Origin of the sequence: Leifsonia sp. NCR5 (assembly GCF_002105485.1) — a bacterium.
Classification (GTDB): Bacteria; Actinomycetota; Actinomycetes; order Actinomycetales; family Microbacteriaceae; genus Leifsonia.
Genome location: NZ_NCSR01000003.1, coordinates 55,506 through 111,068, shown reverse-complemented (window position 1 = coordinate 111,068; position 55,563 = coordinate 55,506). Strand labels below are relative to the sequence as shown.

The following is a 55,563-nucleotide window of genomic DNA, read 5'->3' as shown; positions in this document are numbered from 1 at the left end:
TCCATCCTCTACATCACCCACGACCTCGCATCGGCCCGCTTCATCGCCGACACCACGATCGTCATGCTGCGCGGATCCTTCGTCGAGGGAGGCGCGAGCGGCGTCGTGATGGACAACCCCATCCACCCGTACACCCAGCTTCTGGTCTCCGCGGCCCCCGACCCAGAACGCACCACCCGGTACGAGAAGGACGAGCGCGCGCAGACGCGCGCGACCATCGCTGAGCTCATCGCCAACCGCACGCCCACGGCGTGGGTGAAGGCCGTGAAGACCAGCCCCGACCTCGACCGCACCCGAATCAGCGCCGACCACTGGGTTGCCACCAGCGACCTTCCGGCCACCCAGACCACCTCAGGAGCAACCACGTGACCGACAGCGCCCTCGTGCCCCGCCGCCTCGCATACGACAACGACCCCGCCCGACCGCGCTTCCACTTCGGCGCGCCGACCGGCTGGCTGAACGACCCGAACGGGCTCTCTCAGTGGGAGGGCGCCTACCACCTCTTCTATCAGTTCAATCCCGATGCGCCTCGCCACGCGAACATCCTGTGGGGGCACGCCACCAGCACAGACTTGGTGAACTGGCAGGACCGGCCGATCGCGTTGACCCCCGACGCCGACGGCCCCGACCGCGACGGATGCTGGTCGGGCGTCCTGGTCGACGACGACGGCGTGCCGACCATTGTCTACTCCGGTCACGCCGGCGACGTCCAGCTGCCCTGTCTCGCCATCGGCGACAGCACCCTCGACACGTGGACGAAGGACCCGGCCAATCCGGTGCTCTCCGGCCCCCCTGTCGGGACCGACGTCACCGCCTTCCGGGATCACTGCGTGTGGAGGGAGGGAGACACGTGGTTCCAGCTGATCGGCAGCGGATTCCGCGGCATCGGTGGTGCGGCGCTGCTCTACGAATCGCTGGATCTGCGAAGTTGGACCTATCGCGGCCCGATCCTGGTCGGCAGCGCCTCCGACGCCGAGCCCCTGTGGACCGGCACCATGTGGGAATGCGTCGACCTGTTCGAGCTCGACGGCACCCACATCCTCGTCGTGTCCGTCTGGGACGAAGGCGACACCCACTATCCCATCTACTTCACCGGCAACTACGCCGACGGCGTGTTCACTCCTCAGGAGGCGCGCCCCCTCGACCTCGGGCTGCGCCACTTCTATGCACCTCAGAGCTTCCGCGACGAGAGCGGCCGCCGCATCATCATGGGCTGGATGCAGGAGGGCCGCGACGACCGGCAGACCGGCGAGGCCGGATGGTCCGGAGTCCTCAGCGTCGCCCGCGTGCTCAGCCTGACCCCCTCCGGGAGGCTGCACCACGCTCCGGTCCCCGAGCTCACCGTGATCCGAGCTGCGCACACGAGCGTCGCCGCACAGTCTCTGACCGCCGGTCAGGACATGGTGCTGGATGCCGCCGGAGCCGCCGACCTGGAGCTGGAACTCGCCGTCGAGCCCGGGACCATCGTGCAGGTCGACCTGCTCCGTAGCCCCGATGGCGCCGAGGTCACCAGCCTCACCATCGACGTCGACCGCCGGACGATCGCCCTGGACCGCAGCCGGAGTTCACTCACCCCGACGGACAGCACGCCTCTCGGCGGAGAGATCGAGATCGAAGACGGCGAGCTTCACCTGCGCATCCTGATCGACCGGTCCGCCCTGGAGATCTTCGCCAACGGCACTCCCCTCGCCGCTCGGGTGTACCCCACTCGCCACGATGCCACCGGGATCCGGCTCGCCGGCGTCCGGGGTGACACGCTCGTCCGGCGGTTCGACTTCTGGGAGATGGCGCCAGCCGCCTCCCACAGCGCCGCCTCCCTCTCCCTCACCACCGAACGCTGAATCGAGAAGCCATGCGCTATCGCACACTCGGCACCTCCGGAACCGTCGTCTCCGAACTCGCACTCGGCACGATGACTTTCGGCGCCGAAACCGACGAAACCGAGTCTTGCGCCATCCTGGATCGCTACGTCGACGGGGGTGGCACGTTCGTCGACACCGCCGATGTGTACGCCGGAGGCCGCAGCGAGGAGATCATCGGCCGCTGGATGAAGGCGGAGGCGGCACGGGCAGACCGGGTCGTCCTCACCTCCAAGGCACGATTCCCCACCAGCGATGACCCGAACGACGTCGGAGTGTCGCGACGACACCTCGCGCGCGCACTCGATGCCTCGCTCCGACGCCTCGGCGTCGATCACATCGACCTCTACCAGCTCCACGCCTGGGAACAGGTCACCCCCATTGAGGAGAGCCTGCGCTTCCTCGACGACGCCATCCGTGCCGGGAAGATCGGGTACTACGGGTTCTCCAACTACACCGGCTGGCAGATCGCCACAGCCGCGGGAGTGGCGGCCCGCCACGGCTGGGCACCACCTGTCACCCTCCAACCTCAGTACAACCTCCTCTCGCGCGGCATCGAGCTGGAGATCGTGGACGCGGCCTCGGAAACCGGCCTCGGAATCCTTCCCTGGTCGCCGCTGGCCGGAGGCTGGCTCACCGGCAAGTACCAGCGCGGCGTCCTCCCCACGACCGGCAACCGGTACGCCAAGCCGCAGGACCAGGCGGCCCGCGAGGAACGTGACCGCGACGACCGGGTGTGGGAGATCCTCGACGTCCTCGCGCGCGTCGCTGACTCACATTCAGCCACCCAGGGGCAGATCGCACTCGCCTGGCTTCTCAGCAGGCCCATCGTTACCTCCGTCATCCTCGGTGCCCGCACTCTCGACCAGCTGACGCAGAACCTCCCGGCATCCGAAATCGAGCTGAGCGACACCGAACGGGAAGAACTCGACCGCGTCAGCGCGCCGCGGTTCGACGAGTACCCGTACAGTGGCTGGGCTCGGCAGGACCGGCACCGGCCGCTCGAGGGAGGGCGGTGACCGCCGCGCCCGCGTCCGCCGCTGCGGACGTCCTCGTCATCGGCGAAAGCGTCATGGACATCATCCTGACCCGGGACGAGGAGCTTCATCGTCCCGGCGGCAGCCCGATGAATGTCGCCGTCGGTCTCGCCAAGCTCGGAAACCGTGTCGAACTCCTCACCAACCTCGGAGCTGACCCCGCCGGTCATGCCATCACGCGGCACCTCGAACTGGCCGGTGTCCGTGTTCTGGACGATTCGTACACCGCCGATCCCACCTCCCGCGCCCGCGCCACCCTCGCAGCCGATGGCTCCGCCACCTACGACTTCGACATCGTCTGGCGGCTGCCGGAGACCAGCCTGCGACCGCAGCGCGTCATCCACACCGGCTCGATCGGCGCCATCTTGGAGCCCGGTGCACACCGCGTCCATCGGATCATCGAGAGCCAGCCCCAGGCTCTCATCAGCTTCGACCCGAACATCCGCCCCGGCATCATGGGAACCCCCGACAAGGTCCGCCGGATGGTCGAGGCGACGAGCGCCGTCGCCCACGTCGTCAAGATGAGCGAAGAGGACGCCGAGTGGCTCTACCCCGGCGCTGGCGCTGACGTCGTCTGCCGCGCACTCATCGCCGCCGGCGCACGGCTCGCGATCGTCACCCTGGGCGCGGACGGCAGCATCGTTCACACCCCCGACTTCGCGCTGCGGCTCCCTGCGTTCTCCGCGGTCGTGGCCGACACCGTCGGCGCGGGCGACTCCTTCACCTCCGCGTTGCTGGCCGGGATCATCCGCCGCGACCTCGTCGACACGCTTCGCGAGGCAAGACTCGGCCGAGGAGAGGCGACCGATCTGGCGACGGAGGCAATGGCAGCCGCAGCCATCACGGTGAGCCGGACGGGCGCGAATCCGCCTACCATCGGGGAATTGGAGGCTTATCTCACCGAAGCTGGGAACCACACAGCCGACATCGAGCGCTGAGCACCAGCTCCGCGCTCGGCAACGAAGGCCCACAGCGCTCAAGAAGTGAAAGACAGAGCGAGTGACGGGAATCGAACCCGCGCTATCAGCTTGGGAAGCTGAAGTTCTACCATTGAACTACACTCGCATGGCCTGGAATCCCAGATAAACACTGGGAAGTGAGGCTACGGCCCAGACTACCCGGTCAGTGGTTTTTGGCCAAACTCACCGTTTACTCCCCGCTTTGGGATTTATGCGCGCGGCTGGTCGCCCTCACCGATACGGGGGACGCGGCCTATTGCGGAGTTCTGCGATGCTGATGGGGGCGAAAGCCTTCGCGATTCATACGAGCTGAGGCCGCCGGGCAGCAAGCCGGTCGCCATTGGTCCGGCGGCGCTGGCCTCACCCGGTGGTTGCGCGCAGGATGTCGGCGGGCGCAAGCCAGCCCACGAGGGCGTCGCCGGAGACAACGGGCGCCCCGTCGGTCGCGCCGGCTTCGACGACGCGGTCCAGGACGTCGGCGACGTGGTCGTCGGCGGATACCGTCGACGCGACCTCCATCAGTTCCTCGACGCGGCGATCGGTCGCTGCGTCGTCGGTGCGGACGGCTTCGGTCGCATCGGCCGAGGTGAGGATTCCGACGAAATGGCCGTCGCGATTCACCACCGGGGCGGCTCGGAGGCGCGAGTCCGCGAGCCACGCGATCGCTTCGCGCGCATCCGCGTCGGCCGTGACCGTGGGCGGGGCCGCCGACATCACCGAAGCGACCGTGACGCCCTGGAGTGCCGGAACGGCAGGTGCGGACAGGTCGACTCCTCGACGGCTGAGCTTCCGCGTGTAGATGGTGTCGCGACTGAGCAGCCGCGAGATGCCGGTGGCGACGATGACGGCGAGCAGCAGGGGCAGGATGATCGTGTACTCGCCGGTCAGCTCGAAGAGGATGATCCCGGCCGTAATGGGCGCGCGGGTCGCCCCGGCGAACACGGCGGCCATTCCGACCAGGGCGAATGTCCCGGCCTGCCCGGAGAGACCGGGGATCACCAAACCGATCGCCTCTCCCGCAGCAGCACCGAACGCTGCGCCGATGACGAGGCTGGGCGCGAAGACTCCGCCGGAGCCGCCGATCCCGATGGTGAGGCTGGTCGCGGCCATCTTGGCGACGACGAGCAGCAGCAGGAACGCGATGGTGTACTTCCCCGCGACACTCGCTTCGAGCACCGGGTATCCGACACCGTACAGCTGCGGCATCGCGAACAGCAGCAGGCCGAGGAGGAGGCCGCCGACGGCAGGGCGCAGCCACTCGGGTCCACGCCAGGCCCAATCGCAGACATCTTCGATCAGATAGAGGATCTTGCTGAACAGCACCCCGACCGCGCCGGCGAGCAGCCCGAGGCCGGCGAAGAGAAGGTATTCGCTCGGCTGGCTGACTCGGAAGGCGGGCAGGACGAGGAAGGGGTGGTCGCCGAGGATCGCCCGTCCGACGACGGACGCGGTGATGGAGGAGAGCATCACGGCGGCGAAGGAGCGGGTGGCGAAGTCGCGGAGGATCAGCTCGAGGGCGAAGAAGACGCCGGCGATGGGCGCGTTGAACGCGGCGGCGATACCGCCGGCCGCACCGCAGGCGACGAGGGTGCGCAACTGGGACTCCGACATGCGGGCGATCCGCCCGAGGGTGGAGCCGAGAGCGGAGCCGATCTGCACGATCGGCCCTTCGCGTCCGACCGAACCGCCGGAACCGATGGTGATCGCGGAGGCGAGCGCTTTGACGACCGCGACGCGTCCAGGGATATGGCCGCCGCGTCGTGCCACGGCGTACATCACCTCGGGCACGCCGTGTCCACGGGCCTCCCGGGCGAAGCGGTGCACGAGCGGGCCGTAGATCAGGCCGCCGATGGCGGGGGCGAGGATGACGAACGCGCCGCCGAGCCAGGGCACCCACGGGTTCGCGGGATGCCCGGTGGTGGCGGAGTAGTCGGTCGTGCCGGTGAAGATCAAGGTGGCAGTCTGCACGAGCCAACGGAAGACGACGGCGGCGAGCCCGGCGCCGGCTCCGACCACGACCGCTGCCGCGATCAAGGGTGCGGGCGTCGCGAGGACGCGCCGCCACCAGTGCGTCATGCTGTCACGTGAGCCGTCGACGATTCCACGGATGCTCGTGGTGCTGGCGGACACTGAATTCCAATCGTGTAGAGATGCAACTGTTGCACAAGTGCATCAAAAGCGTAACACTGGAGGCACCATGCAGAATCACGGATTCCCCCACGAGGCCACCGAGGCGACGTTGCGCGCGTCCCGGGCGTTGCTGGGAATCGTCGCCCGGTCCGTGTCCGATGCGCTGGAGCAGGTGACACTGCCGCAGTTCCGCGTGCTCGTCGTGCTCTCCGGCTCCGGCGCGATGAGGATGGGGGCGCTCGCGGCACGGGTCGGGGCCGTGCCGTCGACATTCAGCCGCACGATCGACCGGATGGTGGACGGCGGCTGGGTGCTCCGGCAGGAGAGCCCGCAGAGCAGGCGGGAGATCTTGGTCGATCTCACGGACGATGGCCGCCGGCTCGTGGATCAGGTCACCGAGCGGCGTCGCCGTCAGGTGGCCTCCGTGCTGACGTCGCTCACCGGCGAGGAGCAGCAACAGATCATCGACGCCATGGAGGTCTTCTCCACTGCTGCGGGGGAGCCGACTCCGGAGGACTTGCTGACGCTGGGCCTCTGACCCTGGCCGTGTGGGGACGCGGCCTTCACCCACCAGAAAAGAGATGCGATGGCGGATCCGGATACGGATACGGCCGTAACGCAGGCGAGCGTTCAGAACTCCCTACGTCCGGCCGCTCGATGGAGCGCGGCCCGGGGCTCTACCCGGATCCGGTGTGGTTCGAGGTCGACGATTCCGGTGACCTTCAGGAGGTCGGCGATGAATACGCCTGAGACGAGTAGCGGTCCACGCGCTGTGCTGACCGGTGCCGACATTCTGGGCGCCGCTGCCGCTGCCTTCCTGGTCTTCGGCCCGATCTCGGCGGCGTCGCCGGCACGGGCGTGGCTGGTGGTGGCGTTCTCACTGGTGTATGTGCTGCGGGTGCTCGTCACCACGTATGTGACCGTGCAACGTCCGGTGACCTACGCGGAGGCCGGGCTGGTGGGTGGCTGGATGTTCGTCATCCACGCCACGATGGGGTTCGTCGCCGCGCACGTGAGCGCCGTTCTGGACGGCTGGACAGTGTTGGGCGTCGTCCTCTACGTGTTCGGGTCCTGGATGAACAGCTACTCCGAACTGCAGCGGCGGGCGTGGAAAGCGCGTCCGGAGAACGCCGGGCACCTGTACACACGGGGGCTATTCCGCTGGTGCCGCCACCCCAACTATCTGGGCGACACTCTACTGTTCACTGGTTTCGCGGCTGTCACCGGCTCGTGGGTCGCCTTGATGATCCCGGCGATCATGGCCGCCGGTTTCGTTTTCGCGGCGATCCCAGCTTTGGACCGACGGCTGCAGGAACACTACGGCGAGGAGTTTAGCGCCTGGGCGGCGAAGACGAGGCGGTATATCCCGCTCGTGTGGTGAGGGTAAGGCGGCGAGGAGGTCGTCATGAAGGTGTTGATCGTTGGAGCCGGGATCGCCGGCCCGACATTGGCGTACTGGTTGCGGCGCAGCGGGCACGATCCGGTGCTGCTGGAGTCTGCGCCCGAGTTGCGCCGTGGCGGATACTTGGTCGATTTCTGGGGTGCTGGGTTCGAGGTCGCCGACCGGATGGGCATCGCGGACCGTGTCCAGGCGGCGGGGTACCGGATGCGGGAGGTGCGCGAGGTCGACGAGCGCGGGCGCCGGATCCTGTCGCTGGACCCGGTGAAGCTGATCGGCAGGCACGGGGCCCGTTATGTGAGCGTCGGCCGTTCGGATCTGTCCAGGATCATCGTCGACGCGCTGCCGGACGACGTCCAACAGGTGTTCGGCGACACGGTCGAGGAGCTCCGCGACGAGGGTGACCATGTCGCGGTGCGACTTGCCCACGGCGGCGATCAGCATTTCGACCTGGTGGTCGGCGCCGACGGGCTGCACTCTGCTGTTCGGCGCCTGGCGTTCGGACCCGAGTCGGAGTTCGAGCGCGGTCTGGGCATCGCCGTGGCGGTGTTCGACGTCGCCGGCTACCGGCCGCGGGACGAATTGGTCGCAGTCATGCGCACTCAGGTCGGCGCGCAGACACTGCGGCTGAGTCTGGACGACGACGTGTCGATGTTCGTCTTCACGTTCCGTCACGAGGGTCCGATCCCACTCGATGATGTCGACGCCCAGAAGGCGCTGCTCCGTGACCGGCTGGGCGGGCTCGGCTGGGAGGTGCCCTCGATCCTCGCGACCCTGCCGCGGGCGCGCACGTTCTACTTCGACTCCGCCAGCCAGATCCGGATGCCGTCGTGGAGTCGCGGAAGGATCGTCCTGGTCGGTGATGCCGCCGCCGCGCCATCGCTGTTGGCCGGGCAGGGCACGGCGTTGGCGATGATCGAGGCGTACGTGCTGGCGGCCGAACTGCATGCGGCCGGGGGCGACCACGCCACGGCCTTCGCGGCATACCAGGAGCGGCTGGGCGTGTTCATCGGTTCCAAGCAGCACGGTGCGACCCGGATGGGCGGCGCGTTCGCGCCGCGCACTCGGGCGCTGCTACGGCTGCGGAACACGGTGATGCGGCTGATGACGCTGCCCGGAGTGTCTGACCTCGCGGTCGGCCGCCGCCTGTACGACCGGATCGAGCTGCCCGACTTCCGGCCGTGAACGAGCGCCCGGTCCCGTCTTACTTCGTGGCGGGCGGAACGAGCGAGTCGAGCACGTACTCGAGCTGCTCGGCGGTGAATGCCCCGGGGTGGCGGATGGCGACGCGACCGGTCGGGTCCAGGATCACCGTGTACGGGAGCCCGGAGATCCGGTACTGACCAGCGACCGAACCGTTGGCGTCGACCGCGAGCGGATACCCTGTACCGGCTTGCCGCGTCGTGGCGCGGGCGGCCGTCGTATCGTCGGAGACGTCGATGCCGATCAGGTCGGCTCTGCCGGTGAACTCGTTCGAGATCTTCTGAAGGTCGGCAAGCTCGCCGATGCAGGCGGTGCAGGTGCTGGCCCAGAAGTTGAGCACCGTGTAGCGGCCGGCAGGCGCGGCGGCCCCGACGTGCCCCGACCCATTCAGGGCCGGCAGGGAGAACGGCTTCGGCTTCGCGCCGACGCCGGTGCCGTCGGCGGAGAGGTCGACCGCGGCGGACCCCGCCACGGTTCGACGCTGAGCGGCGGGCAGTAGGTCGACGGCCTCCTGCGCCATCGTGTGCGCGAACGGTGCGGTGCTGGCGGAGTCGGTGCCGAACTGGCCGAGGGCACGCTCGACTCCGGACGGGTCGATGAAGAAGATCTCCGTGCCGTGCACGACCGACTTGTCTGCCGCATCGAGCTGGATCGGCACACCGTAGGCCTGGGCCGCGGCGGCGAGAGTCGCTGGGGAGCCGGTTCCGAAGTACCAGTTCGCGTCGTCGCCGAGCCCGTGGGACGCGCTCCAGGAGGCGACGTCGGAGACCGCCGGATGGTACGGGTTGGCGTTGATCGAGACGAACGCGACCCGGGAGGCCGCAGCGCCGAGGTCGTGGTCGGCCAGCGCGACGTCCTGGGCGAGGAGGGTGCAGAGGTCCTGGCATTCGTCGTCGTTGAAGGTGAGCACGACGCTCCGACCACGGAATGTGTCCGGGATCATCGCGTTTCCGTGCTGATCCGTGAGCGAGTAGGCGGGGGCTTTGGTCGCGGCGTTCCCCAGCGGGTCGAGCTGCAGCAGGCTTGCCGCCGCGGTCGAGATGCCGGGGGCGGCGGGCGCCGACGAGGGGGCGACCTCGCTTCCGGACGGCGGCTGTGCCGCGGCTACCAGAACGGCGCAGAAGCCGACCAGCACGACGGTCGCGGCGGCCACGATCGGCCAGGTGCGTGGGTTGCGACGGGTCATGGCTCCTCCGGAGGGTGGCGATTCGATTGGACGGTCACCGCAGCGATGGCCGATGCTGTGAGGACGACGAGGGCGGCCCCTGCGCCGACAGCGAGCGGGTGGGCGGACAGCGCCGAGGTGAGCCAACTGCTCGCTTGCGAGACGAAAACCCCCAGGGAGGGCTCCTTGCCCGGTTCGAGGATCAGCCGCATTCCGTACGCGAGGAGGTAGATCCCGACGAACAGCAGGAGCGCGGACGCGGCCTTCGGAAGATGCCTCGCATATCTCCCGGCGGCGCGGACCGCTTCGGCGCCGATTAGGGCAGCGAGGATACTGCAGGCAGCGACGAACAGACCCATCCCCAGGGCGTACGAGAGCGCCGAGATCGCTACGTCGAGTGGAGCGGAACCGGCCGTGGCGGACGGCGCGACGGCAGCGGCGAAGAGGGGGAAGGCGCAGCCGAGCGAGGTGGCCGCGAACGCCGCACCATAACCCGCCATCGCCAGCACCCCGCGTCCGGACCTGAACGGGAGGGCGATCGTATGCATCCGAAGCTCACGGCCCGCCACTCCGAAGACACCGGCCACGAGAAGCACCATGCCGAGTGCCGCGGTGAACCAGGGCACCCACGCCACCGCGAGACGCACCCCCGTGGCGACCACGATCCCGACGACCGCGAACACTGCGACGAAACCACCCGTCATCGCCACCGACGCCCGGAACGCCCGGAGCAGCCGCATCCCCACCGGAGCCGGCTCGGACCCCAGGAACGCGGCGAGGTAGGCCGGCAACAGGGGGAATCCGCACGGGTTGACCGCCGCGGCCAGCCCGAGTGCGAACGCGTAGACGATCGCTGGCCCTATCATCGGGGGCCACCTCGGTCGTGAGCTGCCAGACGTTGGAGGTACTCGTTGTAGGCCAGCCGCTCCCCCTCGGCGCGCGCCGCCGATCGCTCCTCCCGTCGCGTGGCCCGCTCGTCCGAACGCTGCCACTGCAGGAACAGGACACCGAGCACAAACAAGGTGGGCAATTCGGTGAAGCCCCAGGCGATCCCACCGCCGACCGCCTGATCCGCCAGCGGTGCGATTTCCCAGCCCGGGATCGGCACACGGTAGAACCCGACCACGAGACTCACCGCCATCATCAGCATCACGCCGAAGAAGGCGTGGAAGGGCGCTGTCGCCGCCAGCTCCAGGATCCGCACCGTCGGGGCCGCATACTTCCGCAGCCCGCGGGAGGCCCGGCGTGGCGTGGGGTCGACGCCGAGCACACACCAGAAGTAGAGGAACCCGATGGCGATGAAGTGCAGCAGCATCAGGTTGTGGCCCCACATGGTGCCCATCAGCCAGTCGAAGATCGGTGTGAAGTACAGGCCGTACAGGCTGGCGAGGAAGAGCACCAGCGCCGTGGCGGGGTGCGCGACGAACCGCGCCGGGGGGCTATGGAGCACGGCGAGCAGAACCGATCTCGCCGACCGTTTACCTGCCGGCCGGGCTGGTAGCGCGCGGAGAGCGAGGGTGATCGGGGCGCCGAGCACGAGGAAGATCGGGGCGAGCATCGACAGCACCATGTGCTGGATCATGTGCGCGCTGAACAGTTCCATCCCGTACCCGTCGATACCGGTGGCCGTCATGGCGAGCACCGTCAGGATTCCGAGCGACCAGAACGCGATCCGGCTCACCGGCCAACGGTCTCCTCGGCGCCGCAGAACGACGGTGCCGGTGACATAGAGTCCCGCCAAGGCGAGCATCAGCACGGGGATGACCGGGATGGGTTGCGGATGGAGTGCGACCATCCGAGCGAACGTGGGCGGCGCCATTGGCATCCACATAAGACCGCTCATGGCGTGCACGGATGGCGGGTCGACGGGAGGCGTTGACCCGGAGAGCAGCTGGGGTACGGTGACTGATGCATTCATGCAACAGTTGCAACTGTACACGACTCGCTCGCGGCGACGAAAGGATCCGATCAAGCCACCGCTCGCACACGTGACCTCGGTCCTCACCGGTCTCGAATGTGAACCGGTGCCACAGCGTCTCCGTCCAGGATCGCGCCATCCGCCAGCAGTCTTGCAGCGTCCGGGAGAAGGCTGGCGGGGGTATTATGTCGCCTGGTGTGCCGGGAAGTCTGGTCGGCGGAAGACCTGACTGGTCGTCCTCGTGAAGGACGGAGCACCCATGCCCCCGGTTGCAACCTCGACAACAGCCACTCGCGCGATTTCCCGACGTCTCCGGTCCGGCCCGACGTGGCGTGAGCGCCGGATTGGGTCGCTGCGGCTGAATATTGCGGAGGCCGAAGAAGAAGCGGACGAGTGATGTCGAGCGGCATGGTGCTGTCCGGAGTCACCCGGACCTATGCGGGCGGAGCCGGCATCAGCGGTGTCGATCTGAAGGTGGCGCCGGGACAGGTGCACGCCTTGGTCGGATTGAATGGAGCTGGCAAGTCCACTCTGATGAAGGTGCTGCTCGGCATGATTCGGCCGGCGTCAGGGACCATCCGGATCGGCGACTACCCGGTACGCTCGGCGCCCGCCGGGGTGTGGTCGCGGGTAGGGCATCTCGTTGAGGGCGCGTTGATCTATGGTGAGTTCACCGTTGCCGGCAATCTGCGAATGTCGGCCGCCCTGCACGGTGTCCCCAGGAGCAGGCGGGATGCGCTTGTCGGCACGAGCATCGAAGAGTTCGGGCTGTCGCGATACGCGCGCCGCCGTGCACGTACCCTTTCATTCGGTAACAGGCAGCGGCTCGGACTGGCTGCCGCCCTCCAGCACGACCCGGACTTCGTGGTCCTTGACGAGCCGACTACCGGTCTCGACCCGTCGGGGACCATCCTGCTCCGGGAAGAGCTCCGACGACGTGCCGGAGCAGGCGCGGCCATCCTCATCTCCAGCCACCACCTCGATGAGGTCTCTCGCGTCGCCGATCGCATCACCGTCATCAACGATGGACGCATCATCGGCCGCTTGACGCCCGGCGGTTCCGAGCTCGAGCAGGCCTTCTTCGCTCTTGTCCTCGCTGACGACGAACAGCGCCGGTCGCGTGGAGAGGAAGCACCATGAGCGGGGTGTTCGCGACGGCCATCGCGGTCGAGGTGGGCAAGGCGGTCCGTGCTCGCGTGCCCATCGTGGCGGCCGCGCTCCTAGTCCTCGGCGTCGTTGCCATCAGCGCCTCGGTCATCGTCGCGGTCGCGGACGGGCCGCCCGAGGTCGTCGCGAAGCTGGGCCCCGTCGTCCGGGGTGGCGGATGGGCCGGCTACGTCGATGCCGCGCTGCAGGTTACCGGAGCGGCGGGAGCCGGCGCTTGTGGCATCCTGATCAGCTGGAGCTTCGGGCGCGAGTTCGCCGAAGGGACCATCCCGGGACTGTTCGCCCTCCCGGTCTCCAGGATGTCGCTCGCCGCAGCCAAGCTGACTGCCTTCTTCGTGTGGACGGTCTGCGTGGCGGCCGGCCTCGTTGCAGCCCTGCTGGCCGCGGGTTTCCTGATCGGGTTAGGTGCTCCGCGGGCGACAGATCTGGAGACGGTGGTCGGGCGTCTGCCGGTGCTGCTGCTGACGACCGCAGGCATGACCGTGCCCGCCGCGTGGGTGTCCACGCTCAGTCGCGGGCTGATGGGCGGTATCGCCACAACGGTCGTCCTCATGGCGAGCGCCCAGGTAATCGTCTTCTCTGGCGGAGGCAGCTGGTATCCACCGTCGGCTCCAGCGCTTTGGGCCCTCGCGCCCTCCCCCTCGACTGTCGGCACCCTGCTCTGGTCGCTCGTGCTCCCCGGTGCGGGTATCGCTGCGACCATCGTCAGTTGGCATCGCCTTCAGCTCGATCGGTGAGGCCGTGCCGGATGCGAGCCGACCGGGCGGCGGTCTGTGGCCAAACCTCTGCCTCCCGACGCATCCGGCGTGTGTCAGGCCAGGGTCAGGAAGAGCTTCTCCAGCTCTTCGACCGTGATCGGGTCCGTGGTGTCGTCCGGGTCGTTCAGGCACTTCTGCATGGCGGTGGAGATGATCTGGAAGCCGGCCTTGTCGAGTGCGCTGGAGACTGCGGCGAGCTGGATGACGACGTCGCGGCATTTGCCGCCGTTCTCGACGGCGGCGATCACCGCGTTGAGCTGGCCCTGGGCGCGGCGCAGCCGGTTGAGGACGGGCTTGATGTCGGCGGGGGTGGGGTTCTCGGCCACGGTTCCTTCTTTCTGCAGTAGGGAGGGGAGTGCTCAGCTTTTGCCGAACAGGCGCGCGAAGAAGCCACTGGTGGGTGCCGCCGCCGCCTTTTCCGCGTCGGTGTGGGTGCCGTTGCACCACTCGTTCGCCGGGACGCGCTTGCGGACCTCGGCGACGTGCTGGCCGCAGCCGTTCCAGGTGGTCTTGCCGCAGGTGGTGCAGGTGACGGGGTAACACACGGGGTGGATCCTCTTTCTCGGGTTTGAGGGGCGATTTCGTATACCCCCCTCCGTATCGTACGATACCGGGGAGGGTATACCAAACCGCCCGAGGAGGCAGACAGGAATGAGAACCGTCATCATCGGCGGCGTCGCCGGAGGCATGTCGGCAGCGACCCGGCTGCGTCGGCTCGATGAGCAGCGCGAGATCGTGGTCTTCGAGCGTGGCCCGTACGTCTCGTACGCGAACTGCGGCCTCCCGTACTACGTCGGCGGCGTGATCAGTGACCGGTCGGCGCTGCTGCTGCAGACGCCGCAGTCCCTCGCATCCCGGTTCCGGCTGGATGTGCGGACCGGCCACGAAGTCCTCTCCATTGACGCCGCAGCCCGCACGGTGACGGTCCTCGATCACGCGTCGGGGGAGACCTCGACCGAGGCGTACGACGAGCTGATTCTGGCCGTCGGAGCGACCGCGCGCGAGGCGGCCGGGCATCCCGGAATCCCCACCCACACGCTGCGCACCGTGGAGGACGTGGATGCGATCGGCGCGCTGCTGGAAACAGCGGCGGACGGCGCAGGCAACCCGTCCGCGCTGGTCGTCGGCGGCGGGTTCATCGGCCTGGAGGCCGTCGAGAATCTGGTGCGGCGCGGGATCCACGTCACGCTCATCCAGCGCGGCCCGCACATCCTGACCCCGCTGGACGCCGAGATGGTGGTGCAGCTGGAGGCCGAGTTGCGCAGCCACGGCGTCGACGTGCGCACCTCGGTCACGATCGACACGGTGCAGGACGGTGTCGTCGTGCTTGACGACGGCAGTGTGCTGCGGCCCGAATTCATCGTCGACGCGTCCGGCGTGGTGCCGAGCGTGGACCTGGCGCGCACGGCCGGGCTGACGATCGGCCCGACCGGCGGGATCGCGGTGGACGAGAGCAACCGTACAAGCGACCGGCACATCTACGCGGTGGGCGACGGCGTCGAAAAGGTCGACGCGCTGTCGGGCGGGGAGGCGCTGGTCACGATGGCCGGACTCGCCAACCGGCACGGCCGCTCGGTCGCCGACGTGATCGCCGGGCGTCCGGAGCGGAACACGCCCGCACTGGGCACGGCCATCGTGAAGGTGTTCGACACGGTCGCCGCGAAGGTCGGCTGGAGCGAGCGGCAGCTGGTGTCCGCCGGGCGCGCGCACCGCGTCATCCACACGCATCCCGCGTCGCACGCGACCTACTATCCCGGCGCGCAGTCGATGTCGATGAAGCTGCTGGTCGATCCGGAGAGCGACGCGATCCTCGGCGCCCAGATCGTCGGCGGCGATGGTGTCGACAAGCGCATCGACATCCTGGCGGTGGCGATGGCGGGCGGCATCACTGCCTCCGGACTCGCCCGGCTCGAACTCGCGTACGCACCGCAATTCGGCTCCGCCAAAGACCCGGTGAACCAGCTCGGCTACGTCGCTGACAACCTGCGCACTGGCGCCACGGCCGCGATCCAGTGGCACGAACTCGAGGATGCCGTGGCGGCGGGAGCGACGCTCATCGACGTCCGCACGGCCGGCGAGCATGCGGCCGGCGCGATCCCGGATGCGCTCAACATCCCAGTCGACGAGCTGCGGTCCCGGCTCGCCGAGCTTCCGGATGCGCCGCTCGTCGTGCACTGCCAAGTGGGCCAGCGCGGTCACACCGCCGCCCGCATCCTCGCCCAGCACGGGTTCGACGTCGTCAACCTCGACGGCGGCTACCGCACCTGGGCCGCCGGGGCGGCGACGCGCGTGAGGCAGGCCGCCGGGGTGTGACCTCGCCGCATCCTCCGACGACACGGGATGCGCGCCACACGCCCGCACCGCCGCTGAACGGATCGAGCAGGTTTCGAGAAGCGGCCGCATCCGGCCCCGTCGTAGATTGGCGGCAGTTCACCGGAACCCTGGCAGAGGAGACACCATGGCAACCACCACCTTCAGCAAAGAAGAGAAGGCCGCGATGAAGGCGGCCGTCGCAGAGAAGAAGGCCGCGCAGGAGGGTGCAGACGCCGCAGCGGCGTGCGATGCCGCCATCGCCGCCATGACCGGAACGGACAAGAAGCTCGCCGAGGCGTTCCATGCGCTGGTGGCCGAGAACACGTCGCTCGCCGCCAAGACCTGGTACGGGATGCCCGCGTACGCGGACGCGGACGGCAAGACGGTCGTCGCGTTCAAGCCGGGCTCGAAGTTCAAGATCCGTTACGCGACGATCGAGTTCCAGCAGGCGGCCAAGCTGGACGACGGCAACCTGTGGCCGGTCGGCTTCGCCGTCACCAGCATGGACGACGCGGACAAGGAGCACATCGCCGCCATCCTGAGGACCGCCGTCGGGCGCTGACCCTAGCGCCCAGCCGCCGTCACCCAGCCGCCGTCACCCGCCCGCCGTCACCCCGCCGTGGCCTCGTCGCCGCCGAAGACCTCCTTCGCGACCGTCATGGCCGACATCGCCTTCGGCCAGCCGCAGTAGAACGCGAGGTGCGTGATCGCCTCGACCAGTTCATCCCGGGTCACCCCGTTGTCGCGGGCGAACGGCAGGTGGAAGCGCAGCTGGTCGACGTTGCCGCCCGCCACGAGTGCGGCGACGGTGATCAGGCTGCGGTCGCGCTTGCTGAGATCCTGTCGCTCCCACACCTCGTCGAACAGCACGCGGTCCGTGTAGTGGGCGATGCCGGGGGCGAAGTCCCCGAAGGCGCGCTGGCCGCCAGTCCAGCCGGTCGTCTCGTCGTTCACGGTCGCCGTCCTTCGTACTCGTCGTCGGTGATGTGCTCTTTCCAGGTGGTGGTGTCGGCGGGGTCGTCCGCGGACTCCAGCAGCGCGATGTGCTCCATGAAGCATCCGGGGGCGGCGGCGTGCCAGTGGTCCTGGCCGGGCGGGGTGTAGAGCGTCTGGCCGGGATGCACCTCGATGATGGTGCCGTCGCGGTCGCCGAACCGGGCGACGCCCGCCGTGACCCGCAGGTACTGGCCTCTCGCGTGCGAGTGCCAGGCCGTGCGGGCGCCCGGCGCGAAGCGCACGAGGGCTGCGGTAATCCGCTGGTCCGCCTCGTGCGGCGCGGCGATCGGGTCGACCCAGACGTCGCCGGCGAACTGCTCCGGCGGGTTCTTGACGGTGGGAGTGGTCGGTTCGATGTTCATGCGTTCTCCGTTTCCAGCAGCACTTTGGTGGCGCGGCGCTCATCCATCGCCCGGTACCCCTCTGCCGCCTCCTCAAGCGGCAGGGTGAGGTCGAAGACCGCTCCGGCGTCGATGTCGTCATTCATGATCAACCCGATCAGCTCGGGAAGGAAGCGGCGGACCGGGGCGGGACCGCCGTGCAGGTGCACGCCGGAGAAGAACAGCTCATCGCCGGGCAGCTCCACGTCATGCGAGACGCCGACGTAGCCGACGTGTCCTCCCGGCCGGGTGACCCGGATGGCCTGCATCATCGACTCCTGCGTGCCGACCGCCTCGATGACCGAGTGCGCGCCGAGGCCGCCAGTGAGCTCCTTGATCTTCGCGACGCCGTCGTCCCCGCGCTCCTCGACGATGTCCGTCGCGCCGAAGCGGCGAGCGAGCGCCTGCCGGTCGGCGTGACGGCTCATCGCGATGATGCGGTCGGCACCGAGCTGCTTCGCCGCGAGCACGCCGAGGAGGCCCACCGCTCCGTCCCCGACGACCGCGACCGTCTTCCCAGGACCGGCCTCGGCAGCGACGGCCGCGAACCATCCGGTGCCGAGCACGTCGGAGGCGGCGAGCAGTCCGCGGACCTGCCGCGGGGTGGGAGCCGTCGCGGTGGCGACGAGCGTGCCGTCCGCCAGCGGCACCCGGAGGAGTTCCGCCTGGGTGCCGAGCGTGCCCATCGGCACCCGATGGATGCAGTGGGACTGGTATCCCGCCCGGCAGAGTTCGCAGGTGTTGTCGGAGGCGAAGAACGATCCGACCACGAAGTCGCCGACCTTCAGGTTCTTCACGTCGTCGCCGAGCTGCTCGACCACTCCGACGTATTCGTGCCCCATCGGTGTCGGGCCGGTGAGCTCGTCCGTGCCGCGGTACGGCCACAGGTCTGAACCGCAGATGCAGGCGGCGGAGACGCGGATGATCGCATCCGTCGGCTCCTGGATGGTGGGGCCCGCGCGCTCTTCGACGCGCACATCCCGGGGTGCGTACATGACTACTCCACGCATGTTGGGGTTCCTTCCGTTGCGGGGTGGGTGATGCCGGCGCTCGCTCGCGCCGGACGGAGGAGGAAGACGAGCACAGCGGCCACCGCCAAGACGATCGACACCGAGGTGACCAGGCCGAGAGGCAGGATGCTCAGGGCGCCGGCGACGCCGACCAGCGGAGCCGCCACGCCCCCGAACGCGAAGCGTGCAGCGCCCAGGACAGAGGATGCGGTCCCCGCGATCTGCGGGTAGTCCGCTAGCGCGATGGTCGTCGACGGCGGGCTGGTGATCGCGGTGCCCGCCGCCAGGAGGAAGAGCGAGACGACGACCACGATCAGCGACACATGCGCCAGGCCGGCGACCAGCAGCCCTGCGGCCCCGAGCCCGGCCACCGCGAGGCCGGTGACCAGCGTGCCCAGCACGCTCCACGTCTCGCTGGCGCGTCCGGCTAGATACCCGAAGACCATGAATCCGGCCGAGTTCAGCCCGAAGGCGGCCGCGTAGCCCTGCGGGGACAGGCCGTAGACGCCCTGCAGCACGTAGGTCGCTCCGCTGAGGTACGCGAACAGAGCTGCGTAGACGAAGCCTTGCGCGATCACGGCGCCGACGAAACGGCGGTCGGCGAACAGCAGCCGCAGGTCGCGGCCGATGACGGAGAACCCCGCCGCCGTGCGCGCATCCGGGTGCAGTGTCTCCGGCAGCCGGAGGGCGACCCAGCCGAGGATGACGGTGCCGATCGCGGCGAGCACCAGGAAGAGCCCGCGCCAGTCGAGCACCGCGGTCAGCGCCCCGCCGAGCAGCGGCCCGACGATCGCGGCGAACCCGCCGACCACCGTCAGCCGCCCGTAGAACCGGATGAGCCTGCCGCCGTCGTACACGTCGCGCCCGGCTGCCTGCGCGATCACGATGCCGACGCCCCCGGCGATGCCCTGCACCAACCTGGCGGCGATGAGGGTCTCGACGGTGGGGCTCACCGCGCAGAGGACAGACACGATCACGTAGGCCGCGACGCCGATCAGTGCGGGGCGCCGCCGCCCGAACCGGTCGGACAGCGGCCCGGCGATCAGCTGCCCGGCCGCCAGCCCGATCAGGCAGGCCGTGACGGTGAGCTGCGCCGTGGAGGTCGCCGCCGCCAGCTCGGTGGTGAGAGCAGGGAGAGCGGGAAGGTAGAGGTCCATCGAGATCGGGCCGAAGACGGTCAGCACCAGCAGAAGCGTGGCGAGTCCGCGTCCGGCGGGAACCCGGGCGGTGGTCGGGAGAGAAGCTGTCACGACATCAAGCACACCCCTGTCGTGCCGCGCGAGGGAGTCTCTGACGAGAGGTGTACTGGCAGGGCACCCCTCCCGGCCGAATCCTGACCTACCCTCGACTGCATGGACAATCGAGCAGAGGTGCGTGAGTTCCTCATGTCGCGCAGGGCGAAGCTCGCGCCGGAGCAGGCCGGGCTCCCTGCCGGGACCGGGCGCAGGGTCGCCGGGCTGCGCCGCTCGGAAGTGGCGATGCTCGCCGATGTGAGCGTGGAGTACTACGCCAAGCTGGAGCGTGGTGGCATCGCGGGCGCGTCGGCCGCGGTCCTCGACGCCGTGGCGCGGGCGTTGCAGCTCGACGACACCGAGCGGGCGCACCTGTTCGACCTCGTTCGTGCGGCAGACGGCATCCCGGTCTCCGGGCGCCAGCGCAGGCGGTCGGGCAAGAGCCCGGCTGCGCGTCCGAGCCTGCACTGGGCGCTGGAGGCGTTCACCGACGGTGTCGCGGTCGTGCGCAACGCCCAGTCGGACGTGATCGCGTTCAACGCTCTGGGGCGGGCGTTCTACTCGCCGCTGATCGGCGACGGAGGGCGCACGCCGAACTTCGCCAGGTTCCAGTTCCTCGATCCCGTGTCCCGCGACTTCTATCCGGACTGGGACCTGTTCGCCGACATGTGCGTCGCCATGATGCGCGCAGAGGCGGGCAGGGATCCGCACAACAGGGCCATGCAGGATCTCGTCGGCGAGCTCTCGACGCAGAGCGAGACGTTCCGTCGGCTGTGGGGTGCGCACAACGTCCGCACGCACGGTGCAGGCACGAAACGCTTCCACCATCCGGTCGTCGGCGAGCTGACCCTCGCCTTCGAGGAGTTCGCGGTGACGGCGGAGCCTGGCCATGTGCTCCTCGTCTACACGGCGGAGCCCGGCTCTCCCTCGGCCGAGCGGCTGCGGCTGCTCGCCTCGTGGGCCGCCGAGCACCCGGACGCCGCGGTGGATGCTGCCGATGCGTCCGCCGACGCCGGCCGCTGACCCCGCGCCCGGTTTCCCTCTGCGCGCCACGCGCATCCCGGTAGGCTGATCCCGTGCTTCTCTCAGACCGCGACATCAAGGCCGAGCTCGGCTCCGGCCGTATCGCTCTCGAACCGTTCGACGTGTCGATGGTGCAGCCGTCGAGCGTCGATGTGCGCCTCGACCGCTTCTTCCGGCTGTTCGACAACCACAAGTACCCCTTCATCGACCCGGCAGAGGATCAGCCCGAGCTGACCAGGCTGGTCGAAGTGGATGCTGACCAGCCGTTCATCCTGCACCCTGGCGAGTTCGTGCTCGGCTCCACCTTCGAGCTGGTCTCGCTGCCGGACGATGTCGCCGCCCGGCTCGAGGGCAAGAGCTCGCTCGGTCGCCTCGGTCTGCTCACGCACTCCACCGCGGGCTTCATCGACCCGGGATTCTCCGGGCACGTCACGCTCGAACTGAGCAACGTGGCCACCCTGCCGATCAAGCTCTGGCCCGGCATGAAGATCGGGCAGATGTGCTTCTTCCGGCTCACCTCCGCGGCCGAGAAGCCGTACGGGTCGAGCGAGTACAGCTCGCGATACCAGGGCCAGCGGGGCCCGACGGCGTCGCGTTCGTTCCTCAACTTCCACCGCACGGACGTGTCCACGACAGAGGCGGGTCGCACCGCCGGTTGATCGCGTCCGTCCCATCCTCCCGGAGGGCAGAACCATGAGCGAGACGACAGACGCAGCGTTCGCGCGGGCACTCGTGGCGGCAGGACCGACGCCCGTGCGGCCGCAACGGATGCAGTTGTTCGGCCAGCTAGTCGGCAGCTGGCGGGCGGAGTGCCGGTTCCTCGACGAGGAGTCTGGCGCGTGGTCGGAGTTCACGACCGACTGGCTGTTCGCGTACACGCTCGGCGGGCGAGCCGTTCAGGATGTGCTGGTCGCCCCGGCAGCGTCCGACCCGTCGATGACGGAGGCGAAGGGCACCACGATCCGCGTCTACGACGCGGTGCTCGGTCTGTGGAGGGTGAGCTGGTTCGGCGCGGTCGCCGGTGACTTCTGCACGCTCGTCGCGAGCGCGCACCACCGCGACGGGATCCGCCAGGACGGCACCCAGACCGACGGCAGGCCGATCCGCTGGAACTTCAGCGCGATCACCGCCGACTCGTTCTCCTGGGACGGCTGGGTGTCCGACGACGAGGGCAGCACCTGGTGGCTGGAGCAGCACATCGACGCCACCCGTACGGGCTGAGCGGGGCGCATCCCGCGCATCCCGCGCATCCAATAGGGTCATCCCGTGGGGACTCGTATACGTAAACGCTGGTATGACAGCGTCGTCTCGGTCGTGTTCATGGCGCTGGGGCTCGCGGTGGTCACCGTCCTGGTGGTGGCGTTCTTCAATCCGTGGCCGTCCGCGCTGCTCATCCGGGCGCTGTTCGAGCGGGGCGCCGCCGACACCGTCGCGGAGATGGAACCGTACGTCCCGAAATCCGGGGTGGATGCGCACCGCGACATCGCGTACGGGGACGCCGGATCCGACACCTCGCTGGACGTGTTCACGCCCACCGGCGCATCCACCCCGTTGACCACGGTGGTCTGGATCCACGGCGGTGCCTGGATCTCCGGCGACAAGTCCAACGTGGACCCGTACGTCCAGATCCTCGCCTCGCACGGCTACACCACGGTCTCCCTCAACTACACGATCTCGCCGGAGACCACGTACCCCACCGCCCTGAACCAGCTCAACGACGCCCTCGGCTTCCTCGTCGAGCACGCGGCCGAGTACAACATCGACCCGAACAGCATCGTGATCGCCGGCGACTCGGCCGGTTCGCAGTACACGGCGCAGCTCGCCACCATCGTCACCAACCCGGCATACGCCGAGCGCGTCGGCGTCACCCCGACGCTGACCGCGAAGCAGCTCAAGGCCGTCATCCTCAACTGCGGGATCTACGACGTGCGCGGCATCCCGGACGCCCCCGGCATCGGCGGCTGGGGCTTCCGCATCGCGCTCTGGTCGTACCTCGGCGAGAAGAACTGGTCGAAGACCCCGGGCGGGCGGGACATGTCCACGATCGAGGACGTGACCGCCGACTTCCCGACCACGTGGATCTCCGGCGGCAACGCCGACCCGCTCACCGACACCCAGTCGAAGCCGCTCGCGAAGAAGCTCGAAGGCCTCGGAGTGGATGTGACGAGCGTCTTCTACCCGGCCGACGAGTCGCCCGCCCTGCCCCACGAGTACCAGTTCCACCTCGACTTCGCGAAGGCGCGGTCAGCCCTGCAGTCGACCATCGCGTTTTTGGACAGGGTCAAAGCATCCGGGGCCGAGGGTGCCAGCGTCGAGCTGGAGGGGTCGAAGACTCACTGAGCGTCAAAAGCATGCATAATCATGAATGCTCCCGGCGCTACCGACGGGGTGTGAGTGAACGTGAGTGGGAGCCCCATGCCGTTGCGACGCCAGGCCGAAGAGATGCGTGATCTCTATGCCAACGCGATCGCGGAGGCGATCTTCGAAGGGCGCGAGCCGACCGCGTGGCAGCTGGCGGCCTGGGCCAGGTACCGCGAAGCCGCGGAATCCAACACGCTCGCCGACGCACTGAGATCAGACTCAGACACCGAACCGTGACGACGCCCGCCTTATGATGCGGTGATGCGAGTTCTGATCTCTGTGGACATGGAAGGCATCGCCGGGGTGGTCGACCGCGCCGACATCGCACCGGGCTCCCCGGAGTGGGCGCTGGCCAGGGAGTGGATGACCGACGAAGCCAGCGCGGCCGTCCGTGGGGTGCTCGCCTTCGACCAGGACGCTGAGGTGCTGGTGTGCGACGCCCACGCGAAGTACCGGAACATCCTGCCGCAACGGCTCGACAGGCGAGCGCGACTGGTTCGCGGCACTCCCCGTCCGCAGGACATGCTGACCGGCATCGACAGCGCAGTGGATGCGGTGTGCCTGATCGGTTACCACGGCCGGGCCGGAACCGCCGACTCGGTCCTGGCGCACACGATCAGCGGGGCGGTCATCTCGTCCGTGCGCATCGACGGGACGACCCTGGGCGAGATCGGCCTGAGCGCAGCCCTGGCAGCACACTACGGGGCCGTTCCGGTGCTGGTCAGCGGTGACGACACGGTGGCCGCTGAAGCCGAGGATGTCGCTCCGGGCATCCGGGCGGTGGTCGTCAAGTGGGCTCGCGGAGGTCACGCCGCCGAGAACCTTCACCCGGCCGTCGCCAGTGAGCGCATCGAGCAGGCCGTCCCGGAGGCTCTCGCGGCCCGCGCATCCGTGCGGCCTCCGCGATTCGCCGGGCCCGTCGACCTGGAGGTCGATGTGCGCCGGCCGGAGATGACCGAGCGTGCTCTGCTCATCCCGGGCATGGAACGCCGCGGACCCTCCACGCTCGGGTTCTCCGGCCTCGCCCTCCCGGAGAGCTACGGTTTGGTGGGTGTCATCGCAGACCTCGCGGGCATCCCGTGACCGCACGACACCATCGCGGCGCTCGTGCTGAACGCGTTGGCCTAGCCCCGGGGCGCAGCTGCCTCGCCCTGCTCGCCGGCTGACGCGATCTCGCTGCGCGGGCGACGGCCGGGCGTCAGTCGTTCAGGCCCGCCGAGGTATGGGTGCCCGTCGTTGTAGAGCGCCTCGCGGCGTTCCAGCTCAGCGACGAGCGCCTTCTCCATCAGGTCGGACCAGCTCCGGTCGGATTCGTGGTGCTTGGTCGCCTCGAAGGCCGCGCGCGAGCGCTGGCGCACGGACGATCGCAGATAGAACGAGACGGAATTGCGCTCGTCGTCGTCCGCCATCACTGGTACCCCCGGCCCGCTCGATGCTGTCGTGGACACGACGCTAGGGGATGCGCGAGGCTCGCCACGAGACGATTCGCGCCCGAGCGGTAGCCGATTCCGGCCACCTTTTCCGGGCGCCGCCGGGGTGGGATGCATGTCCCGTGCGGAATACGGCGAGCTAGTTATCCACAGTGAATTACACAGGTGGAAATAATGAGTTCATTTCATTGTTCGCCCGGCTCAGATCAGGTCGGACGCCTCGAGGCTCGTATCGGCGTACAGCGCGGGAAGCTGCAGTGTGAGCCACGGGCTGAACGCCCACGGCGTCGCCTCGACGGCGTCGAGCAGCACGCGCGGGTCCACCCAGCGCCACTCCGCCACCTCGCTCGGCTCGGGGGCGAGCTCGCCGGAGATCGTGGCCGTGTACACCGGGCACACCTCGTACTCGACGATGCCCGCCGCATCCACTGCCCGGTAGCGGAAATCGGGGAGGGCCACCACCAGGTTGTCGATCGCGGCGCCCAGCTCCTGACCAGCACGGCGCGCGATGGCGTCCTTGAAGTCTTCGCCGGGGGCCGGATGGCCGCAGAACGAGTTCGTCCACACGCCGGGCCAGGTCAGTTTGCTCAGCGCCCGCCGGGTGACCAGGATGCGTCCATCGCCGTCGAACAGGTGGCACGAGAACGCCAGGTGCAGGGGCGTGTCCGTGGTGTGGACGGTCGCTTTGTCGGCGACCCCGATCGGGGTGCCGTCGTCGGCGAGCAGGACGACCTCTTCGCGGGATGCGGTCATGCATCCATTCTCGCCGATCAGGACGCGGGCGCTCGCCCCCGCCGCACGGCGGAACGCGAACGCGCCCCGGTCCCTGGGGAACCGGGGCGCGCCTGCGTGGTCACGGTGCTCACTCCGCCGCGTCGGACGGCTGACCGTCCTGGGCGGGGCGCTCGCGCCAGCCGAGGTTGCGTGCCATCGCCTGGAGCGTCTCGAGCGTGGTCGTGTAGTCCTCGTCCGCGATACCGGCGGTCACCGCATCCCGGACTCCCTGGATGCGCGCCAGCGCCGACTCGTACGCCGCACGCCCGGCCTCGGTCAGCTCGACGCGCTCGTTGCGCTCGCCGGACAGGGTGACCCATCCGCGCTCCGCGAAGTCGGCGATGGTCGACTCGACGCGGGAGGCGGGGGAGTGGTGCCTGCGCGGGTGGTCGTGGTGGTGGGGGTGCTCGCCGTGGTGGTGGTCACCGTGCGGGTGCTCGCCGTGGTGGTCGTGCGGGTGCTGGTGGCCAGCGGCGAACGGACCGGGGCGGTGTGGGTGCTCCCCGTGGTGCTGCGCGCGCAGCCCCTCGAAGCGCTGACGGCGTTCCTCCCAGAAGGCGGCGCGCTCGCTGTCGGAGGCGAATCGGGGGTGGTCGCCGAAGCGTCCGTGCCCGTCGCTGTCCCGCCGGGACTCGCCGCGGCCGTTCCAGCCGCGCGTGCCGCCGAACGGCATGCGGCCTCTGCCGCCTCGGTTGTCTCGGCTGGCCCGTCCACGGCGGGGCGGGAGGGCAGCGGCGACCTCGTCGACGCTGGTGGCGTCGTCGGCGATCGTGCTGAGGATGCGCCAGCTTCCGCGGCGGAGGTCGAAGTCGGAGAGCTCGTCGCGCATCCGGTGGCGGAGCTCGTGCTCGATGACGCCGAACCAGTAGGCCGGCGGGGTGGTGTGTGAATTCGTGTGGGTGTTCATTGTCGAACCCTTTCCTATTGCATGTACTGTTACAAGCAGTTGTATGATTACATACATGGAAATGGATGGTCAAGCCCCCGAATCCGATTCGCAGGATGCGGACATCGTCGCGCTCGTCGAGCAGTCGCTGATAGCCGTGCGCCACGACCAGTCGCGGCGTCGGATGCACGGAGGCCCGCCCAGCCACGGGATGCCCGGACGCCCGCCGTGGCAGGACGGCTTCGGCCGCACCGCCCACGGCGGCCCGGGCTGGGGCGGCCACGGCGACCACCACGACCCGCGCACGCACGACCACGGTGAACATGGCGAACACGGTGGTGGCGATCAGGAGCCGGGTACTGGCGCAGGCCCCTTCCCCGGCTTCCCCGCGTTCGGCGACTCCGGTCGTCCGGGTCCCGGACGCCGCGGCCGCCCCGACGGCTCACTCGGACGCGCCGCCCGCTTCCGGATGCTCGACGTGCTCGAAGCGGCCGAGCGTGACGGCACGACGTACTCGATCAGCACCCTCGCGCCCGCCATCGGGGTCGACCAGCCGCGGGCGAGCAGGCTCGTGCAGGAGGCGGTCGATCGCGGACTCGTCAGCAGGGTCACCGATCCGGCGGATGCGCGGCGCACCCTCATCCAGTTGACCGCCGCGGGACGCAAGCAGATCGGCGAGGTGCGCACCCACCGGCGCTCGGCGGTGGAGCAGGCCCTCGCGACGTTCACGCCGCAAGAGGCGCGGGAGTTCGCCGACCTGTTCGCCCGGTTCGTGCGGGCGTGGCCGCGCGACTGACCGCCGACGCCCGCTTCCCACCCCAGCGCGCGAAAGAAATTCCGAAATCTCCCCGCATTCATGTCGATCGGGGCTCGCGCCGTTCGACCTCTGGGTGCAAAGGTCGAAGAGCGACCTCAGATCAAGGAGAAAACCCAATGTCCAAGTACATGCTCATCCTGCGGCCCACCGAGGCTGCTGCGGCGGCTTTCGCGAACGTCGACTTCACCGAGGTCCTGAATGCGATGGGCCGGTTCAACGACGAGCTCATCCGGGCCGGCGTGCTGCTGGCCGCCGAGGGTCTCGCCGACCCGAGCGAGGGCGTGGTCGTCGACTTCACCGGGGAGGCGCCGATGGTCACCGACGGTCCGTACGGGGAGACGCGCGAGCTGTTCAACGGCTACTACATCCTCGATGTCGCCTCTGTGCAGGAGGCCGTCGAGTGGGCGAAGCGGGCGCCGATGACGTCCGGCAGCATCATCGAGATCCGCCGTGTGCCGTCGATCGACGAGTTCCCGCAGGACAACGAGTGGATCCAGAAGGAACGCGCCTGGCGCGAGCAGACCGGGCAGCTCTGAGCACGCCAGGCTCGCCCACCCCGGCGCCCACCCCGGCGCGCGCGGCGGTCGAGGCGGTGTGGCGCATGGAGTCCGCCCGCATCGTCGGCGCCCTCGCGCGCTACACCGGCGACTTCGCGCTGGCCGAAGACCTTGCCCAGGAGGCGCTCGCAGAGGCGCTCGTCTCCTGGGCGGTCGACGGCGTCCCCGCGCAGCCGACCGGCTGGCTGCTGACCGTCGGGCGGCGCCGGGCGATCGACTCGTTCCGCAGGAGGGCGGCCCGCGACGAGCGGTATGCGCTCCTCGCCCGCGACCTGGAGGAGGAGCTGCCGGGTGCCGACGCCCTGTTCGCTCCGGATGCCATCGACGACGACGTGCTCGCGCTCATGTTCGTCAGCTGTCACCCCGTCCTCTCCCGGGAGGCAAGGATCGCCCTGACCCTGCGGGTCGTCGGCGGTCTCACGAGCGAGGAGATAGCGCGGGCGTTCCTCGTGCCGGTGCCGACCATCCAGGCCAGGATCACCCGCGCGAAGAAGACCATCGCCGCCGCGCGCATCCCGTTCGCGATCCCGGAACCCGACGAGCGCGCCGAACGCCTCGGCTCGGTGCTGCAGGTGGTCTATCTGGTGTTCTCGGAGGGCTCGTTCGCATCCACTGGCCAGACGTGGATGCGCACCGACCTCGCCGACGAGGCCAGGCGGCTGGCGCGGGTGCTGGTGCGCCTCGCCCCCGAGCCGGAGGTGTTCGGCCTGCTGGCGCTGATGGAGCTGACCGCCGCGCGCTTTCCGGCCAGGATGGATGCGCGGGGCGAGCCGATCCTGCTCGAAGACCAGGACAGGGGTCTGTGGGATCAGGCGGCGATCCTCCGTGGTCGCGCAGCTCTCGCGCACGCCGCATCCGCCGGCCGCGGGCTCGGGGCGTACGGTCTGCAGGCGTCGATCGCCGAGTGTCACGCGGTGGCGCCGTCGGTGGCGGAGACCGACTGGAAACGCATCGTGCTGCTCTACGAGGCACTCGGCCGGCTGGCCCGGTCGCCGGTCATCGAGCTGAACCGCGCGGTCGCGGTGGCCATGTCCGACGGCCCGGCAGCGGGCCTCGCGCTCGTCGACGCGATGGTCGCGCGCGGCGACCTCGCGGGCTCCTACCTGCTTCCGGCCACCCGGGGCGAGCTGCTGACGCGCCTCGGCCGACGGGATGCGGCCATCGCCGCCCTCGAAGAGGCGCACGCCGCCTGCCCATCACCCCCCGAGCGCGCCGCCCTCGCCCGCAAGCTCGCCGCCCTCCGCGCCCCCTGACAGCGCGAGCGCGGGGATGACGCGGTCGCGGAGCAATGGGGCGAGGTCGCCCAGCGGGTCGGCCGGGTCCGACCAGCGCAGCTCGGCGATCTCCGCAGCGGCCACCGGCACGCCGGCGAGGTCGGCTGCGTACACCGTCGCGTCGAGCGTGTGCCCGGGTTCGTTCGCGGCGTCGGCCTCCCACGCACCCAGCAGACGGAGTTCGTCGATGGCAAGCCGGATGCCCACCTCCTCGCGCACCTCCCGCACCGCGGCCTCAGCCGCGGACTCGCCGGGCTCCGGCTTGCCGCCGGGCAGCATGAACCGGGATGTTCCCCGCTTGCGCACCGTGAGCACGTGCCCGTCCTCCCTGACGAACGCGACGGCGGACACGATGATCACGGGGTGCGGCATTCTTCGAGCGTATCCCGGCTGCATCCCACGTCGTCGTCCCGCCTCCCCGCCCGCGCGCATCCATCGAGTCCGAAGTTGTTCACGCCCAGCGCGGCGTGTCGCGTGAACGAGTTCGGACTCGATTACTTCGTAGCGCGCACCGGGATGAGGAGGGCGAGGCCCGCGGCCAGCACCAGCACGATCCCGAGGATGCCCCAGTACTGCGCGCCGCCGACCGCGACGAACGTCGCGAACAGCAGCGGCGCGAGGAACGACACGGCGCGTCCAGTGGTCGCGTACAGCCCGAACACCTCGCCCTCGCGGCCGGCGGGCGTGACCCTCGCGAGGAACGTCCTGCTCGCCGACTGCGCCGGCCCGACGAACAGGCAGAGCACGAGGCCGCCGATCCAGAACGCCGTCGCGCCGAGGTCGTGCGCGAAGAACACCGCGAGCCCGGCGATCACGAGGCCGACCAGGGAGGTGACGATCACCGGTTTCGCGCCGAACCGGTCGTCGAACCGGCCGGACACGAAGGTGCTGATGCCCGCGACCACGTTGGCCGCGATGGCGAAGATGATGACGTCGCCGCTGCTGAACCCGAACGTGCCTTGGGCGAGGATGCCGCCGAACGTGAACACCCCGACCAGCCCGTCGCGGAACAGCGCGGACGCGATCAGGAAGAGCACCGTGTTCCTGCTCTCCTTCCACAGCGTCCCGATGTCGCGCACCAGCACGCCGTACGACTGGAAGAACCCGACGCGCGGGCGGCGGGAGCCGATCGGCATCTCTGGCACGGCGATCAGCACGGGCAGCGAGAAGATCAGCGTCCAGGCGGCGGCGATCAGCGCGATGATCCGGATGTTGAGGCCGGCGTCCTCGGTGACGTGGAGCATCCCGCCCGTGCCGTCGTCGTTGCCGGTGACGAGACCGAAGTAGACGATGAGGAGCAGGACGATGCCGCCCAGGTATCCCGCGCCCCAGCCGAAGCCGCTGACCCTGCCGACCGTCTTCGGCGTGGAGACCTGCACCAGCATCGCGTTGTAGTTGACCGTCGCGATCTCGTAGAAGATCGTGCCGACGGCCACCAGGACCACTCCGAACAGGAAGTAGCTCGGCTCGCCGACCACGAAGAACATCAGCGCGGTCATCACCACGACCACGCCGGTGTTGATGCCGAGCCACAGCTTGCGCCTGCCGGACCCGTCGGTGCGCTGCCCGAGCACCGGCGCGATCAGGGCGACCACGATGCCCGCGATGGCGAGCCCCCAGCCGAGCCCGCTCGACAGCGGGGCCTCTGCCGCGGTGACGGCGGCGTGGGCCGGTCCTTTGAGGTCGGTCTCCGCATCCCGGGCGACGACGAGGGCGGGGTCGACGAACAGGCTGCCGGTCAGATAGACGGTGAACACGAACGTGGTGATGACCGCGTTGAACGCCGCGCCGCCCCAGTCCCACAGCGCCCACGACACCACTTGACGACGCGGGATGCGCCGCTCGGCCGAACTGTCCACGAACAGCGGAGAGGTCGAGGTGACCAGGGCGTCGGTGTTCGCGGGCGCCGGCTGCTTGCCGCGCTCGGCGTCGCTGCCGTTCGCGCTCGGAGGAGTGCTCATGTGCACAGCGTATGGGTTCGCGGTTGCCGGAGGGTGAACCGGGACGCCGTGGCGCGCCCGGTGCCGATGATCCGTGCGCGCACGGTTCCCGGTGTCGTCCGGACGCCGGTAGGCTCGCGGCCGAAGGTGCTCCGGATGCGCAATATGTCCGGAGCGGCATACGAGGCACGGGAGGCTGGAATGACCGCTACGGCGCACGAGGTTCGACAGTACGGCTGGGTGCGGCATCTGCTGCCCCGCATCGTGATCGGCGCGCTCATCGCCGCCGCGCTGGTCGGCGTGTACGCGGTCGTCATCGGCCGGTTCGACGAGACCTGCTGGCGGCTCATCGGCACCATCGCGCTGCTCGTGTTCTTCTCGCTGGTGTCCTGGTACGACGCGGACGTCTCCGCCCGGCGCGCTCCCTGGTTCGGGGTGGTCAGCGTGATCACGTCCGCCTACCTGCTGATGGCCGGCCTGGCGAAGATCTGGGTGCCGCTCGCGGGCGGACCGTACGATCCGTTCGCCTACCGCCCGTGGTGGGAGCCGTTCGCCTGGTTCGCACTGGTGGCGGTGACCAGGCTCGGCCTGCTGCACATCCATCTGGTGCTGAACACGCAGCGCCGGTTCACGGGCCCGGTGATGAGCAACGTGACCGTGGTGACCCTGCTGCTCGTGGGTGCGCTGACGCTCGGCCTCTCGCTGCCGCTTGCGCTGCCGACGGTGGACTTCGGCGAGACGTACTGGCGGCTGCTGGCGGTGGTGGCGATCCTGGATGCGCTGGGCACGATCCTGATCCCGCTCACGTACTCGCTGTTCGGGCCGAAGGCGGCGGTGCAGCAGCAGGTGCCACCGCCCGCGGCGACGTTCGCGCCGCAGGCGTTCCCGTCGGCGCCGCCCGCCGCATCCACCCCGCCGATGGCGTTCACGCCGCCTGTCGCGCCCGCAGCGCCCGAATTCCCCGCCCAGGCCGCGCCCGCCCCGCCGGCTGCACCCGCCGCACCGACCGCATCCACCACCCCGGTGCCGCCGACCGCCGCGTACCCGCGGCTCGACGCCGCCGCCGGGCTACGGCTGGAGTGGCCCCGCTACATCAGCGGCCAGCCGCTCCCTGCTCGCCCAGACGGCTCCCCGGACTTCACGGGCGTCGTCGGATACTGACCCGCGGGATGCCTAGATCGCGATCGGCAGCGTGTACTGGTTGCCGCCGTGGTTGCGCACCTGGCGGTGCAGGCTCTCCATCGTGATGTCGAGCTGGTTCGCCTTGACGGCGGCGTCGGTGAGGTCGCGCAGCAGCTCATCCGGCACCTCGCCGTCGTACTTGTAGTAGATCTTGTGCTCGAGGCTCGCCCAGAAGTCCATCGCGACCGTGCGGATCTGCACCTCGACGGGCACCGCGATCGGCCCGCCGGACAGGAACACCGGGACCTCGACGATCGCGTGCAGGCTCTTGTAGCCGTTGGGCTTCGGGTGCGCGATGTAGTCCTTCACCCGCAGCACGTTCACGTCCGCCTGCGCGGAGAGCAGTTCGAACACGTGGTAGACATCGGAGACGAAGCTGCAGACGATCCGGATGCCGGCGATGTCGGTGATCGCTTCCCGGATCGCGTCGAACGACGGCTCGCACTCTTTGCGGACGATCTTCTGCTCGATGCTCTCGGCCGACTTGAGCCTGCTGTTGATGTGCTCGATCGGGTTGTAGTCGTGCAGTTCGGCGAACTCTTCGCGGAGGATCGACACTTTGGTGGAGATCTCGTCGATGCCGAACTTGTAGGGCATGATGAACCGCGCGAAGTCCGTGTTGAACGCCTGCACCTCATCCAGAGTCGCCGGGTCGATGTTCTGCAGAGCCTCGATGGCCCTGGACGACAGCAGCGGGCCGTTGTGATCGACGTGAAAGGACTCCGGAACCATGTACAGCACGCTATCGACGGTCCTTGTGGAGGCGGTGTGAATCCGCGGGGTTCGCCGTTCCCGTACGAGTCGCAGTGGGGCGACCCGCGCTGCAACGAGGCGCTGATCGTCCGCGGGGAGGACCCGGCGGCTCTCCACGACTGGATGCTCGACGGGTATGCGACCGCCGACGAGTACCGCTACTGGGCACGCAACGTCTGCGGGCTGGCGTGCCTCCGGTCGGTGGTGCGGGTGTGGCGGCCGTCCGCCGCCGGCGCGACGATGCGCGAGCTGATCGACGGGGCGATGGATGCGGGCGCGCTCGTCCCGGAGGAGCACACCGTCCGCGGCCTCTACTACCGCCCCTTCCTCTCCTGGATCGCCGACGAGTTCGGCCTGGACGGCGAGGTCGTCGAGGGGTCGACCGCACGCGAGCACTTCTCGGCGGTGGCGCCCGGCGTCGTGGCCATCGCGTCCGTCACCCCCGAGATCCGCTACCCGGACCGGCCCAACGAGCGGGTGGGCGGCCACCTCGTGCTCGTGCACGGCTTCGACGGGGAGACCGTGTCGTTCCACAATCCGTCCGGCATCGGGCGGACGGCGGCGGACGCATCCCTGCCCGTGGACGAGTTCGAGCGCTTCTACGCCGGGCGCGGGATGCTCCTCCGCGACTGAGAATTCACGGCTGGATGCGCCGTTCTTCCCGCCGATTCCGGGAATGAAACCCCTCTCGCCAAAGTTGAGTCTAGTGTGCTCAAGTTTAGAGCTCGCAGCTTGACAGCCTCCCCCGCGGATGCGACACTTGAGCCGTCGGGACTCAACTCTTGACCCCCAGTTTTTACAACCAAACATCCAGCAACAAAAGGAGAACAGCACATATGTCACGTGCAGTAGGAATCGACCTCGGAACCACGAACTCGGTCGTCGCCGTCCTCGAGGGTGGCGAGCCCACCGTCATCGCCAACGCGGAGGGTTTCCGCACCACCCCGTCGGTCGTCGCGTTCACGAAGGACGGCGAGGTGCTCGTCGGCGAGACCGCCAAGCGCCAGGCCGTCACCAACGTCGACCGCACCATCGCGTCGGTCAAGCGCCACATGGGCACCGACTGGACGGTCGAGATCGACGGCAAGAAGTACACGCCGCAGGAGATCTCGGCCCGTATCCTCGCCAAGCTCAAGAGGGACGCCGAGCAGTACCTCGGAGACACCGTGACGGACGCCGTCATCACCGTCCCCGCGTACTTCAACGACGCAGAGCGTCAGGCCACCAAGGAGGCCGGTGAGATCGCGGGCCTCAACGTGCTCCGCATCATCAACGAGCCCACCGCAGCGGCACTCGCGTACGGCCTCGACAAGGGCAAGGAAGACGAGCTCATCCTGGTCTTCGACCTCGGTGGCGGAACCTTCGACGTCTCCCTCCTCGAGGTGGGCAAGGACGACGACTTCTCGACCATCCAGGTTCGTGCGACCGCCGGTGACAACCGCCTCGGTGGAGACGACTGGGACCAGCGCATCGTCGAGTGGCTGATCAAGCGCTTCAAGGACTCGACCGGTGTCGACGTCTCGAAGGACAAGATCGCTCTGCAGCGTCTGAAGGAAGCCGCTGAGCAGGCCAAGAAGGAGCTCTCGTCGAGCATGTCGACGAGCATCCAGCTGCCGTACCTGTCGCTGACGGAGAACGGCCCGGCCAATCTCGACGAGACGCTCACCCGCGCCCAGTTCGAGCAGATGACCAGCGACCTCCTCGACCGCACCAAGAAGCCGTTCCAGGACGTCATCCGTGAGGCCGGCATCAAGGTGTCCGACATCTCGCACGTCGTGCTCGTCGGTGGTTCGACCCGCATGCCCGCCGTGAGCGAGCTCGTGAAGCAGGAGACCGGCGGCAAGGAGCCCAACAAGGGCGTGAACCCGGATGAGGTCGTCGCCGTCGGCGCCGCACTCCAGGCCGGCGTCCTGAAGGGCGAGCGCAAGGACGTCCTGCTCATCGACGTGACCCCCCTGAGTCTCGGTATCGAGACCAAGGGCGGCATCATGACGAAGCTGATCGACCGCAACACCGCGATCCCGACCAAGCGCAGCGAGACCTTCACGACCGCGGACGACAACCAGCCGTCCGTCGCCATCCAGGTCTTCCAGGGCGAGCGTGAGTTCACCCGCGACAACAAGCCGCTCGGCACCTTCGAGCTCACCGGCATCGCCCCGGCACCCCGTGGCATCCCGCAGGTCGAGGTGACCTTCGACATCGACGCCAACGGCATCGTGCACGTGTCCGCCAAGGACAAGGGCACCGGCAAGGAGCAGTCGATGACGATCACCGGCGGATCCTCGCTGCCGAAGGACGACATCGAGCGCATGGTGCGCGAGGCCGAGGAGCACGCGGCCGAGGACAAGAAGCGTCGTGAGACCGCCGAGACCCGCAACACGGCCGAGCAGCTCGCATACTCGATCGAGAAGCTGATCAAGGACAACGAGGACAAGCTCCCCGAAGACGTCAAGAACGAGGTCCAGGGCGACGTCGACGCGTTGAAGACCGCACTCGCGGGCGACGACGAGGACGCTGTCAAGACCGCGTACGACAAGCTCAACGCGAGCCAGCAGAAGCTCGGAGAGGCGATCTACTCGTCCGCTCAGGCCGACGCGGGCGCCGGTGAGCAGGCTCCTGCAGGTGACCAGCCCGCCGAGGAGAACTCGGACGAGGATGTCATCGACGCAGAGGTCGTCGAAGACGAGGAGAAGAAGTAAGCATGTCGGACCAGAACCCCAACGGGCAGGGCGAAGACCCTGAGCGCGAGGAGCCGGTAGTCCGCCCTGATCCTATTAAGGGAACTGAGCGGAGGATCGACCCCGAGACCGGCAAGGTTCGGCAGCCGGCGGGCCAGGACGGCCAGGAGGGCGGGGACGCCGGAAACGACGCCCCCGACCTCGCCCACGAGGAACTCGTCGATGTCGGCCCGGCCGACGGCGAGGGCCTCGGGTCCTTCCTCTCCGACGAAGACCTGGACGTGCTGAGCGGCCAGTCGACGGCGGACCAGCTCGCGGCCGAACGGCTCGCCGACCTCCAGCGGGTCACCGCGGAGTACGCGAACTACCGCAAGCGGACAGAGTCCAACCGCGAGATCGAGCGCGAGCGCGCGGTCGGCGACACGGTGAAGAGCCTTCTTCCCGTGCTCGACGACCTCGACCGTGCCGAGAAGCACGGCGACCTCGAAGAGGGCAGCGCGTTCTCGACCATCGCGGCCAAGCTCCGGACCACCGCTGAGCGACTCGGCCTCACGCCGTACGGCGAGAAGGGCGACCCGTTCGACCCGCAGATCCACGAGGCGATCTTCCAGCAGCCGACCCCCGGCGTGACGGTCGACACCGTCGCGGACGTGGTCGAGACGGGCTACAAGCTCGGCTCCACCACGGTGCGGGTGGCCAAGGTCGTCGTCGCGGTTCCGGCCTAGGCTCCGGATGCGCACGCCACGCGAAGCGGCGGGATACTCATCCCGCCGCTTCCGTGGTGCGCGCTCGCGATAGATGCAGACTTCAGACACACAGACTTCACACCAACAGACTTCATACCTACAGGCACACACAGGCTGAGAAAGGAGGCGCCGTGGCAAGCCAGGACTGGTTCGACAAGGACTTCTACAAGGTTCTTGGCGTCTCCAAGGACGTCACCCCCGCGGAGCTCAAGAAGGTCTACCGCAAGCTCGCGCGCAAGTATCACCCGGACTCCAACCCGGGCGACCCGGCGGCAGAGGCCAAGTTCAAGGAGATCAGCGAAGCGCACTCCGTGCTCGGTGATCCCGAGCAGCGCAAAGAGTACGACCAGATCCGCGCGATGGGCTCCGGCGCCCGCTTCACCGCGCCGGGCTCGGCAGGCCAGGGCGGCTTCGACGACGTGTTCGGCGGGATGTTCGGCGGCGGTGGCAACCGCGGATACAGCTACCAGCAGGGCGGCAACTTCGACGACGTGTTCGGAGGGCTGTTCGGCAACAGCGGCGGTGGCTTCGGTTCGGCGAGCGGCGGATTCCGCGGCTACGGCGGACCGACCCGCGGCCGTGACGTGACCGCGCACACCACCATCGACTTCATCACGGCGACCAAGGGCGAGACCATCACCCTGCAGGCGTCGGACGGCAAGCCGATCAAGGTCAAGATCCCGGCCGGCGTCGCCGACGGGCAGAAGATCAAGCTGCGCGGCAAAGGCCAGCCCAGCCCGGACGGTGGAGAGCCGGGCGACATCGTCCTCACCGTCACCGTGCGCAAGCACCCGGTGTTCGAGCGCGACGGGCTCAACCTGCGCGTCACGGTTCCCGTGACCTTCGCGGAGGCGGCCCTCGGCGCGACCATCGAGGTGCCGACGCTGGGCGGCGACCCCGTCAAGCTGCGCGTCGCTCCCGGAACGCCGAGCGGTCGCGTGCTGCGCGTCAAGGGCCGCGGGGTGCAGACCTCGAAGGGCACCGGCGACTTGCTCGCCGTCGTCCAGGTGGCCGTGCCGTCGCACCTGTCCGCCGAGGCTCAGGAGGCGCTCAAGGAGTTCGCCGCGAAGCTTCCGGACGAGAACCCGCGCGAAGAGCTGCTCGCCAAGGCCCGCACCTGATCATGGATGAGAACAGCCAGGTCTTCGTGATCTCGATCGCGGCCGAACTGGCGGGGATGCATCCACAGACCCTCCGCCAGTACGACAGGCTCGGTCTCGTCAGCCCGAGCAGGACGGCGGGCAAGTCCCGCAGGTACTCGATGCGGGATGTGGCGAAGCTGCAGGAGATCGCGCGGCTCGGTGCGGAGGGCGTGAGCCTGGAAGGGATCAGGCGCATCCTGGACCTGGAGGATCAGGTGGGTGCGCTCACCACCCGGGTGCGCGAACTGGAGACGGCGCTGGCCGACGAGCTCCTGAACCGCCCGGGCCACCGCGTGTTCGCCGCCGGCCCCGCGGGCGAGGTCGTCTCGCTGCGCGCGGGCACCCGAACCAGGCGCAGCACCCAGGTGGTCGTCTGGCGCCCGCTCGACAGAGACTGAAGCCTCTCGCCCGTCTAGGCTGTCAGCGGCGATACGTCCCGCCTCACGAGGGCGGCGCATCCCGAACAGCTTCAGCACCCCCACGAGGGGCCGTCCACAAGGAAGGTGGCGATGAAGGCTCTCTTCAAGAGCGAGGCCGGACCCGGTCTCGAACTGGTCGACGTACCGGAGCCCGTGATCGGGCAGGAGGACGTCAAGATCCGCGTGCTGCGGACGGGCATCTGCGGAACCGATCTGCACATCCAGCGCTGGGACGACTGGGCGGCCTCCGCCGTCGTCGCCCCGCTGATCCCCGGGCACGAGTTCTTCGGCGAGGTGGTCGAGGTCGGGCCGCTGGTGCACGACGTCGCCGTGGGCGATCAGGTATCCGGCGAAGGGCACATCGTCTGCGGAACCTGCCGCAACTGCCGGGCCGGCCGCCGGCAGATGTGCATCCGCACCCAGGGCCTCGGCGTGCAGCGCAACGGTGCGTTCGCCGAGTACCTCACCCTCCCCGCCGCCAACGTGTGGGTGCACCACAGCACCATCGAGCCGGAGGTCGGCGCGCTGTTCGACCCGCTCGGCAACGCGGTGCACACGGCCCTCGCGTTCCCCGTGGTCGGCGAGGACGTGCTGGTCACCGGATGCGGCCCCATCGGCCTGATGGCCATCGCCGTCGCGCGGCACGTCGGAGCGCGGTTCATCGTCGGCACGGACATCAGCGCATCCCGGCTCGCCCTCGCGGAGGGCATGGGCGCCGACTACACGGTCGACGTCTCGCAGGCCCCCATCCGCTCAGCGCAGGAGGCGCTCGGGATGCGCGAAGGCTTCGACGTCGGCTTCGAGATGAGCGGTGCGCCCAGCGCGCTGCCGCAGATGATCGAGAACATGAACCACGGCGGCCGCATCGCGATGCTCGGCCTCCCCTCCGCGCCGATCGCGATCGACTGGGGCAACGTGGTCACCCACATGCTCACCCTCAAGGGCATCTACGGCCGCGAGATGTTCGAGACCTGGAACGCGATGGGCGCGATGCTGCAGACGTCGGCGACGCTGCGCGACGCCATCGCCTCCATCGTCTCCGACCGGTTCGCCGCGCGGGACTGGGAGAAGGGGTTCGCCGCCGCGGCGTCTGCAGGCGGAGGCAAAGTGATCTTGGATTGGACGGAGCTCTGATGTACGGAACGTTTCGGGAGACGGTCGCGACGCAGCTGAGCGAGATCGAGGAGGCCGGGCTCACCAAGCACGAGCGCAGCATCCACGGTCCGCAGTCGTCGCAGATCGTGGCGGACGGCGCGGAGGTGCTCAACTTCTGCGCCAACAACTACCTGGGCCTCGCCGACCATCCTGCGCTACGGGATGCGGCCAAGCTCGCCCTCGACGACTGGGGCTACGGCCTCGCCAGCGTGCGCTTCATCTGCGGAACGCAGGAGCAGCACCTGGAGCTGGAGCGGCGGGTGTCGCAGTTCCTCGGCACGGAGGCGACCATCCTGCTCTCGTCGTGCTTCGACGCGAACGGCGGCGTTTTCGAGACCCTGTTCACCGCGGACGACGCGATCGTCTCCGACGAGCTGAACCACGCATCCATCATCGACGGCATCCGCCTCTGCAAGGCGCAGCGGTTCCGCTACAAGAACCGCGACCTGGCCGACCTGCGCGCCCAGCTCACCGCGGCACGGGATGCGGGCGCCCGCCACACGGTGATCGTCACAGACGGCGTGTTCTCGATGGACGGGTACATCGCCCCGCTGCGCGAGATCTGCGACCTGGCCGACGAGTTCGGCGCCCTGGTGTTCGTGGACGACTCGCACGCCGTCGGATTCGTCGGAGAGCACGGGAGGGGGACGCCCGAGTTCTGCGGCGTGGCGGACCGGGTGGACATCTACACCGGCACGTTCGGCAAGGCGCTGGGCGGCGCATCCGGCGGCTACGTGTCGTCGCACCGCGAGATCGTGGACCTGCTGCGCCAGCGCGCACGGCCCTACCTGTTCTCGAACACGCTGGCGCCGTCGATCGTCGCCGGCACCATCGCGGCACTCGACCTGCTGGAGCAGTCCGACCACCTGCGGGCGCAGCTCGTCGCCAACGCTGCACTGTTCCGCTCGCTGATGACCGAGGCCGGCTTCGACCTGCTGCCGGGCGAGCACCCGATCGTGCCGGTGATGTTCGGGGATGCAGCGCTCACTGCGCGCATCGCCGACGAGATGCAGCGCCACGGCGTGTACGTGACGGCGTTCTCGTTCCCGGTGGTCCCGCGCGGGAAGGCGCGCATCCGGGTGCAGCTGTCCGCGGCGCACACGGAGGACGAGATCCGGCGCTGCGTGGAGGCGTTCAGCGCTGCCCGGGATGCGGTGGGCTAGCGCTCCCTGCCCGCCCCGCCACTTCTGGGGGCGGCAGTGGACTCGCGCGCGATGACGCGCACGGGCGGTGCGTCGACGCGTTCGACGCGCTCGCCCGCGCGCATTCTCGTGTACGCGTCGTGCAGGGTCGCCGCGAGGGCGTCCGCGTCGAAGGCGACCGTGCTGAGGCGCGGGATGAACTCGGCGGAGCCCGCGTGGTCGTCTGCGCCGACCACCGACACGTCGTGCGGCACGTGGATGCCCGCGTCGGCCAGCGCGCGCACGGCCGCCATCGCGAGGCGGTCGTCGTATGCGGCGACGGCGGTGGGGCGCTCCGCGTCGAAGCGCCAGCCGCGCGCCCAGTCGCGGAGGGAGGCCGCCGACGTGCCGGCGTGGGAGACGGTGAGGGTGGCACCGGCGCGTGCTGCTGCGGCGCGCGCCCCGGCGAGGCGGGCGGCGGCGGTCGCGGCGGCCGTGGGGTCTGTCGGGGCGATGAACACGATCCGGTCGTGCCCGAGCCGCGTGAGCTCGCTGACGGCGGCGTCGCCGAACGGCTCCTGCGGCACGACGAGGGTGGGGGCGTAGCCGACCGGCTCCTGGCCGTGCACGATCAGCGCGCGGACCCCGGCGAGGCGCAGCAGCTCTGTCGCCTCCGCGTCGCAGCGGGCCGCCTCGGCGAGCACGGCCTCCGGGCGCAGCCGAGCCCAGAGCTGGGCGGCCTCCGCACCGGTGAGGTCGGTCTCGACGTGGCTGAGCGCATCCACCCCGTCGTCGACGGTGCGAGCGAGGAGTGCGGCGAACGCGCGTTCCAGCGTGGCTCCGCTGTCGCGCCCGGATGCGGTGAACAGCAGCCCGGAGACCGCCTCTCCGCTGGCGAGCGACCGCGCCGCCGTGTTGGGTGTGTAGCCGAGCAGCCTGGCGGCTTCGAGCACGCGGTGCCTGGTGTCGTCGGAGACCCGGGAGTTGGGCTTGTCGTTGAGCACGAAGGAGACCGTCGCGCGCGAGACGCCTGCCGCGAGGGCGACGTCTGCGCTCGTCGGGGCTTTGACGACGTGAGGGGTGAACATCCTGGTCTCAGTCTAGGCCGGAGCGACCTCGATGGTTACGCGAGTAAGCGGAAAACCGACCAATGACTTGTATTAAGCCGGACGGTGTCCTATGGTTACGCGTGTTAGCACGCAACGTCGCCTGCTCGAAAGGACAACCCCTGTGACAACGCCGTCGGAAGAAACCGGCACCACCCCCCAGCGTCCGGTTCAGCCCACCATCCCCTCCAACCTCTCCGGAGTGCCAGAAAGCTCGGCGCTCGCGTCGACGATCACCACCGCCGGCAGCCCGTTCAGCGCGGCCCCGACCTCCGCCGTCAGCGCGCAGCGCCCGGAGAAGGTGCGCATCCGGGGCAGGCTGCTCAAGCTGATGCTCTCGATGATGGTGGGCAACATCGCCATCTTCGCCATCTGGGGCGCCGTGCCCGGCGTGCTGCTCCCCCTGCAGGTGCAGGGCATCGTCGGCGAGCAGAACAGCGGGCCCATCTTCGGGCTCGTGGCGACCATCGGCGCGTTCGCCGCGATGATCGCGCAACCGGTCGCGGGCCTCGTCTCCGACCGCACACGCAGCAGGTTCGGCCGCCGCGCCCCGTGGATGGTGCTCGGCGTGCTGCTCGGCGGCCTGTCCCTCCTCTTCATGGGCGCGGCCAACGGCATCGTGCAGCTCACCGTCGGCTGGGTGATGGTGCAGATCACCTTCAACTTCGCCCAGGGCCCGCTGAGCGCGATCCTGCCCGACCGTGTCCCGAGCGGGGCGCGCGGAACGTTCTCGTCGCTGTCCGGGCTCGGCCTCATGCTCGGCTCGCTCGGCGGCTCCATCGCCGGGGCCCAGTTCGCGAAGTCGATCCCGGCCGGCTACCTCACCTTCGCCGGAATCGCACTCATCGTCATCGTGCTCTTCGTGCTCTTCAACCCGGACAGCTCCAACAAGGGGGAGCCGAAGCCGCCGTTCAGCTTCGTCGCCTTCCTGCAGACGTTCTGGGTCAGCCCGCGCAAGCACCCGGACTTCTTCTGGGGCTTCACCGGCCGCCTGCTGCTTTACGCCGGCTACTTCATGGTCACCGGCTTCCAGCTGTTCATCCTGCAGAAGTACATCGGTCTCGGCGACAACGCCGTCGGCATGGTGCCGGTGCTCAGCCTGATCAGCCTCGTCGGCATCATCATCACCACCCTCATCGGCGGCCCGATCTCCGACAAGATCGGCCGCAGGAAGATCGTCGTCATCATCGCGGGCTCCGTCATGGCCATCTCGCTGGTGTTCCCGCTGATCCTGCCGACCGTCACCGGGATGATGCTGTTCGCCTTCGTCTCCGGGCTCGGCTTCGGCGCATACCAGGCCGTCGACACCGCCCTGATGAGCGAGGTCCTCCCGTCGAAGGACGACTTCGCCAAAGACCTCGGCGTGCTCAACATCGCTGCCACCCTGCCGCAGACGCTCGCCCCCGGACTCGCCGGGCTGCTCGTCTTCGCTTTCAGCTCGTACACGCCGCTGTTCCCCGTCGGCATCGTGCTCGCCCTCGTCGGAGCCTTCGCGGTCCTCCCGATCAAGTCAGTGCGCTGACCAGCGCATCCATCGAACCGAAAGACGCACCAACCATGACCGACCTCAGCACCGACATCGACACCGACTCCGTCGTCGCCGGCCTCGTCTCTTCCCTCACCCTCGAACAGAAGGTGCGCCTGCTCACCGGCGCCTCGTTCTGGACGCTGCACAGCGAACCGCAGATCGGGCTCGACACGATCGTCGTCTCCGACGGGCCCGCCGGTGTGCGCGGTCAGCTCTGGGACGAGAGGGACAGCTCGGCCAACCTTCCGTCGCCGACCGCGCTCGCCGCATCCTGGGACGTCGACCGGGTGTACGCACTCGGCCAGCTGATCGCTGCGGAGGCGCGTCGCAAGGGCGTCGGCGTCGCACTCGGCCCGACCGTCAACATCCAGCGGTCGCCGCGCGGCGGCCGTCACTTCGAGGCGTACAGCGAGGACCCGTGGCTGTCCGGCGTCGTCGGCACGGCGTTCGTCAAGGGCGTGCAGTCCTGCGGCGTCGGCGCGACCCCGAAGCACTTCGTCGCCAACGACAGCGAGACCGACCGCATGACGGTCAACGTCAACGTGGATGAGCGCACCCTGCGCGAGGTCTACCTCGCGCCGTTCGAGCGCATGGTCACCGAGGGCGGAGCCTGGCTGGTGATGTCGTCGTACAACTCGGTCAACGGCGTCACGATGACCGAGAACGAGTTGCTGCGCTCCCCGCTCAAAGACGAGTGGGGCTTCGACGGCGTGGTCGTCTCCGACTGGATGGGCGTGCGCGACACGGTCGCGGCCGGTGTCTCGGCACAGGACCTCGCGATGCCGGGTCCGGACGGCGTCTGGGGCGATGCGCTGGTCGAGGCCGTGCGCGCCGGTCAGGTGTCGGAGACCGACATCGACGAGAAGGTGCTGCGCATCCTGAGGCTGGCAGGGCGTCTCGGCGCGCTCGACGGTGTTGAAGCGGCGACCCCGCTGGCCGAGCCGTGGCCGGCCGAGCGCATCGACGCGCTGCTCCGTGAGGCCGCGGCGGACGGCATGGTGCTGGTGAAGAACGACGCGGCGGGCGCATCCCCCGTCCTGCCGCTCGGCACGGACCCCGGCACCGTCGCGGTGATCGGTCAGCACGCCCGCATCGCCCGCAGCCAGGGCGGTGGATCGGCGACGGTGTTCCCCGATCACGTCGTTACCCCGCTCGACGGTCTGGAGGAGGCGTTCGGCGCAGAGCGCGTGTCGTTCGCGCCAGGGGTGCGGGCCTCCGAGTCGCTGCTCCCCGTGGATGCGACGGTCGCCACCGATCCGGCGACCGGCGAATCCGGGGTGCACGTGCGCTTCCTCGGCGCGGACGGCGGCGTGGTGCTGGACGAGCACCGCGGAAGCGGCCGCCTCACCTGGCTCGGAGACCCCGTGCTCGCCGACACGGCGGTGGTCGAGGCGACCACCACGTTCACCGCGCCGGAGGACGGCGAGTACGCGGTCGGCTTCGCCGGTCTCGGGCTGTTCCGCTTCGAGGTCGACGGTGAGCTGAAGAGCGACGGCCTGTTCTTCCCCGACGGCACCGACCCGTTCATGGCGTTCCTCAACCCGCCCAAGCAGTCGTTCCCGATCACGCTCGCGGCCGGGCAGACGGTCGCACTGCGGCTCGAACACCGTCCCCAGCAGCAGCTCGGACTCGCGGCCGTGATGTTCACGCTCGGGTACGAGGAGCCCTTCGGCAGCGCGGACGACGAGCTGGAGCGCGCCGTGTCGCTCGCCGCGGCCTCCGACGTGGCCGTCGTGGTCGTCGGCACGACGGAGCAGCTGGAATCGGAGGGCTTCGACCGCGACGGCCTGCGCCTCCCGGACGGGCAGGACGAGCTCGTGCGCCGCGTCGTCGCCGCGAACCCGCGCACCGTCGTCGTCGTCAACTCGGGCGGCCCGGTGATCCTCCCCTGGCTCGACGACGCTCCCGCCGTGCTCCTCACCTGGTTCCCCGGCCAGGAGATGGGCCACGCGCTCGCCGACGTGCTGACCGGCGCCGTCGAACCGGGCGGCCGCATCCCGACCACCTGGGCGGCGACGGAGGACGACGTGCCGGTCTGGCAGGTCGAGCCCGTCGACGGCCAGCTCTACTACGACGAGAAGCTCAACGTCGGCTACCGCGAGTGGATGCGCAGGCAGGCGGCGGGCGGACCGGCCCCGGCCATCCCGTTCGGTCACGGCCTCGGCTACACGAGCTGGGAGTTCGGGGAGCCGAGCGTCGAGGGCGGCGGTGCCGGCGGTGTCGGCCTCGAAGTCAGCGTTCCCGTGACCAACGTCGGCGACCGTGCAGGCAAGCAGGTGGTGCAGGTGTACCTGAGCCGGGTGTCGGACTCCGACATCGAGCGACCGGTGCTCTGGCTCGCGGGCTACGCGGTGGTGCGCGCGGAGGCGGGAGAGTCGGCGGTCGCGACCGTCGCCATCGAACCGCGCTCGCTGCAGCACTGGTCGGTCGACGACCACGCCTGGCTGACCGAGGGCGGCACGTACGCGGTGCGCGTCGGTTCGTCGGTAGCGGAGCTGTCGGAGGCGGTGGAGTTCACGGTGTGAGCGGTGCGCTGGTCACGCCGTGTGGATGCACGGTGTGACCAGCGTGGTTCAGTTCTGCCGGTTGCCGCCGGGGTGTCTGGAACTGCTGTGCTTCGACATCCCGTACACGGCCAGGACGAGCCCCACGCAGGCAGCGCAGAGCCCCGCGACGAATGCTGCGATGACGAACGGGTTCAGCTGAGCCGCCGTTCCGTTCAGGTCGGCATCGACGCCGCTTTCGAACAGCGTGGTGCCCGACCAAAGGGCTGAGACCGTGCCCACGAGGGCAAGGGCAAGTCCGATGAGACTCGTCTTCACGGTTGCCTCACTGCGGGTTGCACGCCGCGAGAACAGTGCGCGCGTAGCCGACGTCGGGACGCCACGAATCCAGGTTCCAGGGTGTCTTCCAGATCCCGACGTTGGCTGCGTGGCAGACGAGTTGGTCCCGCCATTTGTTTCCTTCGTAGGCGGCGGGAACGATCGCCTTGTAGTTCGCGTAGATCGTGTCTCCCGAGTACGCATTCCACTTGATCTGTGCAGGATAGACGCTGATGATCGTTCCCTGCGAGCTGCTGTTCTGGACGATCTTGGTGTAGAAGCCGTTGCTTCCGAGTGTCGTCGGATCGGCGACGATCGGGTACGCCGACCCGACGCCATGCTCAACTATCTGCGTGAGCGTGGTTCCGTTGATGACGTACCGCGTCGCAACATCCTTTCCTCGCGCATCCTTGGCCCACGGCAGCGCGATGGAGGCCACGAGTTCTCCCGCTCCGTCGACAGCGACAATTCCGCCGTCCGCCAACCGTCGCAATGTCACGCCACCGGAGCAGTCATAGTCATACGAGTACGACGTCGGCGCATCCGCCCCTTCGATGATGGTGTTGATCTGCACACTGCCGTCGCTTTGGACAACCGGGACCGTGCTCGATCCATTGCGGTTGTCGAATGACACCACACCCGGCTTCTGCACCTCCGCGTCCGCCGCCTGGTCAGCGAACGGGAGGCCGATCGAGACCGTGCCGCCTTCGCTGCCCAGTGTGATGCCGTTGGATGCGTCGACCGGCACCGTCACCGTCGCCCCGGCCACGGTCGCGTCGATCGCATTCTCACCGGTAGCGGTCGTCGGCACGCTAGCCGCAGACTCGATGGTCTCTGGTGTTGCGGAAGCCACCACCGCCAACGTGTCGTCCGGGTTATCCGCGAATGCGGGAACCGCGCCAGCCGTCCCGATTGTTGTACCCACTGCGAACGCGGACACCCACCGCTTCGTCACCTTCGTCATGCTGTTCCTCTCGTCATCGAGTAGAAGCCGGGATATCTAAAATTCCGAACCTAACGTCATACACTAATCCATCCTCTATGTGGCGCGCCCTGCACTGCTCACGCGTCCCCGCAGCCACAACGCCCCGCGCCTCCACCCCACCTCACCGTGTGACCGGGTAGCGTGGGGGAGCCCTCCCGGAAGGAGACCCCATGATCGTCGACAACGCCGTCTACGTCGACGGTCGGCGCACCGCTGACCCGACATCGCTGGAGCAGACGTTCGAGACGGTGCGGGAACGCAACGGGTTCGCCTGGATCGGCCTGTACCGGCCGACCGAGAAGGAGCTGGCCGCCGTCGCGACCGAATTCGAGCTGCCGGAGCTCGCCGTGGAAGACGCCCTGAGCGGGCACCAGCGCGCAAAGCTGGAGAAGTACGGCACCACGACGTTCGTGGCGCTGCGGCCCGCGCACTACATCGATGAGACCGAGAAGGTGGAGTTCGGTGAGGTGCACGTCTTCCTCGGCGAGCAGTTCGTCATCACCGTGCGGCACTTCGAATGGCCGGACCTCTCGATCGTCCGGCACAGGATGGAGCACGACGCGCGGCTGCTCGCACCCGGTCCGATCGGGGTGCTCTACGGCATCCTGGACCAGATCGTCGACGACTACGCCCCCGTGATCGCCGGTCTGGAGAACGACATCGACGAGATCGAGGACCAGCTCTTCAACGGCGACCGCACGGTGTCGCGCCGCATCTACGAGCTGTCTTCCGAGGTGATGACGTTCCAGAGGGCGGTCAACCCGCTCGGCGGTGTGCTGCAGAGTCTCAGGGACGCGCTCGCCGCATCCGGTGCGGACGAGTCGTTGCGCGACCGGTTCCGGGATGTGCACGACCACGTCATCCGGATCGTGGAGCGGGCGGACGGATTCCGGCAGATCCTGCAGAACGCGCTGCTGGTGCACACCACGCTCGTCGGCCAGGCGCAGAACGACGAGGTCAAGAAGATCTCGTCCTGGGCGGCCATCCTGTTCACCCCGACCCTCGTCGGCACGATATACGGGATGAACTTCGACCACATGCCGGAGCTGCACTGGGCGCTCGGCTACCCGTTCGCGCTCGCGCTGATGCTGGCGACCGGCATCGGGCTGTACTACGCGTTCAAGCGGAACAACTGGCTCTGACGCCGGAGGCGCGGGGCCGGTGTGCATCCCGCGAGGCTGGGTGGCATCCCGGGGCTGCGAGAATTGATCCCGTGTTCGAGTATGCGCGGTTGCGGCGGTGGCCGGATGTGGAAGGCGAGAACCTGTTCGCCTCGGATGCGGCCGACCGCCTGATCGCCGACCTGGCACGGGATGCGGTCGCCGCGGCTGCCGATGGCGAGGTCGTCGTCATCGGCGACGCATACGGCGCGCTCACCCTGGCGGCGGCCGCGGAGGGCGCCACCGGTATCCGCGTGCACCAGGATCCACTCACCGGAGAACAGGCGCTCGCCGCCAACGCCGCCGAGCTCGGCTACTCCGACGCATACCGCGGGCTCCCGCTCGACGCCGAACTCGTCTGCGACGCGCGGGTGGTCCTGCTGCGCCTGCCGCGGAGCCTGGATGCGCTGGACGAGATCGCGACGCTGGTGGCGGCGCACGCGCATCCGGATGCGGTCGTCTACGCGGGCGGAATGCTGAAACACATGAGCCTGGCGATGAACGACGTGCTCGGCACGGCTTTCGCTTCCGTCACGGCGTCGCTCGCCCGGCAGAAGGCGCGTGTGCTCACCGCCGCGCATCCGCAGCCGGTCGCGGGCGCGGACGACCGGTGGCCGCGGCGTTCGCACGACGACGAACTCGGGATCACGGTGTGCGCGCACGGCGCCGCGTTCGCGGGTACCTCGGTCGACATCGGCACCCGCTTCCTGCTCAGCGTGATCGACGCCGCCGCTCCGGATGCGCACACCGCCATCGACCTCGGCTGCGGAACCGGCGTGCTCGCGACCACGCTCGCCCTGCGCAGGCCGGGCCTGCGCGTCATCGCCACCGACCAGTCCGCCGCGGCCGTCGCCTCGGCCACGGCCACCGCAGTGGCGAACGGCGTCGCCGACCGCGTCACGGTGGTGCGCGACGACGGTCTCGCCGGGCAGCCGGATGCGAGCGCCGACCTGATCGTCCTCAACCCGCCCTTCCACATCGGCAGCGCCGTGCACACCGGGATCGCCCACCGGATGTTCGCCGACGCCGGACGCGTCCTCGCCTCCGGCGGTGAACTGTGGACGGTCTGGAACTCGCACCTCGGCTACCGCTCCGCGCTGGAACGTGCGGTCGGGCCGACCAGGCAGGTGGCGCGCAACGCCAAGTTCACGGTCACGGCCTCCCGCCGCGAGTGACCGTGGCGGGCGGGTGACCAGCCGAGTGGCTGACGTCGCCCTTAGCCGACCACGTCGTCGCTCGCGTGGCGGGCGCGGCCGAACGGCGAGAGCGCGAGGAAGACGGTGACCACGACGATCCCGGCTATCGCGATCCAGAGCGTCGGCCGGTAGCCGATGACCGTCGCGGCGAGGCCGCCGATGGGCGCCCCGACGACGATCATGGCGCGGTTCGCCGACCGCATCGTGGTGTTGGTGCGCGCCTGCAGCTCGTCCGGGGTGACGGCTTGCCGGTAGCCCATCTCGTTGGCGTTGCTGAGTCCCAGCCCGAGCCCGTAGAACCCTTGGCCGACCGTGAGGACCGTCACCACCAGCCAGGTGGCTGCGTCGCCGGGCACGGTCGCGATGAGGACCCAGCCGACCGCCATCAGCAGGTTGCTCGCGACAACCGCGACGCCCGCTCCCCAGCGGCGTCCGACGCGGATCGACACCGAGCTGCCGATCAGCCCGGCGACCCCGGCGCCGGCCAGGGCGATCCCGAGCTGGAACGCGCTCAGGTCGAGCGCGAGCAGCGCGAACGGCACGAAGACCGTGCCCAGGATGCTGTTGAAGAAGAACCAGCCGTGCGAGCCGAACGCCATCGGACCGAGCACGGGATGGCGGTAGACCCACCGCAGTCCCTCCGCGATCTCGCGGCGAAGGCTGCGGGCCGGGGTCGCCGTCGCCGGTGGTTCGTCCACCCTGACCCGCCAGATCGCGACCGCGGAGAAGAGGTAGGACACCGCATCCACGACGATGGCGGACGCCGCGCCGACGAGCGACACCAGCGCACCGGCGACGAGCGGCCCAGAGGTCTGCGCGACGGCGTCGCTCTGATCGGTGCGGGCGTGCGCGGCCAGCAGGGCGCCTCGGGGCACGATCCGCGGCACCAGCGACTGGGAGGCGGCGTCCCCGAACAGCGACAGCAGGCCCACGGCGCAGACGATCGCGAGCAGAACCGGGATGTTCAGCACGCCGAGAACGAAGAACAGCGGGATCAACGCCAGCAGCACCGCCCGCCCGAGGTCGCTCCCGATCAGCACCGGGCGCCGCCTCCGCCGGTCGACCAAGGCCCCGACCACGAGGCCGAGCACCAGATACGGGAGCCACCTGGCCGCGTTGAGCAGCCCGATGTCCGCGGCGGTCCCGTGCAGCGACACCAGCACGAGCACCTGGAGGGCCAGCGTCGTGACGTACGTGCCGAACCCCGAGACGGTGTACGACGCCCAGTACGCGAAGAATCCGCGAATCCTGAAGACGTCGCGTCGCCCCGGTCCCGACATGCCGCTCCTCCGCTTGTGTCTGCGATCAGGCTAACGAATGGGGCGCGTGTGCCACGATGAGGCAGGGGGGTCCCATGGTTTCGGAGAAAACAGATCCAGTCGTCGTCCGCGTCGGCCGGGTTGTCGGCCGCGCGTTCAAGCGGGTCGTGGATGCGTTGATGGTCGTCGGCTCGTCGCTCGGGCCGGCGCGTGGTGCGGGTGATCCGGAGGCTAGAAAAGGCTACGAGCAGCCGAATCGTGACTACCGGCCGTAGAGCACGACCGTGCCGCCAGCCCTCGCCCCAGGAATAGCGCACCCCCTCGCGCTGTTTTCGCGAGCGTGACGATCACCGCGATGACCTCCCCCGCCACGCTCGACGAGTTGCTGTCCACGCTCGAGTGGCGAGTGGATGCGTCGCGTCACGTCGCACTCGGGCCCGGCGACAGGGCGACCTTCCCCGGTGCGACGTTCGTCTATCTGCTTGCGGGGTCCATCCGGGTGCGTTCGCGCGGCCCGCAGGGGGTACAGCTCGCCTTTCACGCTGGCGACGTCGTCTTCACGACGGGGCGCAACGCGGTCGACCTGCTGGCGGACGGTCTCGGCGAGGTGATCGTCAGCGAGCTGCGGCCGGTGGGCGGCACCCGCGCGCTCGACGCGCTGCCCGACGTGGTGGGCGTGAACCAGCTGGCGGAGCTCGATCCGGCCATCGCCCTCCTCGCCGCGCAGATGGGCGGCTCGCTGAAGCCGCGCCGCGCCGGCGACGACGTGATCTGCGGCCGGATGGCCACCACCATCGTCTCGGTGGCGATCCGGGCCTGGGCGGAGGGCGACTGCGCTCCCGAGAACTGGCCGTCGGTGGTCGAGGACCCGTTCGTGTCCCGCGTGCTCGACGCGATGCACGAGAATCCCGGGCACCCGTGGACCGTGGGCGACCTCGCTGCGGTCGGCGCGATGTCGCGCACGATCTTCGCCGAGCGTTTCCGCGAGCAGGTCGGGCAGTCGCCCGCCAGCTATCTCGCCCAGGTGCGGATGGATGCGGCCATGACCTACCTGTCGCAGGACGGTCTCACGGTCAGCGAGACCGCCAGGATGCTCGGCTACGAGTCGGACGCCGGCTTCAGCCGTGCCTTCCGCCGCCACACCGGGTCCGCCCCGTCCGTCTGGCGGCAGCGCGCGAGCTAGCCGCGCGCGCCCCCCAGCCGCCCTCACCCCTGCAGCGCCCGGCGCCTCCCCGCGCTGCCGAACAGCACCACGCCCACCGCGACCACGGCCACCGCCACCAGGTACGTGAACCGCACATCCACGCTGTCGACCAGGATGCCGCCGAGCCCGGCGCCGAGGGTGATCGCCAGCTGGAACCCGGCGACGACGAGGCCACCCGCCGCTTCGAGCCTGTCCGGGATGTAGCGTCCGGCCCAGGTGTTGATGACCGCCGGCCACGCCCCGAAGCCGAAGCCCCAGACCGCGATGGCCGCTGCCACCACGATCACTGAGCCCTGGCCGAGCACCGAGAGCAGGATCGCCCCGGCGATGAGCGCCGGCTGCAGGTAGCGCAGCAGTCCGAGGTACCGGTCGGCGAGCGCGCCGACCACGAGGTTCCCGACCACGCCGCCCACGCCGAACACCACGAGCAGGCCGGCCGCGAAGGCCGTGTCGAGTCCGGGCACCTGGTCGAGCGCGAGCCGGATGAACGTGTACGCCATGAAGTGCCCGAACACGATCAGGATGTGGCCGGCGAGGCCTTGCCGCACGCCAGGCCGCTTGAGCGTGTCGACCAGGATGCTCAGGCTCGACGCCTCGGCCGGGGCGATCCGTGGCAGCGTCAGGCGCAGGGCGACCGCGACGACGGCGGTGAGCACGGCCGCGCCGAGGAACACGCCGCGCCAGTCGACCAGCTCGGTGAGGTACACCCCGATCGGCACACCGGCCACGACGGCCAGGGTCATGCCGGCGCTGACGATGGTCATCGCCCGCCCGAGCCGTTCCGGGCTGGCCAGCTGCGCCGCCACCGTGAGCGACATCGACCAGAAGCCGCTGATCGCCACGCCGATGAGCAGTCGCGCCACCAGCAGCAGCCACAGCGACGGCGCCACCGCCACGGCCAGGTTGGACACCGCGGCGAGGATCGCGACGAGCACCAGGAAGGTGCGCCTGTCCATCCGGGGGATCAGGATGCCGAGCGTCGGCGCCGCCAGGAACCCGACGAACGCCGTGACGGTGACGGTCTGCCCGGCCTGTCCGGGCGTCACCCCCAGCTCGGCGGCCATCGCGGTCAGCACACCGGACGGCAGGAACTCGGCCGTCACCAGCACGAAGCTCGTCAGGAGCATGACGATGAGGGCGGCCCAGCGCGTGCGCTGGTGCGTGGGAGCGGCGGGGGAGGTGGCCCGGATGGGAGAGGTGTCTGTCGTCACTGTTCCACCCTGGCGGATCGCGGAGGGGCGCACCTGATCCTCCGTCCGGGACAGGCGACCATCCGTCCGGATCGTCTGCGCGGTCGGTCAGACCGCCGACCGGCGCCGCGCATCCCGCGCCATCGCCACCCGGGGCCAGTCGCTGAGCGCGAGCCCGGCAGCGGCCTCCTCGCGCACCCGCTCGCGGAGCGCGTCGTCCCGCTGCTCGTCGGGAAGCAGCGAGAATCCGAGACGGGCGTAGTACGGCGCGTTCCACGGGACGTCCGCGAACGTCGTCAGCGTCAGCTCGGTCAGCCCGCGCTCCAGCGCCCAGGCGTCCGCAGCCTCGATCAACCGCGCGCCCAGCCCCTGCCTGGCGTGCGATGGATGCACGGACACCTGCTCGATGTGCGCCCGGCTGCCGAGCGTCTCGACCAGCAGATACGCGACGGGGGTGTCCGTCCCGTCGACCGCCACCAGCGCTCCGCCGCTCCGGATGCACGCCGCCAGCTCGTCCGCGCCGGGCGGCTCGTCGTCGGCGATCTCCGCGAGCCCGATCCCGCGGAAGGGCTCTCCCGCTGCCCGTTCGATCTCCTGGATGGCCGGGATGTCCGTGGTCCGTGCCGCTCGAATCGTCACCGTCCGAGCGTATAAGAACGGGGAAGGTCGGGCAGGGTCAGCTTTCCGCGCCGGCGACCACCGTGCCGATGCCGAGGGCCGCGAGGATGCCGGCGGACACGCGTTCGAGCGCGCGGGTGACCCGCGGGCGCTTCAGCCAGGCGACCATGCGGGAGGCGAGCAGCACCACGACGCCGAGGTAGGCGACGGAGACGAGCGCGTCCACCGCGCCGAGCAGCATCGTCTCGCCCAGTCCCGCGTTCGCCGGCACGAACTGCGGCACGACCGCGAGGAAGAACAGCCCGACCTTCGGGTTGAGCAGGGTGGAGAGCATCCCGGCCAGGAGGCTGCGGAGCGACCAGCCGCCGGTCGCCGGAGCCGCGGGGGACTCTGCGCCACCCTCCGCCGAGGCGTCGCCGGAGGCGGCGGCAGCCGCAGCGCGCGCGCTCCTCAGAGTCGCGACGAAGGCCATCACACCGAGGTAGATGAGGTACAGCCCTCCCAAGATCTTCACGATGCGGAACACCTCGGCAGACTGCTCCATCAGCGTCGCGAGCCCGACCGCGACCAGCCCGGCCCAGACGAGCGAGCCGAGCGAGCAGCCGACCGCCGCCGCGAAACCGTCGCGCGCCCTGGCCATGCTGTAGCGGAGCACCAGGAACGTGTCAGGTCCAGGGGTCAGCGCGAGCACCAGGCAGAGCCCGGAGAAGGCGAGGATCGTGAGCAGCGACATGCGACGATCCTAGGGCCGGTCAGAGCGCGAGGGTATAGGTCGCGACGCCCACTGCGATCACGGGGCACCTTCCGCGTCCGGTGCCGCCGCGTCCGGTACTGCCTCCGCATCCGCCGCCGCCGCGCGCGCCGCCAGCGCCCGCTCCCGCATCGCGAGGAACAGCGGAAGCGCGAACGCGAGCGCCACCAGCGGGATGAGGACGATGTAGACCCACACCCGCCGCATCCCGAGCCGCCTGCTCTCGAAGACCATGAACGCGATTGCGGCCACGGCGGCGATCAGCACGTCGACCGTGAGCGACGAAACCGCCGGGCCGCTCTGCAGCCAGTCGCCCACGTAGTCGCGGTGCTGCAGGATGGCGGCGATGTTGAACGCCCAGGTGCCGACGAGCCCGAGGAGGGCGACGACGAGGAAGAAGACCGCCCTGCTGTTCCAGCGCGGCCCGGTCATGCCGTCGCCCCCGCGTGCATCCTCGGCCGCGAGCCGGAGTGCGTTCCGACCGCGACGACAGCGACGGCGGCGATCACTCCGCCGACGGCGATGATCCATCCTCCGGCCAGGAAGAGCCCGTCCGGCCGCACGATCGACTGCCCGGCGAGCGCCTGGAACGTCACCAGGACAAGCACGGCCGCGTACACCGCGGTCGCCACCACGACGAGCCGCAGCCGCACCCTGTCGTCGGCGACGGCGCGCCAATGGCGGCCGAGCCAGCCGAGCGCGATGGCGAAGAGCGGCAGCAGTTGCAGTGCGTGCATCCCGATGAAGTGCGGGATGCGCAGATCGCCGCCCACCGTGCTCCAGCCGAGCAGGGGCAGGCCGGGTCCGCCGTCCGCCAGCCCGACCGTGTGGGCGCCCGCGATGCCCTGGAAGTCGTGGAGCTGTGCGGCGGTCGGCCCGGTCATGAGGTAGGCGAGGCCCATCCCCACGAGCGCGATCAGCGCACCCGCCCGCACGGCGACAGTGGTGGATGCGGTCGGCAGCCGCAGGAAGAACACCGCGATCGTCGTCACGAACGTTCCGACGTAGAGCACCGTGATGGACACGGCCATGATGCCCCACACCGCGGCGGCGAGCCCGGTCGAGACGTTGAAGTGACTGGTGGTGCCGGCGGCGGCGGCGCCGACGATCGCGACCTGCTCGACGATCAGGGCGACCGCGATGACGGTTCCCGCGGTGTGCGCCACGCGGCGGAACCGGGGGAGGTGCGCGATCAGCCAGGCCCAGGTCACGCTGTAGAGCAGGATCGACAGGGAGAACTTGAGCGGCTTGAGCCAGGTGTCGACGCCGAGGACCTGCCTCTGGTCGACCAGCAGGCCGATCAGGCAGACGATGGTGCTGACGACCATGAGGGCGGCGACCGTCATGAGCGGACGGTGCCAGGCGAAGACGGACTTCATGAGAGCCTTCTCTCCGAGGTGACGGCGGCCTGGGCGATGCGCCGCAGACCGAGGGCGAGCGAGTCGCCGAGCACGGTGCCGACCACCATGAGCTCGGCCATCCGCGACGCGTCCGGCAGAGCCGCGACGGCGTCGAGGTCGGCGTCGGCGGCCGCACGGGCCGCTGACGCGTATGCGTCCAGATAACTGTCCGGCAGCGGGAAGCCGGCGTTCGCGAACGCGTCGAGCACGCGCGCGGCGATCTGCTGGCCGATGTTGCCTTCGCAGTCCGACCATCCCGCGCGCCCGATCAGCGCGTCGATGCGGGCGATGGATGCGTCCGTCGGCTCCGACACGTCGGGGACCGCGGCGCGGGACAACGCCTGCTGCGCCACGTCGAACGTGTGCGCGATCGGCGCATCCGGATCGTCGAGCGCCGCCAGCACCTGCGCCACCGAGCTGACGGACAGGTGCCCGACTTCGAGCATCGACCGGATGAGCCGCAGCCGGTGGATGTGCGCATCGCCGTATTCCGTGCGGTTGCCGTTGAGGCGCTCACCGGCCGGCAGGAGTCCCTCGCGCACGTAGTACTTGATCGTGGC

60 protein-coding genes and 1 tRNA gene (2 of these 61 running past the window's edge) are annotated in these 55,563 nt (G+C 69.4%); 34 read left to right on the top strand and 27 right to left on the bottom strand.

All coding sequences use genetic code 11. The features are described from left to right. The 4 genes in view from B7438_RS04045 to B7438_RS04030 are tightly spaced (at most 11 nt apart) and all read left to right on the top strand, a layout consistent with a single transcriptional unit that may run on beyond the window. Positions 1-369: the 3' portion of an ABC transporter ATP-binding protein gene (locus tag B7438_RS04045; protein WP_085368264.1), read on the top strand. It extends 1,458 nt beyond the left edge of the window; 369 of the gene's 1,827 nt are visible here — the last part of the coding sequence; the start codon falls outside the window, past its left edge; its stop codon occupies positions 367-369. Further along, complete coding sequence (locus B7438_RS04040) at positions 366-1,841, top strand: glycoside hydrolase family 32 protein (RefSeq protein WP_085368263.1); 1,476 nt, start codon at positions 366-368, stop codon at positions 1,839-1,841. The genes B7438_RS04045 and B7438_RS04040 overlap by 4 nt, the downstream gene beginning before the upstream one ends. A gap of 11 nt (positions 1,842-1,852) precedes the next feature. Beyond that, positions 1,853-2,878 (top strand): aldo/keto reductase, encoded by a 1,026-nt coding sequence (locus tag B7438_RS04035; RefSeq protein ID WP_085368262.1) that lies wholly within the window; start codon positions 1,853-1,855, stop codon positions 2,876-2,878. Next, positions 2,875-3,834: a PfkB family carbohydrate kinase gene (locus B7438_RS04030; RefSeq protein ID WP_085368261.1), complete on the top strand. Its 960-nt coding sequence runs from the start codon at positions 2,875-2,877 to the stop codon at positions 3,832-3,834. The genes B7438_RS04035 and B7438_RS04030 overlap by 4 nt, the downstream gene beginning before the upstream one ends. Before the next feature lie 56 nt (positions 3,835-3,890). On the opposite strand, the gene B7438_RS04025 is transcribed toward B7438_RS04030, so the two are convergent. Further along, positions 3,891-3,961: transfer RNA gene (locus B7438_RS04025), tRNA-Gly, on the bottom strand. A gap of 254 nt (positions 3,962-4,215) precedes the next feature. Continuing rightward, positions 4,216-5,985, bottom strand: a complete 1,770-nt coding sequence (locus B7438_RS04020; protein ID WP_218775132.1) for a chloride channel protein — start codon at positions 5,983-5,985, stop codon at positions 4,216-4,218. Positions 5,986-6,052: 67 nt separating this feature from the next. On the opposite strand from B7438_RS04020, the gene B7438_RS04015 reads away from it, so the two are divergent. The 3 genes from B7438_RS04015 (at position 6,053) to B7438_RS04005 (ending at position 8,569) form a co-directional block, all read left to right on the top strand. Then, positions 6,053-6,523 carry a MarR family winged helix-turn-helix transcriptional regulator gene (locus tag B7438_RS04015; protein WP_168690513.1) on the top strand — a complete coding sequence of 157 codons (471 nt, stop codon included), beginning with the start codon at positions 6,053-6,055 and terminating at the stop codon, positions 6,521-6,523. A gap of 234 nt (positions 6,524-6,757) precedes the next feature. Next, positions 6,758-7,366, top strand: coding sequence for an isoprenylcysteine carboxylmethyltransferase family protein (locus tag B7438_RS04010; RefSeq protein ID WP_179150719.1), 609 nt, complete (start codon positions 6,758-6,760; stop codon positions 7,364-7,366). A gap of 24 nt (positions 7,367-7,390) precedes the next feature. Next, on the top strand, positions 7,391-8,569 hold the full coding sequence (locus B7438_RS04005) for an FAD-binding domain (protein WP_085368258.1): 1,179 nt from the start codon (positions 7,391-7,393) through the stop codon (positions 8,567-8,569). 19 nt (positions 8,570-8,588) lie between these two features. Here the strand turns inward: B7438_RS04005 and B7438_RS04000 are convergent, their stop codons facing one another. The 3 genes from B7438_RS04000 to B7438_RS03990 are packed head-to-tail and all read right to left on the bottom strand — an operon-like array spanning position 8,589 to position 11,571. Further along, positions 8,589-9,773, bottom strand: a complete 1,185-nt coding sequence (locus B7438_RS04000) for a TlpA family protein disulfide reductase (protein WP_085368257.1) — start codon at positions 9,771-9,773, stop codon at positions 8,589-8,591. After that, on the bottom strand, positions 9,770-10,618 hold the full coding sequence (locus B7438_RS03995; RefSeq protein ID WP_085368256.1) for a cytochrome c biogenesis CcdA family protein: 849 nt from the start codon (positions 10,616-10,618) through the stop codon (positions 9,770-9,772). The genes B7438_RS04000 and B7438_RS03995 overlap by 4 nt, the downstream gene beginning before the upstream one ends. After that, the gene (locus tag B7438_RS03990; RefSeq protein WP_218775131.1) at positions 10,615-11,571 is read right to left on the bottom strand and encodes a cytochrome c oxidase assembly protein; all 957 of its coding nucleotides are present in this window, start codon (positions 11,569-11,571) and stop codon (positions 10,615-10,617) included. Before B7438_RS03990 ends, B7438_RS03995 begins: the two co-directional genes overlap by 4 nt. Before the next feature lie 495 nt (positions 11,572-12,066). Between B7438_RS03990 and B7438_RS03985 the strand changes: the two genes are divergently transcribed. Beyond that, positions 12,067-12,810 (top strand): ABC transporter ATP-binding protein, encoded by a 744-nt coding sequence (locus B7438_RS03985; protein WP_085368254.1) that lies wholly within the window; start codon positions 12,067-12,069, stop codon positions 12,808-12,810. Further along, the gene (locus B7438_RS03980) at positions 12,807-13,574 is read left to right on the top strand and encodes an ABC transporter permease (RefSeq protein ID WP_085368253.1); all 768 of its coding nucleotides are present in this window, start codon (positions 12,807-12,809) and stop codon (positions 13,572-13,574) included. Before B7438_RS03985 ends, B7438_RS03980 begins: the two co-directional genes overlap by 4 nt. A 74-nt stretch (positions 13,575-13,648) precedes the next feature. On the opposite strand, the gene B7438_RS03975 is transcribed toward B7438_RS03980, so the two are convergent. Then, positions 13,649-13,921 carry a metal-sensitive transcriptional regulator gene (locus B7438_RS03975; protein ID WP_179150718.1) on the bottom strand — a complete coding sequence of 91 codons (273 nt, stop codon included), beginning with the start codon at positions 13,919-13,921 and terminating at the stop codon, positions 13,649-13,651. Between the two features lie 33 nt (positions 13,922-13,954). Further along, on the bottom strand, positions 13,955-14,140 hold the full coding sequence (locus B7438_RS03970; RefSeq protein WP_085368252.1) for a hypothetical protein: 186 nt from the start codon (positions 14,138-14,140) through the stop codon (positions 13,955-13,957). A gap of 106 nt (positions 14,141-14,246) precedes the next feature. Between B7438_RS03970 and B7438_RS03965 the strand changes: the two genes are divergently transcribed. Beyond that, positions 14,247-15,908 carry an FAD-dependent oxidoreductase gene (locus B7438_RS03965; RefSeq protein ID WP_085368251.1) on the top strand — a complete coding sequence of 554 codons (1,662 nt, stop codon included), beginning with the start codon at positions 14,247-14,249 and terminating at the stop codon, positions 15,906-15,908. A 145-nt stretch (positions 15,909-16,053) separates the two neighbouring features. Next, positions 16,054-16,470 (top strand): hypothetical protein, encoded by a 417-nt coding sequence (locus B7438_RS03960; RefSeq protein ID WP_256921854.1) that lies wholly within the window; start codon positions 16,054-16,056, stop codon positions 16,468-16,470. A gap of 47 nt (positions 16,471-16,517) precedes the next feature. On the opposite strand, the gene B7438_RS03955 is transcribed toward B7438_RS03960, so the two are convergent. The 4 genes from B7438_RS03955 to B7438_RS03940 are packed head-to-tail and all read right to left on the bottom strand — an operon-like array spanning position 16,518 to position 19,544. Further along, complete coding sequence (locus B7438_RS03955; RefSeq protein ID WP_218775130.1) at positions 16,518-16,862, bottom strand: carboxymuconolactone decarboxylase family protein; 345 nt, start codon at positions 16,860-16,862, stop codon at positions 16,518-16,520. Beyond that, positions 16,859-17,266, bottom strand: a complete 408-nt coding sequence (locus B7438_RS03950; RefSeq protein WP_085368249.1) for a cupin domain-containing protein — start codon at positions 17,264-17,266, stop codon at positions 16,859-16,861. Before B7438_RS03950 ends, B7438_RS03955 begins: the two co-directional genes overlap by 4 nt. Continuing rightward, entirely contained in the window at positions 17,263-18,294 is a 1,032-nt protein-coding gene (locus B7438_RS03945) for a zinc-dependent alcohol dehydrogenase family protein (protein WP_085368248.1), read from the bottom strand. Before B7438_RS03945 ends, B7438_RS03950 begins: the two co-directional genes overlap by 4 nt. After that, a complete protein-coding gene (locus tag B7438_RS03940; RefSeq protein WP_085368247.1) occupies positions 18,282-19,544 on the bottom strand; it encodes a multidrug effflux MFS transporter in 1,263 nt (420 codons plus the stop codon). Before B7438_RS03940 ends, B7438_RS03945 begins: the two co-directional genes overlap by 13 nt. Positions 19,545-19,646: 102 nt before the next feature. Between B7438_RS03940 and B7438_RS03935 the strand changes: the two genes are divergently transcribed. From B7438_RS03935 to B7438_RS03910, 6 genes are all read left to right on the top strand, one after another. Next, complete coding sequence (locus tag B7438_RS03935) at positions 19,647-20,549, top strand: helix-turn-helix transcriptional regulator (RefSeq protein WP_179150717.1); 903 nt, start codon at positions 19,647-19,649, stop codon at positions 20,547-20,549. Positions 20,550-20,602: 53 nt separating this feature from the next. Next, positions 20,603-21,208 carry a dCTP deaminase gene (gene dcd, locus B7438_RS03930; RefSeq protein WP_085368246.1) on the top strand — a complete coding sequence of 202 codons (606 nt, stop codon included), beginning with the start codon at positions 20,603-20,605 and terminating at the stop codon, positions 21,206-21,208. 34 nt (positions 21,209-21,242) lie between these two features. Next, positions 21,243-21,770, top strand: coding sequence for a hypothetical protein (locus B7438_RS03925; protein ID WP_085368245.1), 528 nt, complete (start codon positions 21,243-21,245; stop codon positions 21,768-21,770). Positions 21,771-21,815: 45 nt separating this feature from the next. Next, positions 21,816-22,889 carry an alpha/beta hydrolase gene (locus B7438_RS03920; protein WP_256921853.1) on the top strand — a complete coding sequence of 358 codons (1,074 nt, stop codon included), beginning with the start codon at positions 21,816-21,818 and terminating at the stop codon, positions 22,887-22,889. A gap of 75 nt (positions 22,890-22,964) precedes the next feature. Next, the gene (locus B7438_RS03915; RefSeq protein WP_085368244.1) at positions 22,965-23,147 is read left to right on the top strand and encodes a hypothetical protein; all 183 of its coding nucleotides are present in this window, start codon (positions 22,965-22,967) and stop codon (positions 23,145-23,147) included. Positions 23,148-23,171: 24 nt separating this feature from the next. Beyond that, positions 23,172-23,993: a M55 family metallopeptidase gene (locus B7438_RS03910; RefSeq protein ID WP_085368243.1), complete on the top strand. Its 822-nt coding sequence runs from the start codon at positions 23,172-23,174 to the stop codon at positions 23,991-23,993. A 41-nt stretch (positions 23,994-24,034) separates the two neighbouring features. On the opposite strand, the gene B7438_RS03905 is transcribed toward B7438_RS03910, so the two are convergent. The 3 genes from B7438_RS03905 to B7438_RS03895 all read right to left on the bottom strand — a co-directional run bounded on the left by B7438_RS03905 (position 24,035) and on the right by B7438_RS03895 (position 26,021). Next, the gene (locus B7438_RS03905) at positions 24,035-24,358 is read right to left on the bottom strand and encodes a hypothetical protein (protein WP_143465585.1); all 324 of its coding nucleotides are present in this window, start codon (positions 24,356-24,358) and stop codon (positions 24,035-24,037) included. 183 nt (positions 24,359-24,541) lie between these two features. Then, complete coding sequence (gene idi, locus B7438_RS03900) at positions 24,542-25,093, bottom strand: isopentenyl-diphosphate Delta-isomerase (protein WP_085368241.1); 552 nt, start codon at positions 25,091-25,093, stop codon at positions 24,542-24,544. A 109-nt stretch (positions 25,094-25,202) separates the two neighbouring features. Further along, on the bottom strand, positions 25,203-26,021 hold the full coding sequence (locus B7438_RS03895; RefSeq protein WP_085368240.1) for a hypothetical protein: 819 nt from the start codon (positions 26,019-26,021) through the stop codon (positions 25,203-25,205). A 55-nt stretch (positions 26,022-26,076) separates the two neighbouring features. On the opposite strand from B7438_RS03895, the gene B7438_RS03890 reads away from it, so the two are divergent. The 3 genes from B7438_RS03890 to B7438_RS03880 all read left to right on the top strand — a co-directional run bounded on the left by B7438_RS03890 (position 26,077) and on the right by B7438_RS03880 (position 28,627). Continuing rightward, positions 26,077-26,796: a MarR family winged helix-turn-helix transcriptional regulator gene (locus B7438_RS03890; protein WP_256921852.1), complete on the top strand. Its 720-nt coding sequence runs from the start codon at positions 26,077-26,079 to the stop codon at positions 26,794-26,796. A 137-nt stretch (positions 26,797-26,933) separates the two neighbouring features. After that, positions 26,934-27,353: a YciI family protein gene (locus B7438_RS03885; RefSeq protein WP_085368238.1), complete on the top strand. Its 420-nt coding sequence runs from the start codon at positions 26,934-26,936 to the stop codon at positions 27,351-27,353. 65 nt (positions 27,354-27,418) lie between these two features. Continuing rightward, positions 27,419-28,627 (top strand): RNA polymerase sigma factor, encoded by a 1,209-nt coding sequence (locus B7438_RS03880; RefSeq protein ID WP_218775135.1) that lies wholly within the window; start codon positions 27,419-27,421, stop codon positions 28,625-28,627. Here the strand turns inward: B7438_RS03880 and B7438_RS03875 are convergent. Then, on the bottom strand, positions 28,571-29,020 hold the full coding sequence (locus B7438_RS03875) for an NUDIX domain-containing protein (protein WP_143465583.1): 450 nt from the start codon (positions 29,018-29,020) through the stop codon (positions 28,571-28,573). The two genes, B7438_RS03880 and B7438_RS03875, sit on opposite strands and share 57 nt — an antisense overlap. Positions 29,021-29,142: 122 nt before the next feature. Then, entirely contained in the window at positions 29,143-30,609 is a 1,467-nt protein-coding gene (locus B7438_RS03870; RefSeq protein ID WP_085368237.1) for an MFS transporter, read from the bottom strand. Positions 30,610-30,744: 135 nt separating this feature from the next. On the opposite strand from B7438_RS03870, the gene B7438_RS03865 reads away from it, so the two are divergent. After that, positions 30,745-31,749: a hypothetical protein gene (locus tag B7438_RS03865; protein WP_143465581.1), complete on the top strand. Its 1,005-nt coding sequence runs from the start codon at positions 30,745-30,747 to the stop codon at positions 31,747-31,749. Between the two features lie 12 nt (positions 31,750-31,761). Here the strand turns inward: B7438_RS03865 and B7438_RS03860 are convergent, their stop codons facing one another. Further along, a complete protein-coding gene (locus B7438_RS03860; protein WP_085368394.1) occupies positions 31,762-32,502 on the bottom strand; it encodes a GTP pyrophosphokinase family protein in 741 nt (246 codons plus the stop codon). 36 nt (positions 32,503-32,538) lie between these two features. Between B7438_RS03860 and B7438_RS03855 the strand changes: the two genes are divergently transcribed. The 7 genes from B7438_RS03855 (at position 32,539) to B7438_RS03825 (ending at position 39,826) form a co-directional block, all read left to right on the top strand. Then, a complete protein-coding gene (locus tag B7438_RS03855) occupies positions 32,539-33,156 on the top strand; it encodes a C39 family peptidase (protein ID WP_085368235.1) in 618 nt (205 codons plus the stop codon). A 203-nt stretch (positions 33,157-33,359) separates the two neighbouring features. Continuing rightward, positions 33,360-35,222, top strand: a complete 1,863-nt coding sequence (dnaK, locus tag B7438_RS03850; RefSeq protein WP_085368234.1) for a molecular chaperone DnaK — start codon at positions 33,360-33,362, stop codon at positions 35,220-35,222. A 2-nt stretch (positions 35,223-35,224) separates the two neighbouring features. After that, a complete protein-coding gene (locus tag B7438_RS03845; protein WP_085368233.1) occupies positions 35,225-35,926 on the top strand; it encodes a nucleotide exchange factor GrpE in 702 nt (233 codons plus the stop codon). A gap of 152 nt (positions 35,927-36,078) precedes the next feature. Beyond that, positions 36,079-37,068 carry a DnaJ C-terminal domain-containing protein gene (locus tag B7438_RS03840; RefSeq protein ID WP_085368232.1) on the top strand — a complete coding sequence of 330 codons (990 nt, stop codon included), beginning with the start codon at positions 36,079-36,081 and terminating at the stop codon, positions 37,066-37,068. Between the two features lie 2 nt (positions 37,069-37,070). Continuing rightward, the gene (locus B7438_RS03835) at positions 37,071-37,487 is read left to right on the top strand and encodes a heat shock protein transcriptional repressor HspR (protein WP_085368231.1); all 417 of its coding nucleotides are present in this window, start codon (positions 37,071-37,073) and stop codon (positions 37,485-37,487) included. A gap of 111 nt (positions 37,488-37,598) precedes the next feature. Beyond that, positions 37,599-38,642 (top strand): L-threonine 3-dehydrogenase, encoded by a 1,044-nt coding sequence (gene tdh, locus B7438_RS03830; protein ID WP_085368230.1) that lies wholly within the window; start codon positions 37,599-37,601, stop codon positions 38,640-38,642. Then, on the top strand, positions 38,642-39,826 hold the full coding sequence (locus B7438_RS03825; protein WP_085368229.1) for a glycine C-acetyltransferase: 1,185 nt from the start codon (positions 38,642-38,644) through the stop codon (positions 39,824-39,826). The genes tdh and B7438_RS03825 overlap by 1 nt, the downstream gene beginning before the upstream one ends. Here the strand turns inward: B7438_RS03825 and B7438_RS03820 are convergent. Then, positions 39,823-40,872, bottom strand: a complete 1,050-nt coding sequence (locus B7438_RS03820; protein WP_085368228.1) for a LacI family DNA-binding transcriptional regulator — start codon at positions 40,870-40,872, stop codon at positions 39,823-39,825. The two genes, B7438_RS03825 and B7438_RS03820, sit on opposite strands and share 4 nt — an antisense overlap. Before the next feature lie 142 nt (positions 40,873-41,014). On the opposite strand from B7438_RS03820, the gene B7438_RS03815 reads away from it, so the two are divergent. Both B7438_RS03815 and B7438_RS03810 read left to right on the top strand, forming a co-directional pair. After that, positions 41,015-42,412 carry an MFS transporter gene (locus B7438_RS03815; RefSeq protein ID WP_168690486.1) on the top strand — a complete coding sequence of 466 codons (1,398 nt, stop codon included), beginning with the start codon at positions 41,015-41,017 and terminating at the stop codon, positions 42,410-42,412. A 35-nt stretch (positions 42,413-42,447) separates the two neighbouring features. Continuing rightward, the gene (locus B7438_RS03810) at positions 42,448-44,943 is read left to right on the top strand and encodes a beta-glucosidase (protein WP_085368226.1); all 2,496 of its coding nucleotides are present in this window, start codon (positions 42,448-42,450) and stop codon (positions 44,941-44,943) included. A gap of 48 nt (positions 44,944-44,991) precedes the next feature. Here the strand turns inward: B7438_RS03810 and B7438_RS03805 are convergent, their stop codons facing one another. Further along, the gene (locus tag B7438_RS03805; RefSeq protein ID WP_143465579.1) at positions 44,992-45,240 is read right to left on the bottom strand and encodes a hypothetical protein; all 249 of its coding nucleotides are present in this window, start codon (positions 45,238-45,240) and stop codon (positions 44,992-44,994) included. 7 nt (positions 45,241-45,247) lie between these two features. Next, positions 45,248-46,180 (bottom strand): DUF2599 domain-containing protein, encoded by a 933-nt coding sequence (locus B7438_RS03800; protein WP_179150716.1) that lies wholly within the window; start codon positions 46,178-46,180, stop codon positions 45,248-45,250. A gap of 215 nt (positions 46,181-46,395) precedes the next feature. Here B7438_RS03800 and corA point away from each other — a divergent pair, with 215 nt between their 5' ends. Together corA and B7438_RS03790 are read left to right on the top strand one after the other, a co-directional pair. After that, entirely contained in the window at positions 46,396-47,367 is a 972-nt protein-coding gene (corA, locus tag B7438_RS03795) for a magnesium/cobalt transporter CorA (RefSeq protein WP_085368223.1), read from the top strand. Between the two features lie 71 nt (positions 47,368-47,438). Next, positions 47,439-48,560 carry a class I SAM-dependent methyltransferase gene (locus B7438_RS03790; RefSeq protein ID WP_218775129.1) on the top strand — a complete coding sequence of 374 codons (1,122 nt, stop codon included), beginning with the start codon at positions 47,439-47,441 and terminating at the stop codon, positions 48,558-48,560. 41 nt (positions 48,561-48,601) lie between these two features. Here B7438_RS03790 and B7438_RS03785 read toward each other — a convergent pair whose 3' ends face one another. Next, a complete protein-coding gene (locus tag B7438_RS03785; protein WP_085368222.1) occupies positions 48,602-49,861 on the bottom strand; it encodes an MFS transporter in 1,260 nt (419 codons plus the stop codon). 74 nt (positions 49,862-49,935) lie between these two features. Between B7438_RS03785 and B7438_RS20170 the strand changes: the two genes are divergently transcribed. Beyond that, positions 49,936-50,115: a hypothetical protein gene (locus B7438_RS20170; protein ID WP_143465577.1), complete on the top strand. Its 180-nt coding sequence runs from the start codon at positions 49,936-49,938 to the stop codon at positions 50,113-50,115. A gap of 80 nt (positions 50,116-50,195) precedes the next feature. Continuing rightward, entirely contained in the window at positions 50,196-51,023 is an 828-nt protein-coding gene (locus B7438_RS03780) for an AraC family transcriptional regulator (RefSeq protein WP_085368392.1), read from the top strand. Positions 51,024-51,046: 23 nt separating this feature from the next. On the opposite strand, the gene B7438_RS03775 is transcribed toward B7438_RS03780, so the two are convergent. The 6 genes from B7438_RS03775 to B7438_RS03750 all read right to left on the bottom strand — a co-directional run. Beyond that, complete coding sequence (locus B7438_RS03775) at positions 51,047-52,255, bottom strand: MFS transporter (RefSeq protein ID WP_085368221.1); 1,209 nt, start codon at positions 52,253-52,255, stop codon at positions 51,047-51,049. An 87-nt stretch (positions 52,256-52,342) separates the two neighbouring features. Further along, a complete protein-coding gene (locus tag B7438_RS03770; protein WP_085368220.1) occupies positions 52,343-52,873 on the bottom strand; it encodes a GNAT family N-acetyltransferase in 531 nt (176 codons plus the stop codon). A 37-nt stretch (positions 52,874-52,910) separates the two neighbouring features. Beyond that, positions 52,911-53,585, bottom strand: coding sequence for a LysE family translocator (locus B7438_RS03765; protein ID WP_085368219.1), 675 nt, complete (start codon positions 53,583-53,585; stop codon positions 52,911-52,913). A gap of 57 nt (positions 53,586-53,642) precedes the next feature. Further along, positions 53,643-54,035, bottom strand: coding sequence for a DUF2834 domain-containing protein (locus B7438_RS03760; protein WP_085368218.1), 393 nt, complete (start codon positions 54,033-54,035; stop codon positions 53,643-53,645). Beyond that, positions 54,032-54,982, bottom strand: a complete 951-nt coding sequence (locus B7438_RS03755) for a hypothetical protein (RefSeq protein ID WP_085368217.1) — start codon at positions 54,980-54,982, stop codon at positions 54,032-54,034. Before B7438_RS03755 ends, B7438_RS03760 begins: the two co-directional genes overlap by 4 nt. Next, a protein-coding gene (locus B7438_RS03750; RefSeq protein ID WP_085368216.1) for a MerR family transcriptional regulator crosses the window boundary here: on the bottom strand, positions 54,979-55,563 show its 3' portion. Its footprint extends 42 nt past the window's final position; only the last 585 of its 627 coding nucleotides appear in the window; its start codon lies beyond the right edge, outside the window; the stop codon is at positions 54,979-54,981. Before B7438_RS03750 ends, B7438_RS03755 begins: the two co-directional genes overlap by 4 nt.

Coding starts and splice junctions, on each gene's coding strand:
- B7438_RS03820 (WP_085368228.1), bottom strand. CDS start 40,872: ATGTTCACCCCTCACGTCGTCAAAGCCCCGACGAGCGCAGACGTCGCC.
- B7438_RS03825 (WP_085368229.1), top strand. CDS start 38,642: ATGTACGGAACGTTTCGGGAGACGGTCGCGACGCAGCTGAGCGAGATC.
- B7438_RS03950 (WP_085368249.1), bottom strand. CDS start 17,266: ATGAACATCGAACCGACCACTCCCACCGTCAAGAACCCGCCGGAGCAG.
- B7438_RS03860 (WP_085368394.1), bottom strand. CDS start 32,502: ATGGTTCCGGAGTCCTTTCACGTCGATCACAACGGCCCGCTGCTGTCG.
- B7438_RS03765 (WP_085368219.1), bottom strand. CDS start 53,585: ATGTCGCTGCTCACGATCCTCGCCTTCTCCGGGCTCTGCCTGGTGCTC.
- corA (WP_085368223.1), top strand. CDS start 46,396: ATGATCGTCGACAACGCCGTCTACGTCGACGGTCGGCGCACCGCTGAC.
- B7438_RS03885 (WP_085368238.1), top strand. CDS start 26,934: ATGTCCAAGTACATGCTCATCCTGCGGCCCACCGAGGCTGCTGCGGCG.
- B7438_RS03945 (WP_085368248.1), bottom strand. CDS start 18,294: ATGCGTGGAGTAGTCATGTACGCACCCCGGGATGTGCGCGTCGAAGAG.
- B7438_RS03865 (WP_143465581.1), top strand. CDS start 30,745: ATGCGCAATATGTCCGGAGCGGCATACGAGGCACGGGAGGCTGGAATG.
- B7438_RS03835 (WP_085368231.1), top strand. CDS start 37,071: ATGGATGAGAACAGCCAGGTCTTCGTGATCTCGATCGCGGCCGAACTG.
- B7438_RS03925 (WP_085368245.1), top strand. CDS start 21,243: ATGAGCGAGACGACAGACGCAGCGTTCGCGCGGGCACTCGTGGCGGCA.
- B7438_RS03980 (WP_085368253.1), top strand. CDS start 12,807: ATGAGCGGGGTGTTCGCGACGGCCATCGCGGTCGAGGTGGGCAAGGCG.
- B7438_RS03810 (WP_085368226.1), top strand. CDS start 42,448: ATGACCGACCTCAGCACCGACATCGACACCGACTCCGTCGTCGCCGGC.
- B7438_RS20170 (WP_143465577.1), top strand. CDS start 49,936: ATGGTTTCGGAGAAAACAGATCCAGTCGTCGTCCGCGTCGGCCGGGTT.
- B7438_RS04005 (WP_085368258.1), top strand. CDS start 7,391: ATGAAGGTGTTGATCGTTGGAGCCGGGATCGCCGGCCCGACATTGGCG.
- B7438_RS03755 (WP_085368217.1), bottom strand. CDS start 54,982: ATGAAGTCCGTCTTCGCCTGGCACCGTCCGCTCATGACGGTCGCCGCC.
- B7438_RS03995 (WP_085368256.1), bottom strand. CDS start 10,618: ATGATAGGGCCAGCGATCGTCTACGCGTTCGCACTCGGGCTGGCCGCG.
- B7438_RS03870 (WP_085368237.1), bottom strand. CDS start 30,609: ATGAGCACTCCTCCGAGCGCGAACGGCAGCGACGCCGAGCGCGGCAAG.
- tdh (WP_085368230.1), top strand. CDS start 37,599: ATGAAGGCTCTCTTCAAGAGCGAGGCCGGACCCGGTCTCGAACTGGTC.
- B7438_RS03845 (WP_085368233.1), top strand. CDS start 35,225: ATGTCGGACCAGAACCCCAACGGGCAGGGCGAAGACCCTGAGCGCGAG.
- B7438_RS03990 (WP_218775131.1), bottom strand. CDS start 11,571: ATGGCGCCGCCCACGTTCGCTCGGATGGTCGCACTCCATCCGCAACCC.
- B7438_RS03760 (WP_085368218.1), bottom strand. CDS start 54,035: ATGACCGGGCCGCGCTGGAACAGCAGGGCGGTCTTCTTCCTCGTCGTC.
- B7438_RS04015 (WP_168690513.1), top strand. CDS start 6,053: ATGCAGAATCACGGATTCCCCCACGAGGCCACCGAGGCGACGTTGCGC.
- B7438_RS03780 (WP_085368392.1), top strand. CDS start 50,196: ATGACCTCCCCCGCCACGCTCGACGAGTTGCTGTCCACGCTCGAGTGG.
- B7438_RS03785 (WP_085368222.1), bottom strand. CDS start 49,861: ATGTCGGGACCGGGGCGACGCGACGTCTTCAGGATTCGCGGATTCTTC.
- B7438_RS03965 (WP_085368251.1), top strand. CDS start 14,247: ATGAGAACCGTCATCATCGGCGGCGTCGCCGGAGGCATGTCGGCAGCG.
- B7438_RS03915 (WP_085368244.1), top strand. CDS start 22,965: ATGCCGTTGCGACGCCAGGCCGAAGAGATGCGTGATCTCTATGCCAAC.
- B7438_RS03960 (WP_256921854.1), top strand. CDS start 16,054: ATGGCAACCACCACCTTCAGCAAAGAAGAGAAGGCCGCGATGAAGGCG.
- B7438_RS03985 (WP_085368254.1), top strand. CDS start 12,067: ATGTCGAGCGGCATGGTGCTGTCCGGAGTCACCCGGACCTATGCGGGC.
- B7438_RS04000 (WP_085368257.1), bottom strand. CDS start 9,773: ATGACCCGTCGCAACCCACGCACCTGGCCGATCGTGGCCGCCGCGACC.
- dnaK (WP_085368234.1), top strand. CDS start 33,360: ATGTCACGTGCAGTAGGAATCGACCTCGGAACCACGAACTCGGTCGTC.
- B7438_RS03890 (WP_256921852.1), top strand. CDS start 26,077: ATGGAAATGGATGGTCAAGCCCCCGAATCCGATTCGCAGGATGCGGAC.
- B7438_RS04035 (WP_085368262.1), top strand. CDS start 1,853: ATGCGCTATCGCACACTCGGCACCTCCGGAACCGTCGTCTCCGAACTC.
- idi (WP_085368241.1), bottom strand. CDS start 25,093: ATGACCGCATCCCGCGAAGAGGTCGTCCTGCTCGCCGACGACGGCACC.
- B7438_RS03910 (WP_085368243.1), top strand. CDS start 23,172: ATGCGAGTTCTGATCTCTGTGGACATGGAAGGCATCGCCGGGGTGGTC.
- B7438_RS03875 (WP_143465583.1), bottom strand. CDS start 29,020: ATGCCGCACCCCGTGATCATCGTGTCCGCCGTCGCGTTCGTCAGGGAG.
- B7438_RS03880 (WP_218775135.1), top strand. CDS start 27,419: ATGGAGTCCGCCCGCATCGTCGGCGCCCTCGCGCGCTACACCGGCGAC.
- B7438_RS03935 (WP_179150717.1), top strand. CDS start 19,647: ATGGACAATCGAGCAGAGGTGCGTGAGTTCCTCATGTCGCGCAGGGCG.
- B7438_RS03895 (WP_085368240.1), bottom strand. CDS start 26,021: ATGAACACCCACACGAATTCACACACCACCCCGCCGGCCTACTGGTTC.